Consider the following 55580-nt stretch of genomic DNA (forward strand, 5'->3'; position numbering starts at 1 on the left):
GCGATGCTCGCCGAGGTGGGGCTCGCCGACCGGGCCGGGCACCGGCCCAGCGAGCTGTCCGGCGGTCAGCAGCAGCGGGTCGCGATCGCCCGGGCGCTGGTGTCGCGGCCGGCGGTGCTGTTCGCGGACGAGCCGACCGGCGCGCTCGACACCGCGGCGTCGCGCGACGTGCTGCGGCTGCTGCGCCTCGCCGTCGACCGGCACGCGCAGACCGTCGTGATGGTCACCCACGACCCGTACGCGGCGGCGCAGGCCGACCGGGTGCTGTTCCTGGCCGACGGGCGGGTCGCCGACCAGCTCACCGGCCCGGTGGACGCGGCCGGTATCGCCGTGCGGATGGCCCGGCTGGAGGAGCGGTGAATCTCGCGTGGACGATGGTGCGGCACCGGTTCGGCGCCTTCGCGGGCACGTTCGTGGCGATCGCGCTGGGCGTGGCCCTGGTGGCCGGCGCGGGTTCGCTGTGGGCGTCGTCGCGGCCGCAGGCCCCGGAGCGCCTGGCCGGTGCCCCGGTCCTGGTCCATTCCCCGAGCGCCGGCACCGGTGACGACGGCCTCCCGGACTATCGGCCGTGGACCCCGGCGCAGGCGTCCGCGCTGGCCGGCAAGCTGGCGACGGTGCCCGGGGTGACGGCGGCCGTCCCCGATCCGGCCTTCTACGTGCAGCGGCTGGTGGACGGGCGGGCCACCGGTGACCCGCAGACCTCGCTCACGGCCGGGCACGCCTGGTCGTCGGCGGCGCTGGGCGGTTACCGGCTGACCTCGGGCCGGGCGCCGGTGAAGGCGGGCGAGGTCGTGCTGGGCGACGGCGTCACATCGGCCGGGAAGGTGGAGGTCGTGACCGCCGAAGGGGCGGCCACGTGGACGGTGACGGGGAGCATGGACGGGCCCGGGTTCTATGTGAGCGACGCGGAGGCGGCCGAGCACGCTCGGCTCGTACAGGTGATCGGTCTGTCCGGCGACGCGGACCCGGCGGCGGTGCGGTCCGCGGTGGGCGGCGACGGTCTGGTGTGGACCGGGGGTGAGCGCGACCAGGTCGAGGACGAGTCGGTGACCCGGATCCGGTGGCTGGGGGCGCAGCTGATCATCGCGATGCTGTTCCTCGGCACGTTCGCCGCCGTCTTCGTGGTCTCGTCGACGTGTGCCCTCAGCGCGGCCCAGCGCCGCCGCGAGATCGGTCTGCTGCGGGCCGTCGGGGCGACACCCGGACAGGTCACCCGCCTGATGTACGCCGAGACCCTCGTCGTGGCCGTGCTGGGTGGAGCCGTGGGCGTACCCGCCGGCGCCCTGGCCGCTCCCCTGCTCGCGCCGCCGCTGGTGGACGCCGGTCTCGAACCGGCGGGCTTCGCCGTGTCGCCGCAGCCGCCGGTGCTGGCGGCCGCGTTCCTGCTCGGGATCCTCGTATCGTTGGCCGGGGTGGCCACCGCGGCGCGCCGGTCGAGCCGGGTGCCGGCGCTGGACGCGCTGCGCGACGCCGCGGTGGAGCGCCGGGCCATGACGGTGCCGCGCTGGGTCCTGGGTCTGCTCACCGCGGCCGGGGGTGGGGCGCTGACCGTGGCGCTGCCGGCGTTGCCGGTGATGACGCAGACCACCGCGGCGCTGTTCGCCGCGATGCTGATGCTGGTGGCCGCCGCGTTGCTGGCCCCGGTCGTGATCGTGCCGCTGGTGCGGTTGGTGACCTGGCCGTGGCGGCGCTCGGCGACCGGGATGCTGGTCCGGGAGGGCACCCTGACCGGGGTACGCCGGGTGGCGTCGACCGCCGCGCCGGTGCTGCTGACCGTGGGGTTCGCGACGTTGCTGACCGGCACGATCGCCACCATCAACCAGGCGACGTCGATCGACGAGACGGCGAAGCTGGGCGTGGCGACGGTGGCGGTCCCGGACAACACCCCCGGGTTGTCCGCGGAGGCGGTGCGGCGGCAGCGGGGCGAGCCGATCCGGGAGCGGGACAGCAGCGTCATGGTGGAGGCCGTGCTGCTGGACGGTCCCGCGGTGCCGGCCGCCGGCCTGAAGGAGCTGACCTCGGCCGAGTACGTCCGGGCCCGGATCGACGAGGAGGACCAGATCATCCAGCTGTTCCTGGTCGTGCTCGTGTCGCTGACCGTGGGCTACACCGGGGTGGCGGTGGCGAACACGCTGCTGATGGCGACCGCGGCGCGCCGGGGGGAATTCCGGGCGGTGCGGCTGGCCGGCGGTGGCACCGGGCACGTGCTGCGGATCGCGACCGGGGAGGCGTTGCTGGCCGTCACGGCCGGCACGCTGCTCGGTGGTGGGGTGGCCGTCGCCGCCCTGCTGGGGATGCAACGGGCTACCGAGCACGAGCTGAAGCAGAGCATCGAGCTCGTGGTGCCGTGGGGGCAGGCCGTTCCGGTGGTGGTGATCTGTGCCCTGATCGCGGTGATCGCGGCGGGAACGCCGGTGCTGCGGCACTCCCGGGAAACATGACCGAAACGGTGGGTTCTTCTGCACAGGCCGGGCATGTTGGGATGAGACCGTCGTCACAGCACACCGTTGGCCAGCACACCGTTGGAGGGCCCCCGCATGCTCAACCTCTCCGTCTTCCTGGAGGACAGCGCCCGTAACCACCCCGAGCGGGCGGCGGTCGTCATGGGCGCGCAACGGCTCACGTACGCTCAGGTGGACGCCGCCGCCAGCCAGGTCGCCGCGATGCTGGTGGCCCGCGGCATCCGGCCCGGCGACAAGGTGGCGCTGTCGTGTCCCAACCTGCCGTACTTCCCGGTCGTCTACTACGGCATCCTCAAGGCCGGTGCCGTCGTCGTACCGCTGAACGTGCTGCTCAAGGGCCGGGAGATCGCCTACCACCTGGACGACTCGGACGCCAAGGCGTACTTCTGCTTCCAGGGCACGCCCGAGCTGCCGATGGGCGCCGAGGGCCGCACCGGGTTCGACCGGACGCCCGGCTGCGAGCACTTCTTCCTGATCACCGCGGACCCGGCGGCCGCCTCGCCGATCGAGGGCACCGAGACGCTCGGCCAGGCGCTCGCCGGGCACCCGCCGGTGTTCGAGACCGTGCTCGCCGACGAGAACGACCCGGCGGTCATCCTGTACACCAGCGGGACGACCGGGCAGGCCAAGGGCGCCGAGCTGAGCCACGCCAACCTGGTGCTCAACGCGCTGACCTGCAACCGGTTGTTCGGGGCCGCGCCCGCGCAGGACACCCACCTGCTGGTGCTGCCGCTGTTCCACTCGTTCGGCTCGACGGTGAACATGAACGCCGGCTTCTCCACCGCCGCGACGCTGGTGCTGATGCCGCGCTTCGAGCCGGCCGGGGCGGTCAAGCTGCTCGAGAGCGAGCGGGTGACGTTCTTCGCGGGCGTGCCGACCATGTACTGGGGGCTGCTCAACGCGCTCGGCGACGGGGTGGACGTCACCCGGATCGCGGCGAACATGCGGGTCGCGGTCAGCGGTGGGTCCGCGCTGCCCGTGGAGATCATCAAAGCGGTCAAGGAGCGGCTCGGCCTGACCATCCTCGAGGGGTACGGGTTGTCCGAGACCTCCCCCGTGGCGACGTTCAGCCCGCTGACCGCCGAGTCGCGGCCGGGCTCGATCGGCGTACCCGTCTGGGGCATCGAGGTGAAGCTCATCGACGCGGAATGGAACACGATCGAGGGACCCGACGAGATCGGTGAGATCGCGATCCGGGGCCACAACATCATGCGCGGGTACTACCAGCGGCCCGAGGCGACCGCCGAGGTGATGAAGGACGGCTGGTTCCGCAGCGGCGACCTGGGCCGGCGCGACAAGGACGGCTGGTACTACATCGTCGACCGCGCCAAGGACATGATCATCCGGGGTGGCTTCAACGTGTACCCGCGGGAGATCGAGGAGGTCCTGATGACCCACGAGGCGGTTTCCCTGGCCGCGGTCATCGGGGTGCCGGATCCGCGGCACGGCGAGGAGATCAAGGCGTACGTGATCCGCAAGGACGGCGCCACGGTGACCGAGGAGGAACTCGTCGCCTGGGGCAAGGAGCAGATGGCGGGTTACAAATACCCGCGCGTCGTCGCATTCGTGGACACGCTCCCGATGACCGCGACCGGGAAGCTGCTGAAGCGCGCGCTGACGTGACGAAATCGTGAGGGACCTGGGGCTAGATCGTTTGCGTCGATACGGCACAGTGTCGGGTGTGAGCGCACCAGCACGCACGGCATCGCCGGCACCCGCGCGACCGAGCCAGGTCCCGGTCCCGGCGGTCCCCCACGCGCCCGTCGTGGCCGGGCCCCCTGCGACCGGGCCGCTCGTGACCGGGCCGCTCGTGACCAGGCGTGGCCCGGTGGCCCGGTTCGCCGAGCTGCGGCGCACCACACCCGGCCGGCTGCGGCTGCTCCGGGCCGGCCTGATCGTGCTGGCCCTGCTCACCGGTCTGGCCGGCGGCGTCACCGCGGCAGCGTCGCGGGCCGGCACCGACGACCTCGGCAACCGGTCGCAGCCGCTGCTGCTCGAGGCCGAGACCGTCTGGTCGGCGCTCGCCGACGCCGACGCCACCGCCGCGCAGGCGTTCCTGACCGGCGGCCTCGAACCGGCCGAGCTGACCACCCGCTACGACGCCGACCTGGAACGGGCCGCCACCGCGCTCACCTCGGCGGCCCGGCGCGCCCCCGAGGACAGCGAGGCGGGCCGCGCGGTACGGGAGCTCGCCGGCGGCCTGCCGCGTTACGCCGAGCTGATCGCCGGCGCCCGCGCCAACAACCGGCAGGGCCTGCCGGTCGGCGCCTCCTACCTGTCGGCGGCCTCCCAGCTCAACCGCGACACGCTGCAGCCCGCGGCGGAACGCCTGCTGACCGCGGCCGAGTCCGATGTCGAGGCCGGTTACGGCGACGCCCGCAGCTCCGGCTGGACGGCGCTGCTGACGGTCCTGCTGATCACCCTGCTCCTCGCCCTGCTCCTCGCCCAGGTACAGCTGAGCCACCGCACCCGCCGCACGTTCAACGTGCCGCTGGTCGCCGCCACCGTGGTGACGCTGCTGCTCGGGCTCACCACGCTCGGGATCCTGGCCACCCAGCGGGCCCACCTGCGCGCCGCCGACGAGGACGGTTCCCGGCCGGTCGCGCTGCTCGCCCAGGCCCGCATCCTGGTGCTGCAGCAGCGCAGTGACGAAGCGCTGACCCTGGTCGCCCGCTCCGGCACCGACGACCGGTCCGAGGCCCGCTTCCAGGACGCCGGCAAGCAGCTCGCGACGCTGTTCGCCCGGACCGACGCCGACGCGGCCGTCCGCGACGCGCAGGCCGCCCACGACACGTACGACACGGTCCATAGCGAGGTGCGGACGCTGGACAAGAACGGCGACTACGACCAGGCCGTACGCCTCGCCATCGGGGCGGACACCACGGCCACGTTCCAGGACGTCACCGACGACCTCGGCCGGGCACTGGAGGCCCGCAAGGAGTTCTTCGCCCACGAGAGCGACGTCGCCGGCAACGGACTCGGCCTGCTGAGCTTCCTCGGGCCGCTGCTCGCCCTGGCGGTCTGCGCCCTGGTCGTCACCGGTCTGCGGGCCCGGCTGGAGGAATACCACTGATGCGTACCCGTGCCGCCGCCCTCGTCGCGGCCCTCACCCTGCTCGCCGTCACCGCCTGCTCCGGCGACACGTCCGGGCCGTCCGACCGGGTCCGCCCGGAGACCGGCCCGTCCACGGAACAGGCCGCGCCCGAGGCCGCGGCGCCCGCCGACACCTCGTGCAACCCGCGGGCCAGCCGACGGCCGTCCGGGGCGCTGCCGGCCGCCGGGAAGATGCCGGCCGGCACGTACATGCGCAAGATCCAGGAGCGCGGCTACCTCATCCTCGGCACCAGCCAGGACACCCTGCTGTTCAGCTCGCGCAACCCGTTCACCGGGGCGATCGAGGGCTTCGACGTGGACATGGGTCGCCAGATCGCCCAGGCCGTCCTCGGTGATCCGGGCAAGATCAGGATCAAGGTCATCCCGTACGCGGACCGGTCCGAGGTGGTCGCGGACGGCACCGTGGACATCGTGGCCGACACGATGACCGCCAACTGCGCGCGCTGGAAGGACACCGACTTCTCCAGCATCTACTACGACGCCGGCCAGAAGGTGCTGGTGAAATCCACCTCGGACGCGCGCGGTATCGACGACCTCGGCGGCAAGAAGATCTGTGCCGCGGAGGGCTCCACGTCGTACACGAACATCGGCGCGGCCGCGTCGAAGCCGACCGCGGTCGCGCTGGCGACGTTCGGTGACTGCCTGGTGGCGTTCCAGCGCAACGAGGTCGACGCCATCTCCACCGACGACACCATCCTCGTCGGCCTGTCCGCCCAGGACCCGTACGCGAAGATCGTCGGCCCGGCCCTGTCCAAGGAGCCGTACGGCATGGCGATCTCCAACGCGCACCAGGAGTTCACCCGGTTCGTGAACGCGGTGCTGGAGAAGAACCGGGCGAACGGCACCTGGAAGAAGACGTACGAGCGCTGGCTCGGCGACCTCGGCCCGGCCCCGGCGCCACCCGCGGCCGAGTACAGGGACTGACCCCGGCGATGACGCAAGCCTTCCCCGCGCTGCTGGGCCGGGCGGACAACGAGCTCTCCCGCCTGGAGGCCGCCGCCACCACCATCGCGGCCAACCTGGTCGACCTCGACGACAACGCCGCCCGCAAGGACCTCGACCGCGGCCCGCTGACCGGCCGCACGGCCACCGCGTGGCAGGACGCCACCGCCGCGCTGACCCAGCTGTGGGACGGCTACGGCATGCTGACCGCGCTGATCACCTCGGCCCGTACCGTCCGCGGGCAGCGGCGCTTCGGCGACGACGAGCGCTCCGCCTACATCGACCAGGTGCTCGGCCGCTCGATCACGCTGTCCACCACCACCGTGCCGCTCGCCCGCCGCGGCCTGCTCGGCGCGGGCCAGGTCAGCACCACCTGCTCCCCCGCCGAACTGCTGTCGGCGATGGAGGCCGCGTTCCGCACCGCGGTGTCCGTGGCGACCTGGGCCGGGGAACGCTGGGCCAAGCTGCTGCCCGAGACCGCCGACGCCGCCGCGCGCCTGGCCCACCTGCGGTCGCTGACCCGCTCGGCCACGCTCGACGAGGCCGACGTGCGGCTCGGCGACTTCACCGCCACGCTCGCCACCGACCCGCTGGGCTGCGACGACAACACCCTCGACCGGGTGCAGGAGCTGCTCGACCGGGCCGACGCCGAACGCACCTCCGCCGACGAGCTGCGCGAGACGCTGAGCCGGCGGCTCGCCGACGCGCACACCGTGGCCACGAGACTCGCCGACGCCGCACGGACCGCCGCGGCCGCCGAGGAATCCGTGGCGGGCCGGTTCGCCGACGCCGACATCGTCCGGATCGGCGGGCCGGACCTGCGCCCCGACCTCGCCGCGATCGACGCGCTCGCGGCGGCCGGGCACTGGGCGCTGATCAGCCCCCGGCTCGCGGCCTGGAACCGGCAGGCCACCCAGCGCCTCGCCGCCCTGGCCGACGCCGCCGCCCGCAACGCGGGACAGCTGTCGGCCCGCAACGAGCTGCGCGGCCGGTTCGAGGCCTACCGGGCGAAGGCGGCCAGCCGCGGCCTCGCCGAGCATGACACCCTGGTGCCGCTGGCCGACCAGGCCCGGGCCACGCTGACCGAGGCGCCCTGCGACCTGGACGCCGCCCGCGCCGCCGTGGCCGGGTACCAGGACGCGGTCGCCGCTCTGACCAGTGCGAGGGAGGGCCTGCGATGAAGTGCCCGCGGAACTGCCCGGGGACCGTCGAGGACGGCTACTGCGACACCTGCGGCATGGCGCCGCCCAAGGACGCCACCGCTGCCTCGTCCGCGCCGAGACCGCGGACGGCCACGGCGCCCTCGCTGCGGACGGGCGCGCTCTCCACCCGTACCGGAGGATCGTCGCGGACCGGCAGCAGCCGCAGCGTCTCCCGACGCCGTTTCGGGGGTGGCCTGGTCGACGTCGCGCCGCTGGAGCCGCGCGACCCGAGCACGGCGATCATGGCCGTCGCCGAGGTGCCCGAGGACAAACGCTACTGCGCCAAGTGCGGGAACCCGGTCGGCCGCTCGCGGGGTGACCGCCCCGGGCGTACCTCCGGGTTCTGCCCGTCCTGCGGTGAGGCCTTCGACGTCACCCCCAAGCTCGCCAAGGGTGACCTGGTCGGCGGGCAATATGAGGTGGTCGGCGCGCTGGCGCACGGCGGGCTCGGCTGGATCCACCTCGCCGTCGACAAGAACGTCTCGGACCGCTGGGTGGTGCTCAAGGGCCTGCTCAACGCCGGGGACGAGGACGCGCTGGCCGCCGCGGTGGCCGAGCAGCGGTTCCTGGCCGAGGTCGAGCACCCGGGCATCGTGAAGATCTACAACTTCGTCGAGCACGACGGTGCCGGTTACATCGTCATGGAGTACGTCGGCGGCGAGTCGCTCAAGGACATCCTCAAGAACCGGCGGGCCCGGGCCGGCGCGCCCGACCCGCTGCCGGTCGAGCAGGCCATCGCGTACGTCCTGGAGGTCATGCCGGCGTTCGGCTACCTGCACGACCGCGGGCTGATCTTCTGCGACTTCAAGCCGGACAACGTCATCCAGACCGGCGACCAGGTCAAGCTCATCGACCTCGGCGGGGTCGTGCACATCGACGACCAGGACGCCGCCATCTACGGCACGGTCGGCTACCAGGCGCCGGAGATGGCCACCGAGGGCCCGTCCGTGCAGAGCGACATCTACACGATCGGGCGCACCCTGGCGGTGCTCACCACCGACTTCCGGGGCTACCAGAGCACGTTCAAGGACAGCCTGCCCGAGCGTGCCGACGTCGAGGTCTACCAGCGGCACGAGTCGTTCTTCCGGTTGCTGCAGCGGGCCACCCGCCCGGTCGCCGCCGAACGGTTCACCGACTCCCTCGAGATGACCGAGCAGCTGCTCGGCGTGCTGCGCGAGGTGCTGGCCGCCGGCGGCGACCCCCGCCCGGCCACGTCGCGGCTGTTCACCGGCGAGATGCGCACCGAGGGCAACCGCGACGAACCGCAGTGGCGGTTCCTGCCGGCGCCGATGGTGGACCTGACCGACACCGCCGCGGCGTTCCTGGCGTCGGTGACCGTGACCGACCCCCGCGAGGTGCTCACCCTGCTGGGCAAGGCACCCGAGCACACCATCGAGGTGCAGCTGCGGGCGCTGCGGGCATACATCGACGTGGGCCCGGACGCGTACCCGCAGGCGGCCCAGCTGCTCGCCGCCATCGTCACCACCCACGGACAGGACTGGCGTGTCGGCTGGTTCGACGGGCTGCTGGCGCTGGCCTCCGGTGACCCCGGGCGGGCCCGGGACCGGTTCGACGCGGTCTACTCGGCGCTGCCGGGCGAGCTCGCCCCGAAACTCGCGCTCGGCCTGAGCCTCGAGCTCGCCGGGCGCCACGCCGAGGCCGCGGGGTACTACGACGTGGTCAGCCGCACCGATCCGGCGTACACGACGGCGGCGGCCGGGCTGGCCCGGTGCCGGCTCGAGATCGGCGACCGGGACGGTGCGGTCGAGGCGTACAACCGGGTGCCCGGGACGTCGGCGGCCTACCGAAGCTCGCAGGTCGGGGCGGTCCGGGCCCTGGTCCGCGCCGAGACCCGCGGGCCGGCCGATGTGGTCGCGCTGGCCACCGCGGCCCAGCTGATCGAACGACTCGAGATGGAGGCGGCCCAGGTGGCGGCGTTGCGGGCGGAGTTGCTGGAGCGTGCGCTCGCGGCGATCGGCAAGGGCCTCAAAGTGCCGCAGGCGGTGCTCGGCGGGACCGCCGCCCCGTCCGCCGCCGTCGTCGAACGCGAGGTGCGGTTCGCGCTGGAGGGCGCGTACCGCGAGATGGCCCGCGCCACCGCCGGGCCGGACCGGATCCGCCTGGTCGACCAGGCCAACGCCGTACGCCCGAGGACCCGCACATGAGCGACACCGAGGCCTGTCCGGCCTGCGCCGACGAGCAGAGCGCCGGAGCGGCGTTCTGCGAGAGCTGTGGCCGCGCCCTGGCCACCGGCGTGACCCGTGAGGTGGGCACCGACTGCCCGTCCTGCGGCTCCACCGCGACGGTGGGCGCCGACAGCTACTGCGAGAACTGCGGCATGCTCGCCGGGCGCCCGCGCGACCACGTCGAGGCCGACGCCGCGCCGGTCGCGGCCGCGGTGACCGACCGGGGCATCCGGCACCGCCGCAACGAGGACGCGATGTGGCTGGCCGTGCGCGGCACCGACGTCGACGTCGTGGTCTGCGACGGGGTCTCCACCTCCGCCGACCCGGACGTGGCGTCGGAGACCGCCGCCGAGGCCGCCGGCAAGACGCTGGCCACCATCGATGAGGCCGGCGCGGGGCTGGAGTCGCTGGTCGGTGCCGCGGTCAAGGCCGCCGGGGCCGCCGTCGCGCTGCTGCCGGAGAACGGCGACCCGGCCCGGCTGTCGTCCAACCCGGCCTGCACGATCGTCGCCGCCGTCGTGCGCGGTGGCGAGGCCGCCTACGGCTGGGTCGGTGACAGCCGCGCCTACTGGGTGCCACGCGACGGCGGCACCGCCGAGCAGCTCACCGAGGACGACTCGTGGGCCACCCACGCGATCGCGATGGGCGCCGACCCGCAGACCGCCTGGAACGACTCGCGGGCCCACGCCATCACCGCGTGGCTCGGCGCCGACGCCGGCATCGTGCGGCCCCGGACCGGCACGCTGCGGCCCACCACCCCCGGCCTGCTCGTGCTCTGCTCCGACGGGCTGTGGAACTACCGCACCGACCCGGCCGCCTTCGCCGCGGCGGTGCACACCGCCGTACAGGACAATCCTGATCTGCTGTCCGCCGCCCGGGCCCTGGTCACGCTCGCCGTCGACGCGGGCGGCGCGGACAACATCACCGTCGCACTCATGCCGATCACCCCCTAGGAGAGCTTGTGGCATACACCGCCGAGGCGTTTCAGAACGAGTTCCTCGCCCTGGGCGCGACCGAGGTCAACGCGATCGTCACCGTCACGTCCACCGGCGCCGAGGGCGGCCGGCGCACCAGCGGGGCCAGCGAGATCATCATCGTGGACTGCTCCGGGTCCATGCAGGCCGAGGGCCGGATGCCCGCCGCCCGGCAGGCCGCCAAGGCCGCGGTCAACTGCCTCGACGACGGCGTCCACTTCGCCATCATCGCCGGCGTCAGCACCGCCCAGCAGCTGTACCCGGCGCCCGGGCAGCTCGCCGTCGCCACCCCCGAGACCCGCGCCCAGGCGGTGCACGCGATCGACCGGCTGCAGGCCAACGGCGGCACCGCGATCGGCGCCTGGCTCAAGCTCGCGCACCAGCTGTTCGCGCAGCGTCCGGGCGACATCGCCCACGCCATCCTGCTCACCGACGGCGAGAACGGCGAGTACAAGGGATACCTCGAGAGCGTGCTGCAGGAGATCGGCGGCACGTTCACCTGCGACTGCCGCGGCGTCGGCACCAACTGGACCGTCCAGGAGCTGCGCAAGGTCGCCGGCGCGCTGCTGGGCACCGTCGACATCGTGGCCCGCCCGGCCGACCTCGCCGCGTCGTTCACCCAGATGATGACCGCGGCCATGGGCAAGACCAGCGCCGACGTGCAGCTCAAGGTCTGGACCCCGGTCAACACCACGGTCCGCTTCGTCAAACAGGTCGAACCCCAGGTCGCCGACCTCACCGGCAAGCGTACGGAGGACGGCCCGCGCGCCGGCCGGTACCCGCTCGGCGCCTGGGGCGCGGAGAGCCGCGACTACCACGTCTGCGTGGACGTGCCCGCCGGCGCGGCCGGCGACGAGATGCTCGCCGCCCGGGTGTCCGTCGTGGAGGGTGCCGACGTGTTGAGCCAGTGCCTCGTGCGCGCGGTCTGGACCGAGGACTCCGCGCTGTCCGCCAGGATCAACCGCCAGGTCGCCCACTACACCGGGCAGGCCGAGCTGGCCGACGTGATCCAGGCCGGCATCGAGGCCCGCAAGTCCGGCGACGACCACACCGCGACCATCAAGTTCGGCCGCGCGGCGCAGCTCGCCCACGCCAGCGGCAACACGGCCACCGAGGAACTGCTCGCCACCGTCGTCGACATCGAGGACGCGGCGACCGGCACGGTCCGGCTGCGGCGCAAGGTCGAGGCCGCGGACGAGATGGCCCTGGACACCCGCTCGACGAAGACGGTACGGGTGGGCCGGGCGCAATGACGACGTACACCTGCCCCAAGGGTCACGACTCGTCGGCCGACGACTTCTGCGATACCTGCGGCGCCCGGATCTCGGGGGCGGCGCCTGTCGCGGCACCCCCGGCAACCCTCGCCGCTCCCACCGGCGGCGTCCCCTGCCCGCACTGCGGGACGCCACGGGTGGGGGCGGGGCGGTTCTGCGAGGACTGCGGCTTCGACCACCAGACCGGCAAGATCCCGGTGCTCACCGCCCCGGCCCCGGTCACCGCCCCGGCGTCGTGGACCGCGTCCATCGCCCCCGACCGCGGTTACTTCGAGGCCAACGCGATCGAGGGCGTCGACTTCCCGGCCACCGCGGCGGCGCGCACGGTCGTCGTCGCACCCCCGCAGATCCGCATCGGCCGTGCCAGCACGTCGAAGGGCACCGCCCCGGAGATCGACCTGCGCGACGACGACCCCGGGGTCTCGCACAGCCACGCGCTGCTCACCCTGAGCGTGGACGGGGTGTGGCTGCTATCGGACCTCGGCTCCACCAACGGCACGTACCTCAACGACGAGCAGAAACCGCTGACCGCCGGCCAGAGCCGCGCCCTGAACCCCGGCGACCGCATCCACGTGGGCGCCTGGACCACGATCACGCTGCACACTTCCTGAGCTTTTGCCACGATCGCCCGCGCCGGGCCGGGCCGGCGCGATACGGTCAGCCGACCATGAAGGACGAGCGCATCGGGACGGTGCACCGCACCCAGGTGATCGACCTGCTGAACCAGGCGCTCACCGAGGGCGGCCTCACCGAGCCCGACTACGACAGCCGGGTGGTGGCGGTCAGCACCGCCACCTACGCCTCCGACCTGGTCAGCCAGGTCCAGGACCTCCCACCGCGCCTGCAGTGGGACCCGCGCAACGCGGCCCCGCCCACCCCGCCGGACCGCAACGCCGGCCGCAGCGCGCTGGTCCTCGGCATCCTGTCCGTCCCGCTGTCGTTCTGCCTGATCGGCGGCCTGCTCGGCGTCGCGGCCATCGTCCTGAGCTTCCGCGGCCGCGGCGCCCACGGCGTCGGCCCGGCCCTGCTCGGCCGGGTCCTGGGCATCGTCGGCCTGGTCCTCACGGTCGGCGCTGCGGTCGGCCTGGTCATCGTGGCCCGCAACCCGACCTCACCCTGACGCCCACGTCACCCTCACGCCCACGTCACCCTCACGCCCGGCGGGTGTACACCGGCCGCCGCACAGAACCGGCCATTACCGTACCGGTCCGATCAACCGCCTTTGTCGTTACTGGCTTTCCCTTTGCCCGCAACGACTTTCGCGTGCCAGCATCCATATAGGACCTGTGATACCGATCGATCCGGGAGGTGTTCCATGGCACGCACGCTGCAGGATGTGGCGGCCCGTCTGCTGGGCCGCAAGCGAATGACCGGCCGGTACAAGTACTGGTGGTACCACCACGAGGGCTGATCAGCCCGCTCGTCCTGTCGCAGGGCACCGGGTGCCGGGGTCCTGCGACCTCGAGGGGAGGCAGGATGGCCGGTGACCGGCCGCCGGGCCCGCGCGGGCACTGGCTGCGCGGCAACACCCCGGGGTACGAGGCGGACCGGCTCGGATTCCTGCGCCGGGCGCACGCCGAGTACGGCGACGTGTTCTCGTTCGACGCCCGTACGGTCTGCGTGATCGACCCGGTTCTCGCCCACGAGGCGCTGGTCCGCACCGGCGACACGTTCGTCACGGAGCTCGCGCCGCACCAGAGCGACAGGGACATCGACCGGGTCGCCGCCCGCGCGGTCGCCTGGATGGCCGCCCGCCGCACCGCGTGGCCCGGCCTCGGGCGCACCGCCGCCGCGGCCGCCGACGCGCTCACCACCACGACCCTGGATCAGATCCTGACCTCCGCCGCCGACCACGAGGCGGACGTGCCCGCCCTGATGTACGAGCACAGCGCGCGGGCCATCGCCGGCTACTGTTTCGGCCCCGAGGCGGCCGGTGTGCCGGAGCTGCTCGCCGAGAACCTGACCGCCGTCGAGGGATCCCGGCGCCGGTTCGCGGCTGTGCACGCCCGTACCATCGCGGAACTGACCCGGCTGGTGACCCGGCGGCGCGAGCGCGGTGGCGGGGCGGACCTGCTCGGGTTCCTGCTCGAGGCCGGGATGACCGACCGGACCGTGGTGCCGACGCTGCGCAGCATCCTGCTCGGCGGGCACGGGGTGCCGGGGGCGGCGCTCACCTCGGTCGTCCGGGAGCTGGCCCTGCGGCCCGAGCTCGTAGCCGGTCTGCGGGCGGCACCCGACCCGCTGCCACTCGCGGAGGCGGTGGCCCGCGAGGTACTGCGGCTGTACCCGCCCGCCTGGCTGATGACCCGGACGGCCCGCACGGCGACCACGCTCGGCCGCTGGTCCCTGCGCACCGGCGACGAGGTGCTGCTCAACGCGTACCTGATCCACCGCGACCCGCGCTGGTGGCCCGATCCGGACACGTTCGACCCGGGCCGCTGGTCCCCCGGGCGCCCGCTGCCACCGGCCCGGGCCTTCCTGCCGTTCGGCGCCGGGCCCCGGGTCTGCCTCGGTGCGGCCCTGACCCTGCGCCAGCTCGCCCTGGCGACCGCCCACCTCGCCCGGCACTGGAGCATCGACTCCCCGAACGCGGCGTCGGCTCCCCTCCAGGTCAGCGGCCGGCTCAGCCCGGAGGGACTCCGCGCCCGCTTCTCCCCGGCTCCCGGCTAGCCGGGCCACAGGGCGGAGTGGGCGGCCTTCCAGAGCTCGGGGCCGCGGGCGAACAGCGTCGTGCCCGCCTGCGGGCCGCGCACCCCGTCCGCACCGCCGTGGACGCCGCCGGCCTCCGTGACGATCAGGGAGGTCGATGCGAAGTCCCAGATCTGCCCGCGGGTCTGCAGCGCGAGGTCCAGCTCGCCGGCGGCCACCAGCAGCGCCGCGTGCACGCCCCAGTCGGACTCCGTGGTGTGCGCGACCAGCGGGGCGGCGATCAGCCGGTCCGAGTCGAGGTAGTTGGGCGGGGGCGGGATCACGCCGAGCTTGCTGCCCTCGAGCGTGTCCGGGCCGGCCGGGGACACGGTGAGGCGGCTCTCGCGCGTACCGTCGAGGGCTGAGCGGAACGCACCGCTGCCGCGACCCGCCCACCAGAGCGAGTCCTGCGCCGGGACCGCGGCGACCCCCGCCACGACCTCGCCGTCCTCCTCCAGGGCGACCAGCACCAGCCAGCGGTCGTCGCCGGTCACGAACGAGGCGGTCCCGTCGATCGGGTCGACGATCCAGCGCCGGCGCCCGGAACCCACCGCGCCGCCCTCCTCGCCGAGGACCGCGTCGCCGGGGCGTTCGCGGCGCAGGACCGCGCGGATCGCGTCCTCGGCCTCGCGGTCGGCGGCGGTGACGACGCTGCCGTCCGGTTTCACCTCGCGGGGCAGCGACGACAATGCCGCGAAGTGACGCAGCGCGACCTCCGCCCCGGCGAGGGCTGCGGTCCTGGCAAGATCAAGATCGGTGAGCACGCCTCTATCCTAGGATCCGGGTATGCATCGGAGCCGCCTCTACGGTCTGTTCATCGACACCCCGGACGCCGACGCCGCCGCGGATTTCTGGTCCGCCGCGTTCGGCACGCCCGCCGCCGCGGACGACGACGAGCCGCAGTTCCGCATGATGCGGCAGGCGTTCCCGCAGCTCGCGATCGGCATGCAGCGGATCGGCTCGGAGCCGCGCTACCACGTGGACATCGAGTCCGACGACCACGAGGCGGAGACCGCCCGGCTCATCGCGCTCGGCGCCGTGCAGATCGACCGCTGGCTCGACTGCCACATCCTGCGCGCCCCGGGCGGGCACCTGCTGTGCGTCGTGCCGGTGCACAGCGACCCGGCCCTGTTCGACGCCGAGGCCCGGACCTGGCCGTCGTGACGGTCCGGCCCGGGCTCCGGGGGATCACAGGGCGGTCTGGTATGCCAGCACCCCCCGGTTGACCGCGGTCGCCGCCTTGCGGGCGGTGTCACGGACCTGCGGGGAAGCCGCTGACGCGTCCTTGATCTGGGACAGCAGATCGAGGACCTGCCGGGCCCAGCGCACGAAGTCACCCGCCGGCATGTCCGACTCGTAGTTGTTGCCGCTGGCCAGCACCCGGGCCAGCGGCTCGCCCTTGGCCCAGCGGTACATCGGCCAGACGAAGCCCGGGTCCGGCTCACGGGTGAGTGCCAGCCCCTGCTCGGCCTCCTGGGCCTCGATCTCCGCCCACAGCTTCTGGGTGGCCTCGACCGCGGACTGGGTGGCCCCCTTGGGCACCGAGGCGCGGTCGTCGCCCTCCCGGCGGGACTCGTAGAGGACCATGGACACCGCCCCGGCCAGCTCCTCCGGGGTCAGGCCCTCCCAGACGCCGCCGCGCAGGCACTCGGCGACGAGCAGGTCGGCCTCGGTCCAGATCCGGCCGAGCATCCGGCCCGCCTCGGTGACCTCGCCGTCGCCGGACAGGTAACCGCGGGCGGTGAGCACCCCGCAGACCAGGTCGAAGGTACGGGCGAGCGAGCCGGTGCGCCCGGACACCTTCTCGCGCAGCGCCTCGGTGTCGCGCGACAGCCGGTGCCGGCGTTCCGCGAAACGGGCGTGTTCCTCACGGTCGGGACAGGCATGGCACGGGTGCTGGCGCATCTCGACCTTGAGCAGCGCGATCCCCGGGTCCTCCAGCGGGGTGCCCTTGTTGCGCCCACGCCGGCCGCCGGGACGCTCGTGGCGGTCGTGACCGGTCGCGCTGACCTGGGCCGCGAGGTCACGGCGGGCACCGGGCGAGCGGTGGTTGAAGTTCTTCGGCACCCGGAGGCGGTCGAGCACCTCGACCTCGGCCGGGAAGTCGGCCGGCCCGACCCGGCCGGCCCAGCGGTCCTGGGTCAGCACCAGCGGGCGCGGCTCGCCGAAACCACCGGTCGGCGGCTCCAGCACCACGGCCAGACCCGAACGCCGGCCCTGCGGCACCCGGATCACGTCGCCGACGCGCAGCTTCTCCAGCGACGACACCGCGGCGGCCCGGCGCTGGCTGGTGCCCTGCCGGGCGATCGCGCGCTCCCGGTCGGCGATGGCGATGCGCAGTGCGAAGTACTCGTCGAAATCGCCGTGGTGGCAGGCGCCGTCGTCACCGTACGTCTGCATGGTGTCCACATTGCGCTGCACCTGCCGGGCCAGGCCGACCACGGACTTGTCCGCCTGGAACTGCGCGAACGAGGATTCGAGCAGGTCGCGGGACTTCTCGGCGCCGACCGAGCCGACCAGGTTGACCGCCATGTTGTAGGACGGGCGGAAACTGGAGCGCAGCGGATAGGTACGGGTGGACGCGAGCCCGGCGACGTGCCGGGGGTCGACCTCGGGGCTCCACAGCACCACCGCGTGGCCCTCGACGTCGATGCCGCGCCGCCCGGCCCGGCCGGTGAGCTGGGTGTACTCCCCCGGGGTCAGGTCGACGTGTGCCTCGCCGTTGAACTTGACGAGGCGTTCGAGCACGACGCAGCGGGCCGGCATGTTGATGCCCAGTGCCAGGGTCTCGGTGGCGAAGACCGCCTTGACCAGGCCCCGTACGAAGCACTCCTCGACCGCCTCCTTGAACGCGGGCAGCATGCCGGCGTGGTGCGCGGCGACCCCGCGCTCGAGGCCGTCGAGGAACTCCCAGTAGCCCAGCACCGACAGGTCCTCGGGCGGGATCTTCGCGACCTTCGACTCGGCGATGCGGCGGATCTCGGCACGGTCCTCCGGGCCGGTCAGCCGCAGACCGGAGCCGAGGCACTGCTGCACGGCGGCGTCGCAGCCGGCCCGGCTGAAGATGAAGAAGATCGCCGGGAGCAGCTGCATCCGATCGAGCCGGTCGACGACCTCGGCGCGCGGCGGCGGCTGGAAGCGCCGCGGCCGGCCGCCCTTGTTCCAGCCGGGACCGGTGGTGCGATCGGTCAGCTCCAGCCGGCGCAGCATCTCGCGGGTGTAGCGCAGCAGCTCCGGGTGCACATCGTGCTTGCGGGCGGCGTCGGCATCGTGGAACAGGTCGAACATCCGCTTGCCGACGAGCATGTGCTGCCAGAGCGGGACCGGCCGGTGCTCACTGACGACGACCTCGGTCTCACCGCGCACGGTCACGAGCCAGTCGGCGAACTCCTCGTAATTACTGACCGTGGCGGAGAGTGAGACCAAGGTCACTGAGGAGGGAAGGTGGATGATCACCTCTTCCCAGACCGCGCCCCGGAACCGGTCGGCGAGGTAGTGCACCTCGTCCATCACCACATAGGCCAGGCCCTGCAGGCTGGCCGAGGCGGAATAGAGCATGTTGCGCAGCACCTCGGTGGTCATCACGACCACCGGCGCGTCGGCGTTGATCACGTTGTCGCCGGTCAGCAGCCCCACCTGGTCGGCGCCGTACCGGGCGACCAGGTCGTGATACTTCTGGTTGGACAGCGCCTTGATGGGGGTGGTGTAGAAGCACTTGCGGCGGATCCCGGACCCGTCGGACCGCAGGGCCAGGTGCACGGCGAACTCGCCGACCACCGTCTTGCCGGCCCCGGTCGGCGCGCAGACCAGCACGCCGCTGCCGCGTTCCAGACCCTCGCAGGCCTGCCGTTGGAAATCGTCCAGGTCGAAGCCGACGTCCAGCATGAAGTCTTCCAGCGCGGGGAAGTCGGCCACACGGGCCGCCCGCTTCCTCGACTCCGCATAGCGTTCGGCGGGGCTACTCATGGACGCAAGGCTAATGCTTAGGACTGGCACAGCGAAGATCCCGGCTCACCGGGCGGTTGCCGACAGTACGGATTCCGGCGCTGGGTATGGTGCACGGCGTGCCGGATGCCGCCGAATCGACCGCCTTCCCGACGCGCCGTCAGGTCGACGCCGTGCTCTTCGACTTCCACGGCACCCTTGCCCAGGTCGAAGAGCCCGTGACCTGGGTGGTCGCCGCCGCCGCCGCGTGCGGTGCCGTGCTCGACCGGGGCAAGGCGACCATCCTCGCCGACCGCCTGGTCACCGCGGGCCGCGCCGGCGGGCCGCTGCCCCGCCGCGTCCCCATCCATCTCGCGGAACACTGGGCCGACCGCGACCTGTACGAACACAGTCACCGCGCCGTGTACACCGGTCTCGCCTCGACGGTCAGCACGGACGTGGAGGGCCTCGCCGACGCGCTCTACGACCGGCTGCTCGGGCCGGACGGCTGGCTCCCGTACGCGGACACCGGGGCCACGCTGCGCGCGCTGCACGACGCGGGGATCAAGGTGGCGGTGGTGAGCAACATCGGCTTCGACATCCGGCCGCACTTCGCCGCCTGGGGACTGGACACCCTGGTCGACGCGTACGCGCTCTCCTACGAGCTGGGGCGGACCAAACCCGACCCGGCGATCTTCCTGCGCGCCTGCGGCATGCTCGGCGTCGATCCGGAGCGCACGCTGATGGTCGGCGACAGCGCGGCGGACGCGGGAGCGGTGCAGGCGGGCTGCGCGACGCTGGTCCTGCCGGCGGCGGAACCCGGCCGCGCCAACGGCCTGGGCGCTTCTCTCGCGCTGGCCGGTTGTTCTTAGAGGCCGGTCGTTCTCAGAGGCCGGTCGTTCTCAGAGGTACGTGTCGACGAGCGTGCCCTGGGTCGCGTTGGCGCTGCGGATCGGCTCCTGCTCGTCGGCGGCGGCCACGTGGTCGGCAACCGTGGGGGTCTCCTCGACCGGCGCGGCCTGCTTCGGCACGGACGCGTCGACCGACGACAGGTAGGCGTTGGCGATCGCCTGGGAGCTGAGCGAACCGACCTGCATGCTGCCTCCTGGAAGACTCGACGACGGCTTCACCGTTCTTGTTCGCCCCACTCTGCCCCGCGCTGACCCCCAGGTCAGCGCAGCAACCGTACGGCTCCCGGTTCGCATCCGATCCGCAGCGGCAACGGCCCGATCCGCTCCCCGTCCGCGTACCCGGCGATCCCGTCGGCCTCGATCACCACTTCCCGCGCCCGGTGCACACCGACCCGGGGATCACGCACATGCGTCCCCTGGCGCAACCGTGGCTTGAGCCGCGCCAGCGCACCCCGCCCCATCGGCCCGCCGGTCACCACGTCGAGCATCCCGTCACAGAGGTCGGCATCCGGGCAGATCCGCATCCCACCGCCGTAGCTGGGCCCGTTCCCGACCGCCACCAGCACCCCGTCGAAACGGTGGTCGACCCCGTCGAGCACGAGCCGGTAGTGCCGCGACCGCAGCCGGGCCAGCTCCAGGACGATCGCCAGGTCGTAGCGCCGCGGCCCCCGCGGCCACCGCATCCGGTTCGCCCGCTCGTTGACCACCGCGTCGAACCCGGCGGCCAGCACCGTCCCGAACCACCGCACGCCCCCCTCAGCGCCCGTCACCCGGGCAAGATCCACCGGGTGGTCCCGCCCGGACCGCAACGCTCCGGCGATCGCCTCCGCAGCCCTCAGGGCGGTTTCCGGTACGCCCGGAGCAGCCCCGCCGGCCCCACGAGCCCCGCCCGAACCCCTCCGGCCCCCAGCATGCCGCCCGCCGCCGGACCCCGGCCCATCCGCAGGCCCCCGGGCGCGGCCGGCGCCCACCGCCCCTCGCCCGCCCCGGAAGAAGCCCTCCGCCCAGCCCGGCCCCGGGAGCCCCTGAGCCTCCGCGCCGCCGACCCAGCGCGGCCCCGGAAAGCCCCGAGCACCGACTTCCGCGCCGCCGGCCCCGGACGAAGGCAGGAAGTCCCCGCTCTCCCCCGCACCACCGACCCCGCGCGGCCTCAGCGGGTCCCCAGCGCCGGGCTCTGCGACGGGCTCTGCGACGGGCTCTGTGCCGTCGGCGCCGCGAGGCCGGGAGGGTGGTGGGGGCGGGAGGTTCGCGGCGGCGGCGAAGTCGTTTCCGGTGCCGGCGGGGATCACGCCGAGGGGGACGCCGGTGCCGGCTACGGCCTGGAGCGCCCGGTGGACGGTGCCGTCGCCGCCGATGGTGATCAGGGCGCTCACACCCTCGGCTACCGCACGGTGGCAGGCCTGTTCGGCCTCGGCGCCGGTGGACGCGGTCAGCAGCCGCACCGGGCGGCCGCTCGTGGCGAGGGCGTCGAGGACGGCCGGAAGCAGACCGCGGTGCCGGCCGCGCCCCGCTCGGGGGTTGGCCAGCACCGCGATGTCGTCCACGCTCGGGTCGCCCACGATCGGGGTGTCGCCGATCAGGTCATGTCGTCGTAGCGGGTTTCCAGCGGCAGCGGCCTGGTGACCGGTTCCGGTGCCTCGACCGGGGTGGGCCCGTCGACGCGGTCCGAGACGCCGACCGGGACGCGTTCCTCCTCGAGCGGCGACACCTCGTCGTCGTCGAGGTCGGCGTAGATCTCCTTGCCGCGGCCCTTGCGCTTGTCGTAGAGGAACGCCACGCCGACCGCGATGAAGTAGAGCAGCGACATGCAGGCGGCGAGCAGCGTCATGCCGAACGGTCCCGGGTCGGGGGTGGCCAGCGCCGCGAACGCGAACGACAGGAACACCATGACCCGCCACCAGCTCAGCAGCCGCCGGGCCGACACCACGCCGGTGAAGTTGAGCATGAGCAGGACCAGCGGGAACTCGAACGCCACCCCGAAGATCAGGATCATGCTGGTGATGAAGCCGATGTAGCTCGTCACCTCGAGCTGCGTCGGGCTGCCGATGACGCCCGCCTCCATGATGAAGGCCAGGCTGTGGCCCACCACGAAATACGCCAGGACGGCGCCGCCGGCGAACAGCGGTGCCGCGATCGCGACGAAGACGTACGCCCAGCGGCGTTCGTGCCGGTGCAGGCCCGGCGCGATGAACGCCCATAGCTGGTACAGCCAGACCGGCGCACCGAGGATCAGGCCGATCCAGAGCGCGATCTTCAGGCGCAGGACCAGCTGGTCGGTGGCGCCCAGGGTCAGGAACGTGCACTGGAGCTCGTTGGTGGTCGCGTTCCGGGTCCACGAGCTGGGCAGGTCGCAATACGGCCCGGAGAGCAGGTGGAACGCCTGCTTCGAGACGATGAAGCCGACGATGAGGCCGACAACGATGCCGATGGCCGCCCAGAAGAGCCGGTTACGCAACTCCCTGACGTGCTCGATCAATGTCATCGAGCCGTCGGAGGCCTGCTCGAACTTGCTCGGCCCCTCTTTGCGGCGCAGGGAGATCGCCACGGTCGGTCAGCGGTCGTTGGTGCGCTGCACCGGGTCGACGTACGGCGCGGCCGGCGGCTGCTGCTGCACGGGCTGACCCTGCGGGTAGCCGGGCTGCGGCTGGTAACCGGGCTGGGCGTGACCGGGCTGGGCGTACCCGGGCTGGGCGTACCCGTTGGGCTGGGGCTGGCCGGGCTGCTGATACACCGGCTGCTGGTAGCCGGGCTGTCCCGGGTTGGGGATCTCACCCTGCAGCGGCTGGCGGCCGTACTGCGGCTCCGCCTTCTCCGCCACGTTGTCGTCGTCGTTGACCAGGCCCTTGGTCTCGGCCTTGATGATCCGCAGCGACCGGCCGAGCGACCGGGCCGCGTCCGGCAGGCGCTTCGCGCCGAAGAGCAGCACGAGGACGACAACGATGACGGCGATGTGCCATGGTCGAAGGCCGTTCATGGGTGACTCCAGTCGATCGGTTCACAGCGCTCAGGACGGTTCGTGCGGGGTCCATCGTACGTGTGGTTTCTGGGAGCCACCCGTGCCGGACCTGTTTGATTCGGGGCCGGGCCGAGGAATTTTCGGACAACGGACCGGGACGCGCACGCTACCACGCGGTCGTGACCTTCTGTAAGGAGTGCTTTCCATTGCTGTCGCCGCGGCCGGCCTTGATGACCGCGATCTGCTCCTGCGCCACCTCGGCCCGCTTCTGCAGCCCGAGAATGGTCTCCTGCAGGGCCTCCGCGTCGGCCTGCAGGCGGGTCGCCTGCTCCTGCCGCTGCAGCAGCCGGCGCATCGCCCGGTCGAGCCCGGAGAGGCGGCCCAGCACGGACAGGACGGACACGACCAAGATGATCAAGGCGAGGACCACCACGCCGATCACGATCCACAGAACCATGCCCCAGAGCTTAGGCCCCGGCCCCCGGCCCCGCCCGGGGCGGCCCTACGGGGTGGAGTACTGATCGAGGGCGGCGACGGCCTGGTCGCGGATCTGGTCGACCAGCGCGGCCGGGGCGAGCACCGTCACGTCCGAGCCCAGGCCCAGCAGCAGCCGCTGCGCCCAGCCCAGGTCGGTGACCCGCATCGTGACCAGCCATTCGTTGCCGTCGCGCCGGACCTCTTCGCAGGGGTAGTACTCGGTGATCCAGCGGCTGCCCCGGCCGAGCCGGACGGTGACCAGCGGCAGGTCCTGCGACGGCTGGAAGATCCCGTCGCTGAGGTCGTGCGGGACGGCCCGGGCCGGCGGTGCGGCCGGCTCGTCGAGCTCGGTGTACGCGTCGATGCGGTCGACCCGGAACAGCCGGGTCGCCTCGGCCCGCCGGCACCACGCCTCCAGGTAGCCGCGGTTGCCGACCATCAGCACCCGCATCGGGTCGACGACGCGTTCGGTCGTCTCGTCGCGGGCCGCCGTGTAATACGTGATCCGCATGGCGTGCCGGCGCTCGACGATGCCGCGGATCATGTCGAGGCGCTCGGTGCCGGCCGGCAGCCGCACCGCGACCGGGGCGTCGCCCACGTCCCCGGTGGCGTTCTCGATCTTGGCCAGGGCCCGCTCGATCGCGTCCCGGGAACCGATGCCGGGCGTCTCGGCCAGCATCCGCAGCGCCACGACCAGGGCCAGCGCCTCGTCCGGGTTGAGCCGCAGCGGCCGGTCGATGCCCGCGTCGTACGTGATGGTGACCCGATCCCCGTCGAGCGCCATGTCGATCAGGTCGCCGGGGCCGTACCCGGGCAGCCCGCAGACCCACAGCAGTTCGAGGTCCTCGCGCAGCTGCTTCTCGCTGATGTGGAAGTCGGCGGCGGCCTCGGCGACCTCGATACCGGGCCGGGCGAGCAGGTACGGCACGAGGTTGAGCAGCCGCCCGAGACGGTCGCCCGGGGCCCCGGCGGGACGCGCACGTTGCTGCGGCGTCATGCCCGCACCCCCGCCCCGGCCGGCTCGTACCGGGTGACGACTTCCTTGAGCTGCTGGATGACCGCCTCGCGCAGTTCGGGGGGCGAGTCGGCGCGCACGTCGGCGCCGTACCCGACCAGCCGGGAGGCCAGCCACTCGACGTCGGAGTACGGGATCGTCAGGCGGTCGCCGTCCGGGCCGGGCAGCGTCTCGACGGCCCAGCGGCGCAGCCCGGCGGCCCGGCCGGGGCGCACGAACACGCTGGCCCGGCGGTCCTTGACCAGCGGCCCGGAGAACGTGGCGACGTGGCTGATCAGGTCGACGTCGGCCGGCGGGGTGAACGCCTGCGACGGTCCGACGGCGCGGACGCCGCCGACGATGCGCGACAGCCGGAAACAGCGGGTGGCGTCGCGGTCGCGGTCGTGCCCGACCACGTACCACCGGCCCTGCCAGCAGACCACGCCCCACGGTTGCAGGCGGCGGGTGGAGGCGTCGTCGACCTCGGGTACGCGGTACGAGAACGTCACCGCCCGGCGCGCGCGGGCGGCCGAGGTGAGCGGCCCGAACGCGGGGTCGACCGTGACCACCGGCTCGACACCGAGCGTGGCCTGCGGGTCGACCTCGATCCCGGCGGCCCGCAGCTTCGCCAGCCCGGAGGAGGCGGCGGCGGCGAGACCGGCGTGCTGCCACAGCCGCGCGGCGATCCCCACGGCGGCGGCCTCGTCCGGTTCGAGCGGGATGTCGGGCAGCGCGTACTCGCGGTGGGCGATGCGGTAGCCGTGCTCGGTGTCGAACGCGCTGGCCAGTCCGGTCTCCAGCGGCACGCCCAGCTCACGCAGCTCGGCCTTGTCGCGCTCGAACTTGCGCTGGAACGCGTCGTGGTCGCGCGGGTCCTCCGGGTCATGCTCGTACCCGGGCACGGTCGCGGCGATCTGGGCGGCGGTCAGGAACCGCCGGGTGGAGAGCAGACAGATGACCAGATTCACCAGGCGCTCGGTACGGGTCCGCGACACGACCGAAACGCTAGCAGCCCAGCCCGGATGTGGCGCTACGCGCAGGCGCCACGCGGTTAGCTGTACCTACCAGGGGGAAGGATGCTGCCGTGCAGGAAACTCAGAACCAGGACGAACTCCCCCCAGTCGGACTCGCCGCCGCTCAGCCGCTCGCCACCCCCGCGGAGTCCGCGCCGGAGGAGGGCAACGAGAGCGTGGGCACGGTCATCGTCGCAGGCCTGGCCAACCTCGTCATCGCGGTGGCCAAGCTCGTCGCGGGCATGCTGTCCGGCTCGGCGGCGATGCTCTCCGAGGCGGCACACTCACTCGCCGACACCGTCACCGAGGTGTTCCTCTATGTGGCGCTGCGCCGGGGAAGCAAGGAAGCCGACGAAGAACACCCGTTCGGGTACGGCAAGGAAAGCTTCGTGTGGGCTTTCATCGCCGCCCTGTTCACGTTCGTCGGCGGTGCGGGCTTCTCTATCTACCACGGCGTGACCACGATCATGGCCGGTCAGCACAGCGGCGACTACCTGCTGTCGTACATCGTGCTGGCGGTGTCGTTCGTCGCCGAGGGCACGTCCTTCCTGCGGGCCAAGCGTCAGGTCGCCGGTGAGTCGAGGCGCTGGGGCATCACCCCGTTCCGCTTCCTGCGGCTCACCCCGGACACCACGGTCAAGGCGGTCTACCTGGAGGACTCGGCGGCGCTGGCCGGCCTGGTCATCGCGGCGCTGGGCATCCTCGGCGTGCAGCTGACCGGCGACGAGCTCTGGGACGGCATCGCCTCGATCGCGATCGGCCTGCTCCTGCTCGTGGTGGCGACCATCCTGGCCCGCAGCAACGTATCGCTGCTGGTCGGCCGCGCGGTGCCGCGCCGGATGCACAACCGGATCGCCGACGACCTGGCCGCCATCCCGGTCGTGGTCGCGGTCCCCACGCTGCTGACCATGCAGCTCGGCCCCGGCGACATCCTGGTCGCGGCCAAGGTGGACTTCGACGACACGGTCACCGGCGCCCAGATCGAGGAGGCCTCCGACGAGGCCGAACGCCGCCTGCGGGCCCGCTATCCCGGGATCCGCTACGTCTTCCTCGACCCGACGCGCGGCTCCGCCGGACGCAATCACCGCGACGGCGGCCTGGACATATAAGGTCGCCGCCATGGTGCGCTGGCGGTCAGGGACGATTTCATCGGTACGGCGTGAGTGGCGTGGTGCCGTCGAGCTGGAGGTCCACACGGACGACGGGCCCCTCAGAGCCCTCGCGTACCCGTCGCTGACCGGCACCCCCGAGCCCGGCGACCGCGTCCTGCTCAACGTCGGCGCCCAGGTGATGGGCCTGGGCACCGGCGGCTACGCCCTGGTCGTGGCGCTCCCCGACCGGCTGCCCCCGGACCCGCCGGCGGACGGCACCACCCGCGACGCCGGCCACCTGGTCAAGGCCCGGTACACGCCGCTGCAGGCGATCCTGCTGGGCGTGGACGAGGAGGCCTCCCCGCACCGCGAGGCGATGGCCGGGGCGGACAGCCTCGACGGCATGCCGGTGGTGCTCGCCGACCTGCACTCGGCGCTGCCCGCGATCCTCGCCGGTGTGCACGCGGACCGCCCCGACGCCCGGGTCGCATACGTGATGACCGACGGCGGCGCGCTCCCGGCCTGGTTCTCCCGCACCCTGGACGGTCTCACCGGCCACCTGGCCGGCACGGTCACCACCGGCCAGGCGTTCGGCGGCGACCTGGAGGCCAGCACCGTGCACACCGGCCTGCTGGCCGCGCGGCACGTGCTGCGGGCGGACGTGACGATCGTCGCCCAGGGCCCGGGCAACCTGGGTACCGGCACCCCGTGGGGCTTCTCCGGCGTGGCCCTCGGCGAGGCCGTCAACGCGACGGTGGCCCTGGGCGGGCGCCCGATCGGCTCGCTGCGCATCTCCGACGGCGATGCCCGCCCCCGCCACCGCGGCGTGTCGCACCACAGCCTCACCGCGTACGGCCGGGTTGCCCTGGTCGCGGCCGACCTGCCCGTGCCGGCGGATCTGGCGGCCGGGCTCGCCAAGGAGGTCACCGACGCCCTCGCGCCCCTCACCACCCTGCACCGGGTGGTGGAGGTGCCGACCGATGGCCTGGACGCGGCGCTGCACGCGAGCCCGGTGCGGTTGTCGACGATGGGCCGGGGCCTGACCGAGGACCACGCCTATTTCATCGCCGCGGCCGTGGCGGGTCGCCATGCGGCCGCACTACTGTCCGCTACCTCTTGCGGACCAGCGTGACACCGTCGCGGACGGGCAGCATCACCGACTCGACCCGGCCGTCGGCGACCACCAGGTCGTTGACCACCCGCATCGCGAGCACCGAGGGATGCTCCGCGGCGGGGTCGACGATCTCGCCGCCCTGCAGGACGTTGTCGAGCACCAGCAGACCGCCGGGCCGCAGCCGCGGGACCAGTTCGGCGTAGTAGCCGGGGTAACCGGTCTGGTCGGCGTCCACGAACGCGAAGTCAGGCCACGAGGCCCCCGGCTGAGGATCGCCCGGGAGGCACCGGTGGACGGCGAGTTCCTGCTCCGCGCCGCCCCTGTCGGAGATCGCCGCGGAGGACCGGACCGGCAGCACCCTGCTGCGCCACGTCCGCCACGTCCGCCACGGCCCGGAGCAGGTCGCCCACCTGGTGGCCCAGCTCGAACAGTTCGCCACGGGGTGCTGCTCAGCGTCTACCGCGCGGACATCCCCGTGCTGCCGCCGGAGGGCTGAGCCCCGTCAGGCGCGGAAGGACCGGTCAGGCCCGGACAGCGTCGCCGCGGGAGCTGTCACGACCATGTCGAACGCCGCCCGCGGATCGGTCTCCATCTCGGCGCTCTGCGATCGGATGCCGGTCAGCGCCGGGCCCGGCGCCTGAAGATCGGTCACGGTGATCGAGGCGCCGAAACCGGCGTCCACCAGGGCCCGCTCGACGGTGCCGGCGCGCGGCGCCGGGAGCCCGACCTCGGCGACAGTGAAGCCCACCGGTGAATCCCCGGCGGGAAAAGCCATCTCCGGGACACTGCCCCCGGTGTGGGTCAACGCCACCGCCCGATAACCCGGGCCGAGGTCGCGAGCGAGGTAGTAGCCCATCGGGAAGGCGATGAGCTCACCGTCGACCATGACCGGCGTCTTCTGGAGGTGGTTGTTGTGGGCGACGACCACCATGCGCGCCTCCGGGTCGATCGCGGCCAGATGCCGGCGCACCGTGGCTGCCATGTAGTGCTCACGCAGTGACGGATCGCCGGACAGGCCGCCGCCGTCGAACAGGTCGTTCATGGCTCGCAGCTGGTAATCGGTGTGCCGGGCCGCCTCGAGGTGACGGCCGGCGGCGGCGCAGAGCTCAGGGCTGCTGCGTTCGGCGTACAGCGGCTCCATGGTCGTGAGCCGGAACGACAACCGGGCGAGAGTTGCGGTGAGAGCGTCCTGCCGGGCCTGTCCCAGGGCACCCCAGCGCGGCGCCGACACGGCTGCGGAACCACCGATGATCTCGTACGCGGTGGGCAGGACAGCATCCAGCAGCGCGGCCGCCTCCGGATCGACCACGCCCAGGAGGGCGGCCAGGTGATCGAGGTCGGCACGCGGGGTGAGCGTATTCGGGAGGTCGATGCCGATGATCGTCAACGGCTCCGGCCGGCCGTGGTTGTAGGCGCGCAACCAGCGCAGCAGGTGCCCGAACAGACCGGCGGTCAGCGGTGGCAGGACGATGTCGTCGATCTCACCGGCCAGCCATGGGTTGATGGCGGCGGCCTCCGCGGCACCGAGCTCGAACGCCAGCACGGTGACGCCGCATTCCTCGACGAGAAAGCGCAGCAGCCGGGCCCGGGCGAGAGCGAACTCATGGACGAAGTGGGCGCCCTCACCGATCCCGATGACCCGGGCGTCACCGAGAGCGGTGCGGAGCAGATCGAGATCGCTCAGCCCGGGCTCGGCCGGATCCAGGGTGCGCAGGACGGCGACATGACGACGAAAGGCGTTGAAAGACATGGTCGAACGCTCGATTCTCTGGCGGAGGGCACAGCGGTCAGGACGCGCGGCTGATGCCGCTGCGCCCCATGGGGTACCGCGTGCTGCTCAGAGAAAGAGGCTGCCGATGGGCATGCGCCGACCTTAGCAAGAGGCCACTCACGCAGCCGGAAGGGTTCAGGGCGGAACGTCAGTCGAAGAAGATCAGGTAGGCCCAGCCGAGCAGCAGCAGGCCCAGGATCGTGGCCAGCAGCCAGGTGGGGATCTTGTGGCCGCCCTGGCGGTTGCGGAGGATCTGGCCGCGGATGCGCGCCCGGCGGCGCTCGACGCGGGCCCACATGACCTGGTCCTGGGTGCGCTCGTCCTGATAGCCGGGCTGGTGCTGGTCGGGCTCGTGCGATGGTGATGTCATGGCCCGACCAGCCTAGCTGGCCCGTCCTACATGCTGGCGATCAGGCGTTCCACCCGTTCGTCGTAGGCGCGGAACGGATCCTTGCACAGCACCGTGCGCTGGGCCTGGTCGTTGAGCTTGAGGTGGACCCAGTCGACGGTGAAGTCGCGGCGTTTCTCCTGGGCGTGCCGGATGAACTCGCCGCGCAGGCGGGCCCGGGTGGTCTGCGGCGGGGTCTCCTTGGCCTCGAAGATCTCGAGGTCGTTGGAGATGCGGTCGACCGTCTTGCGCTTCTCCATGAGGGCGTACAGGCCCCGGCCGCGGCGCACGTCGTGGTACGCGAGGTCGAGCTGGGCGATCCTCGGGTGGGACATCGGGATCTCGTGCTTGGCCTGGTAGCGCTCGATGAGCTTGAGCTTGGAGACCCAGTCGATCTCGCGGGCGACCGGGTCGAGGTTCTCGCTCTCGATGGCGTTGAGGACGCGGCCCCAGAGCTCGACGACCCGCTTGGCGGTCTGGTCACCGCCGCGGCGCTCGACGAACTCGGTGGCCTTGGCGAGGTATTCCTGCTGGATCTCCAGTGCGCTGACCTCTTTGCCGTTCGCCAGGCGGATCTTGCGGCGGCCGGTGGTGTCGTGACTGACCTCGCGGATGGCCCGGATGGGGTTCTCCAGGGTGAGGTCGCGCATGACGACGCCGGCCTCGATCATCCGCAGCACGAGGTCGGCACTGCCGACCTTGAGCAGCGTGGTGACCTCGTTCATGTTGGAGTCGCCCACGATGACGTGCAGGCGGCGGTAGCGCTCGGCGTCGGCGTGCGGCTCGTCACGGGTGTTGATGATCGGCCGGCTGCGGGTGGTGGCGCTGGAGACGCCCTCCCAGATGTGCTCGGCGCGCTGGCTGAGGCAGAAGACCGCACCGCGCGGGGTCTGCAGCACCTTGCCGGCACCGCAGATCAGCTGACGGGTGACCAGGAACGGGATCAGGACGTCGGCGAGCCGGCCGAACTCACCGTGCCGCGACACGAGGTAGTTCTCGTGGCAGCCGTACGAGTTGCCGGCCGAGTCGGTGTTGTTCTTGAAGAGGTAGATCTCGCCCGCGATCCCCTCGTCGTGCAGGCGTTTCTCCGCGTCGACGAGGAGGCCTTCGAGGATGCGCTCGCCGGCCCGGTCGTGGGCGACGAGATCGGTGACGGAATCGCACTCAGGGGTCGCGTACTCGGGGTGGGAGCCGACATCGAGGTAGAGACGGGCACCGTTACGGAGGAAGACGTTGCTGCTGCGTCCCCAGGACACCACTCGGCGGAACAGGTAGCGGGCCACCTCGTCCGGGGACAGCCGCCGCTGACCCCGATAGGTGCACGTGACGCCGTACTCGGTTTCTAGGCCGAAAATTCGCCGTTCCATGACGAAACACTAGCCCCAGAAAGCTTCCCAACGGCAGTGACAACGCGCGCTTTCACCGCGCCGCAGCGTCATCAAGCCCGGGCGCAGGCCCACGACCTGCGGATACACTGCCGACTTGATGAATCTTTTGATCACCGGTGGGGCCGGCTTCATCGGTTCCTGGTTCGTGCGGGCGGCGCTACGGGACGAGCTGCCGGGTCTTTCCGGCGTGCACGTCACGGTTCTCGACAAACTCACGTACGCGGGGAACTTCGCCAACCTGGGCCCGGTGGCCGAGCATCCCCGCCTCGACTTCGTGCCCGGCGACATCACCGACACCGCCCTGGTCAACGCGATCATGGGGCGGCACGACCACGTCGTCCACTTCGCCGCCGAATCACACGTCGACCGGAGCATCGCCTCGAGCGACGAGTTCGCCCGCACCAACCTGCTGGGCACCCAGGTCCTGCTGGACGCCGCGCTGCGCCACGACATCACCCGGTTCGTGCACGTGTCCACCGACGAGGTCTACGGCTCGATCCCCACCGGTTCCTGGCGGGAGAACTCCCCGGTCGCGCCGAACTCGCCGTACGCGGCCACGAAAGCCGGCGCGGACCTGCTGGCGCTCGCCTACCACCGCACCCACGGCCTGCCCGTGACGGTGACCCGCTGCGCCAACAACTACGGGCCGTACCAGCATCCGGAGAAGCTCATCCCCCGCTTCGTCACCAACCTGCTGTCCGGCCGCACGGTGCCGCTGTACGGCGACGGGCAGCAGGTCCGCGACTGGGTGCACGTCAGCGACCACTGCCGGGCCACCGCCCTGGTGCTCACCGCCGGCCGGCCGGGCGAGGTCTACCACATCGGCGGCGACAAGGCGCTGACGAACAAGGGGCTGACCGGGCTGCTGCTGAGAGCGTGCGGCGCCGACTGGGAGAGCGTGGTCACCGTCGAGGACCGCAAGGGCCACGACCGGCGGTACGCCCTGGAAGACGGCAAGATCCGCCGCGAGCTGGGTTACCGCCCGGAGGTGGAGTTCGCCCAGGGCCTCGCCGAAACCGTCCAGTGGTACCGCGACCACGAGGAATGGTGGCGACCGCTGGTGATCGACTAGGAGTTGCGTTCGGAGGTGCTGCGCTCGACGCAGAACTCGTTGCCCTCGGGGTCGCGCATCGTCACCCAGCCACGGCCGTCCGGCAGGCGGTGGTCCTCGAACACCGTCGCGCCCAGCGCCAGCATCCGCTCCACGAACTCGTCGCGGGTGCCCACCGGCGGCTCGATGTCGAGGTGGACCCGGTTCTTGACGGCCTTCGCCTCGGGCACCGCCACGAACAGGATGCCCGGCGACCCGTCACCGGGGCCGAACAGCAGCGCTTCCTCGTCGTCGAACTCCGGATCCATCCGGTAACCGGTCACCTCCGCCCAGAACCGGGCCAGCCCGGCCGGATCGTGCGCGTCGACGGTGATGTGGCGGACCGCGTTGATGACCATCCGCGCATCATACGAAGCCGTGCGTGGGCCCGGTTCGCACACCGGGCCCATCGCGCGGACCTCAGGAATCCTTGTCCTTGCCCTCGGTGTCCACCGAGGCCGCCGACACCGTCGGCTTGTCGTCGGCCGGGGCCGGGGCCGTCGCGTCGCCACGCTCCGGCTCGGGCTGGTCCTTGCCGCCCTTGAGCAGCGACTCCAGCGCCGCGTCGGAGATCCGGCGGAACGTCCGGCCCCGACGGCGACGGTCCAGGACCGCCACCTCGAGCTGGGCCGCACCCAGCTCACGGGACGCACCGTTCTCCCCGCCGACGCTGCCGAGCCCCTTGACCGCCAGGGCCAGCGCCGTCGCCAGATCCGCGGTCACGTCGTGGCGCTCCTTGAGCACCGTGGAGATCGCCTCGGCGGAACCGCCCATGGCCATGAAGCCCGGCTCGTCCATCACCGAGCCGTCGTACGTGATGCGGTAGAGCTCGTCGGCGGCCGGGGTCGCCCCGACCTGCGCGACACAGATCTCCACCTCGTACGGCTTCTGGGTCTCGGAGAAGATCGCACCGAGCGTCTGGGTGTAGGCGTTGGCGAGAGCACGGCCGGTCACGTCACGACGGTCGTACGCGAGGCCGTTGAGGTCGGCCATCCGCACCCCCGCCCGGCGCAGGCTCTCGAACTCGTTGTACCGGCCGACGGCGGCGAACCCGATCCTGTCGTACAGCTCGCTGATCTTGCGCAGCGTGGTGAGGTTCTCGGCGACCAGCAGGATGCCGCCCTCGTACGTGAGGACGACGGCGGAGCGGCCGCGGGCGATGCCCTTGCGGGCGTACTCCGAACGGTCGCGCTGGACCTGCTCGGGTGAGGCGTAGAACTGCATGGCCACGGGTGGCTACTCCTTACGATGACCGGAATCGGGAGACGAGCAGATGCGGGGCGCTCAGCCGCCCGGGTTCTCCATCCGGCCGGCGACCACGGCCTCGGCCACCGCGGTGACCTCGGCGTCGGTGAGCCGGTGCGTACCCTCGGCCGTCGCCGTCATCACCACCGGGTAGATCTTGCGGGTGAGGTCCGGGCCACCGGTCGCGGTGTCGTCGTCCGCGGCGTCGTACAGCGCCTCGACCGCGAGACGCACGGCGTCGGCGGAACTGACCCCCGCGCGGTACTTCTTCTTCAGCGCGGACTTCGCGAACAGCGAACCGGACCCGATCGCGTCGTAGCCGGTCTCCTCGTAGAGCCCGCCCGCGACATCGAAACTGAAGATGCGCCCGGCCTTGGTCTCGTCCAGCGGAGCCAGGTCAAAGCCCGCGAACAGCGGCACCACGGCCAGACCCTGCATGGCCGCGCCCAGGTTGCCGCGCACCATGGCGGCCAGGCGGTTCGCCTTGCCGTCGAGCGAGAGCATCGCGCCCTCGATCTTCTCGTAGTGCTCCAGCTCCACCTGGAACAGCCGCATCAGCTCGATGCCGATACCGGCCGTGCCGGCGATACCGATGAGCGAATACGCGTCGGCGGGGTGCACCTTCTCGATGTCCCGGCTGGCGATCATGTTGCCCATCGTGGCCCGCCGGTCGCCGGCCATGACCACACCGTCGGTGGTCGCGATGGCCACGATCGTCGTGCCGTGCGGCGCCAGGTCCCCGGCCGAGAGCCCGGGAGGAAGCGGCCGGCGCCCGGGCAGGAGCTCGGGAGCGGCCTGGGTCAGGAACTGCGTGAAGGAGGATGTCCCCGCGTTGGTGAACACATCTGGAAGACGCCCGGATGGATCAAAACCCGCTGCCACGTGGTTCCTTTCAGATATGCGATCGCGCCGGCGAGGAACACCGGGTCGTCCCGGAACCGCCCCAAGCCGCCATTGCAGTTGAAGCACAATATCCCGCGCACCCAGCCGGTGCGATGATCGTGATCGACATGTTGGGGATCATCTGCGCCACAGATAGCACACATGCCCCCCTGCCGGGCAAGCATCTCGTCAAAGTCCCGCTGCCCGATCCCATAGCGCTGACGCAGGCCGGGCACCGGCGAGCGCCGCTGCTCCCCGGTCCCCCGCTTCCGGCGCGACACCGTCGACCGTTCGGCGGCGCACTGTTTGCAATTGAACGCCGAACCCTCGGGCTCGTCGTCCATTGCGGTGGCATTCAGAGAAAGGAAGCACACGCCTGCACGCGGGGGCCTGGCTTACCGATCGGCTCTCGCAAATCAGACATAAGCCTCACTGGCCGCCTTTTTGCACATACCCTCTCACAAATTCTTCGGCGTTCTCTTCGAGAACCGAGTCGATTTCGTCGAGGAGGTCATCGACGTCCTCGGTGATCTCGGCGTGGCGCTCGGCGACCTCGGGGTTGGCCTCGGTCGTGACGTCTTCGATCTCTTCGTCGCGCTTGCCCTTGCCGGACTGCGACTGGCCGCCGGTGTCTCGAGTTGCCATCGGTGTCCCCCTTCAAGACCCAACCGCTTCGGGTTGGGAAAAACCTACCTCGCGGATACGACGAAAACCGGTGCGGCGCCGCGTGTTTCTCGCTTCGCGGCGCCGCGAGGGCTCCTCACCGGCTGGTGATCAGCTCGAGCAGGTCCTTCGCGGTGTCGCACTTGTCGAACAGCGCGCCCACGTGCTTCCTGGTGCCCCGCTCGGGTTCCATCATCGGGACCCGGACGAGGGACTCCCGGCCGACGTCGAAGATGACCGAGTCCCAGCTGGCGGCGACCACTTCGGACGCGTACCGGGCGAGGCACTGGCCGCGGAAGTACGCCCGGGTGTCCTCGGGCGGCTCCACCATCGCGCGGCGGATCTCCTCCTCGTCGAGGAGCGTCTTCATCGAGCCACGGGCCACCAGGCGGTGGTAGAGGCCCTTCTCCGGACGCACGTCGGAGTACTGCAGGTCGACGAGGCCGAGCTTCGGTGAGGACCAGGCGAGGCTCTCCCGGTCGCGGTAGCCCTCGAGCAGGCGCAGCTTGGCGACCCAGTCGAGTTCGTCGGAGCACGTCATGGGGTCGTCGCCGAGCCGGGTGAGGACGCTCTCCCAGCGCGCGAGGACGTCGGCGGTCTGGTCGTCCACGTCGGCGCCGTACCGCTCCTCCACGAACGCCTTGGCGCGCTCGTAGTAGGCCCACTGCAGATCGAGGGCGGTGAGCCGGCGGCCGTCGCGCAGTCGCATGAGGTGCTTGAGGGACGGGTCGTGGCTGACCGCCTTGAGCTCGGAGACCGGGTCGGCGATGCCGAGTTCGCCGGTGAAGACCTTCTCCTCGATCATGTTGAGGATCAGCGCCGTGGTGCCGACCTTGAGGTACGTGGAGATCTCGGAGAGGTTCGCGTCACCGATGATCACGTGCAGGCGGCGGTACTTGTCGGCGTCGGAGTGCGGTTCGTCGCGGGTGTTGATGATCGGTCGCTTGAGGGTGGTCTCGAGTCCGACCTCGACCTCGAAGAAGTCGGCGCGCGACGAGATCTGGAAACCGGCCCCGGAGCCGTCCTGCCCGATGCCGACCCGGCCGGCGCCGCAGAAGATCTGCCGGGTGACGAAGAACGGGGTGAGGTGCGCGACGATGTCCGCGAACGGGGTCTGCCGGCGCATCAGGTAGTTCTCGTGCGACCCGTACGACGCGCCCTTGTTGTCGGTGTTGTTCTTGTAGAGCTGGATCCGGTGGGTGCCGGGGATGGTCGCGGCGCGGCGGGAGGCTTCCGCCATGACCCGTTCGCCGGCCTTGTCCCAGCGGACGATGTCCAGCGGGGTGGTGCACTCGGGGGTGCTGTACTCCGGGTGGGCGTGGTCGACGTAGAGGCGGGCGCCGTTGGTCAGTATGACGTTGGCCAGGCCCAGGTCCTCGTCGGCGAGTGCGTCCGCCGGGTCGTACGCCGCTCCGGAGTAGGTGAATCCGCGGGCGTCGCGCAGCGGCGACTCCTCTTCGTAGTCCCACCGGGCGCGGCCACCGCGGTTGTTGAGTTCCGGCCGGGCCCCGTACGCGTTGACGACCTGTGACGACGTGACCATCGGGTTGGCGCCGGGCTGTCCGGGCACGCTGATCCCGTACTCGACCTCGGTGCCCATAATCCGCCGAACGCTCATGCGACCACTCCGCCCGCCACTGTGCTGCCGTTGCCCATGTATCGAGCCTAGACGCTTTCGTAGCACTTCTCGCCCCGGGCTGTACCCGGGGCGACACGCTGGGTAGAGAAAACGCGGGCGAGGGACAAGCCCTCGCCCGCGTCTCTGCGGTTCTGCTACAGGTACTGACCGGTGTTGCTGGCCGTCTCGATGGAGCGGCCGGCCTCGGCGCCCTTGCCACCGGAGACGAGCGTACGGATGTAGACGATCCGCTCGCCCTTCTTGCCGGAGATGCGGGCCCAGTCGTCGGGGTTGGTGGTGTTGGGCAGGTCCTCGTTCTCGCGGAACTCGTCGACGCAGCTGTCGAGCAGGTGCTGCAGGCGCAGCCCCTTCTTGCCGGAGGTGAGGAACTCCTTGATCGCCATCTTCTTGCCGCGGTCGACGATGTTCTGGATCATCGCGCCGGAGTTGAAGTCCTTGAAGTACAGGACCTCCTTGTCACCGTTGGCGTAGGTGACCTCGAGGAAGCGGTTCTCCTCGGTCTCCGTGTACATCCGCAGGACGACGGCCTCGATCATCGCGGCCACCGTGACGTCCCGGTCGTTGCCGTGCTCGGAGAGGTCCTCCGAGCTGAGCGGCAGGCCGGACAGGATGTACTTGGCGAAGATGTCCTTGGCCGCCTCGGCGTCCGGACGCTCGATCTTGATCTTCACGTCGAGCCGGCCGGGCCGCAGGATCGCCGGGTCGATCATGTCTTCCCGGTTGGAGGCGCCGATGACGATGACGTTCTCGAGGCCCTCGACACCGTCGATCTCGCTGAGCAGCTGCGGGACGATGGTGTTCTCGACATCGGAGGAGACGCCGGAGCCACGGGTACGGAAGATGGAGTCCATCTCGTCGAAGAACACGATGACCGGCGTGCCCTCGCCGGCCTTCTCCCGGGCCCGCTGGAAGACCAGGCGGATGTGCCGCTCGGTCTCGCCCACGTACTTGTTGAGCAGCTCGGGACCCTTGATGTTGAGGAAGTAGCTGGTGTGCTTCTCCTCGCCGCGGCGCTCGGCGATCTTCTTCGCCAGCGAGTTGGCGACCGCCTTGGCGATCAGGGTCTTGCCGCAGCCGGGCGGGCCGTAGAGCAGGATGCCCTTCGGCGGGCGCAGCTGGTGCTCCCGGAACAGGTCGGCGTGCAGGAACGGCAGCTCGACCGCGTCGCGGATCTGCTCGATCTGCGAGTGCAGGCCACCGATGTCGGTGTAGTCGACGTCGGGGACCTCCTCGAGGACGAGCTCCTCGACCTCGCTCTTCGGGATCCGCTCGTAGGCGTACGCCGAGCGGGGCTCGATCATGAGCGAGTCGCCGGCGCGCAGCTTCGAGACGATCAGGCTGTCGGCGAGGTGGACGATGCGCTCCTCGTCGGAGTGCGAGACGACCAGGGCCCGGTCTCCGGGACCGCCGTCGGGGTTGTCCAGCACCTCTTTGAGGAGGACAACCTCGCCGACCCGCTCGTAGCCGAACGCGTCGACCACGTTGAGAGCGTCGTTGAGCAGGACTTCCTGCCCGCGCTTGAGCTCCTCGGCCTCGAGGGACGGGGAGATCGCGACACGGAGCTTGCGACCGCCGGTGAAGACATCGACGGTGCCGTCCTCGTGGGCGGCCAGGAAGACGCCGTAGCCGCTGGGCGGCTGGGCGAGCCGGTCAATCTCTTCTTTGAGAGTGACGATCTGAGCGCGGGCTTCCTTGAGGGTCGCCACGAGCCGGTCGTTGTTCTCGGTCACTCGGGAGAGCTGCGCCTGCGTTGCCGCGAGCCGTTCCTCGAGCTGACGGACGTGTCGGGGGCTCTCGGTCAACTTCCGCTTCAACAGGGCGAGTTCCTCTTGCAGGAAACCGACCTGACTGGAGAGATCGTTGGCCTGTTTCTCCCAACGTGCGGCGCTTTCCGCCTCGTCGCTACGTGCCACGTCCCACCTCCCCGGGGGCTCGAACGTTCTGACGTCAACACTAACCGCTGAAGGGCGGATTTCGACCCATGCAACACCCTCGTCACTGAAGCTTGATCGATCGGGGCAGGTGGGCGCACCGAGTGGTCAGGGGGTTCGGGTACCGTCGGGCGGAGCGATCAGGGAGGTGCCCGTGTCCGTACGGACCGGTACAGACGAGCTTGAGGTCTGGGTCGACCAGGACCTGTGCACCGGTGACGGGCTGTGTGTGCAGTACGCACCGGAGGTGTTCGAGTTCGACATCGACGGCCTCGCGTACGTCAAGGACAGCGCCGGTGAGCTGCTGCAGAGCCCCGGGGTGCGGACCGGCGTCCCGGCGCACCTGGTGCTCGAGGTGATCGACTCGGCCAAGGAGTGCCCGGGCGACTGCATCCACGTCGTGCGCCATTCCGACGACGTGGAAGTGGCCGGCCCGGAGGCCGACGACTGATCGGTCCCGGTCAGGAATCGGCCGAAAGAAATGTCACAGTGTCGGACGGCCGACCAAAGATGCGACAACCCGGGAAAATTCCTCCAAACGGGCGATCTGCCCCGGCCCGCCGTCGTCGAGGGTCTTGCCGAAGCGCAGCGCGTCGTGCCGCAACGCCGCCCGGCCCTCCTCCTCGGCCACCCCGGGCGGGGGCACCGCGTCGTCGACGGAACTCAGCAACAGGTACACATCGATGCTGTCGACCCGGGCCTGCCCGCTCGAGGTGCGGGTGAGCCGCCGGCGGCAGCCCACCTCGGTCACCGTCGACAGCGGCACCACGCGCAACGACGAGGTCATCGACCCGACCGGGCCGTCGCCGGGCGCCACGTCCTCGCCGTGCCACAGCACCAGCCGGCTGCCGTCACAGATGACGACCTCCTGCCAGACGCCGTTGACCTCGTTGACGAAGCGTTCCAGCGTGAAGCACAGCACGGACGCGCCCCGCAGGACCCCGAAGAGGGCGTCGAGCGCCACCTCAGGGTCCCGCAGGTAGGCGCGGGCGGCCGAGTCCAGGTCCTCGTACGGCGACCAGTCGGGGAACACAGCCGGCATCTCGTTGCTGCCCCCGAACGGCGGAGAACTCATCGCGCCCACCCGTTCCCTCCCAAGCCCGATCAAATCCGCGTGGAAACTACCGGATGGCGGCCCGGGCGTCACGCGCCGGGATCGGTCTCCGTCTCCACGCCCTGGGTAACCACTGTCTCGTGGATCACGGCCGGCTCCGGCGGGGCGACCTCGGCTGCCGCCGCAGCGTCGAGCGCCGCTGTGTCCCCACCGACGCCTGGACTATCAGTCAGCCGAGCCAGGGCCGCGCGGCGCAACGCGTACGCCTCGGCGCCCTTGCTGGGCTTGCGGCGCCGCGGCGGTGCCGTCACGCCGGGGGCGAGCCTGCGGGCCGACACCAGGAACGCGGTGTGCGCGACCATCCGGTGGTCCGGGCGCACCGCGAGCCCCTCGGCGTGCCAGTCGCGCACCAGCGACTCCCAGGCCCGCGGCTCGGTCCAGCCGCCGCGCTCACGCAGCGCCTCCACCAGCTCGGACAGCTGCGGGGTGGTGGCCACGTAACCGATGAACACGCCACCCGGGATGAGCGACCGCTCGACCATCTCGAGGGTCTCCCAGGGGGTCAGCATGTCGAGGATGATCCGGTCGAAGCCGGTCTCGGTGTTGCCCGCGACGTCACCCTGGTGCAGGTTCCAGGCCGGGTGCGGGCCGCCGAAGAACGCTTCGACGTTCTTGCGGGCGATCGCCAGGAAGTCGTCCCGCAGCTCGTACGAGTGCAGCTCACCGCTGCTGCCGACGGCCCGCAGCAGCGAGCAGCTCAGCGCGCCGGAACCGGCGCCGGCCTCGAGGACCTTGGCGCCCGGGAAGATGTCACCCATGGCCACGATCTGCGCCGCGTCCTTCGGGTAGATCACCTGGGCACCGCGCGGCATCGACAGCACGTAGTCCGACAGCAGGGGGCGCAGCGCCAGGTAGGCGGTGCCGCCCGCGGAGACGACGACGCTGCCGTCGGGGAGCCCGATCAGCGCGTCGTGCGCCAGGGCGCCGCGGTGGGTGTGGAACTCCTTGCCGGGCTCCAGGACGATGGTGTGCATGCGGTTCTTGGGATCCGTGAGCTGCACGCGGTCGCCCGGACGGAACGGCCCCCGGTGGGCGGGCACGACTTCATGGGCGACGGTGTTGTCCTGAACGGTCACTGATCCCTCTCTCGGTGTATCACCTGGTGCCGGCCCCTCTCTCGATGTGTCATCCGGTGCCGGCAGGGCGTCCACGGCGGCGCGGCTCCAGCACCTCGGCCAGGTCGGCGACGTGCAGCACGCCGACGACATCCTCGCCTGCCGTCACCGCGTACTGTGCACCCGGGTGGGCCTGGACGGCCTTGACCACCTGCTCGCCGGTCAGATCGACGGCCAGCACCGGCAGCCGGGCGAGGTCGCGGGCGACGGTGTCGACCGCCACCCAGGGTCGCCGCTCGGCAGGCACGGACGCCGCCGCGGCGTCGTCGACGACCGCGACCACCCGCCCGCCGGCGTCCGCCACGGCCAGACCACCGCGCTCGATCCCGGATTCCCCGGCGCGGCGTTGTGCCTCCGCGAGCGGCGTGCCGGAGGGTACGGACACCAGCGGGCGCGCCAGCCGGGCCAGGTCGACCAGGGGGAACCGGCGGGTCATCCGAGCGAGCCGGATCGACTGCCCGGCACCCTGCCACAGCGTGAACGTCACCAGCAGGATGAAGACCACCCCGAACAGGGTGATCACCTCGAGGCGGTACAGCGTGATCACGGCGAACGCGGTGAGCAGCGCGATCCCCCGCCCGGCCCACGCGGCGGCCTCGGTGGCCCGGTTACGGTCCTTCAACAGCGCCCAGAGCCCTGCCCGCAGCGCGCGCCCGCCGTCCAGCGGCAGCCCCGGCAACACGTTGAACACCGCCACGATGACGTTGCTCGCGGCGAGCTGGAACGCGATCTCCCCGGCCACGGTGCGTTCCGGCAGCGCGAACGCGGCCCCGGTGGCGAGCGCGCCCAGCACGAACGACACGGCCGGCCCGGCGAGCGACACGAGCGCGTCGACCCGCGGTGTCGGCGAGTCGCGGTCCATCTCCGTGAAGCCGCCGAGCAGTTCCAGGGTGATCCCGCGCACACCGATACCGAAGTGCCGGGCGGTCAGCGCGTGGCCGAGCTCGTGCAGCAGCACCGAGCCGAGCAGGCAGACCACGAAACCGAGGCCGACCGCGTACGCGAAGGGGGTGGCCAGGCCCAGCTGGGTCTCGGCATAACCGCCGTAGACGACCGTGACCAGCAGCGCGAGCAGCACCATCGAGGGGCTGGCGAACAGCGGGATGCCCAGCACCCGGCCCATCGACCGGCCGGCTCGCCGGGCGGGCGGTTGCTGCGGGGCGTCGTCGTCCACGGCGTCGATGCTACGGACCGACCCTGAGAGGGGTTTTTGTCGTACCGCTGTCCTAGCCTTACCGGCATGACGGCAGAAGCGGTTACGTCCCCATCGTCCCCAGTGCTCCCCCCGGAGAGCGCTGGGTCGCCCCTGCCGGGGGTCGCCGGGCCGTCGCTGTCCCCGTCGCGGGCGGCGGATTTCAAGACCTGTCCGCTGCTGTTCCGCTTCCGGACCATCGACCGGCTCCCCGAGCAGCCCACCCGCGACCAGGTCCGCGGCACGCTGGTGCACGCCGTGCTGGAGCGCCTGTTCGACCTGCCGGCCGCCGACCGCACCCCCGAGGCCGCGGCCTCGCTGGTGGCGCCGCAGTGGGAGCGCCTCGCGGCCGAGGAGCCGGCGTTGTCCGTGCTGTTCGAGGCCGGGGCGGCGACCGAGGAGGTCGTGTCGCTGGAGACGTTCCTGACCAGCGCGACCGGCCTGCTCGACGGCTACTTCGCGGTGGAGGACCCGCGCCGGCTGGAGCCGGCCGAGCGGGAGACCCTGGTCTCCACGCTGGTCAACGACGAGCTGCTGATCCGCGGCTACATCGACCGGCTCGACGTCTCCCCCGCCGGTGACCTGCGGGTGGTCGACTACAAGACCGGCGGCGCGCCCCGCGAGGCGTTCGAGGGCCGGGCGTTGTTCCAGCTCAAGTTCTATGCCCTGGTGCTGTGGCGCACCCGTGGTGTGGTGCCCCGCGTGCTGCGCCTGCTCTACCTCAAGGACGCCGAGGTCCTCGACTACAGCCCGGAGTCCGACGAGCTGGAACGCTTCGAGCGCACCCTGGTCGCCCTGTCGCAGGCCATCGAGCGGGCCAAGCAGGACAAGGACTTCCGTCCCAAACCGAGCCGGCTCTGCGGCTGGTGCAGCCACAAGGAGTTCTGTCCCGAGTTCGGCGGCACGATCCCGCCGTACCCCGACCGGCCCGTCACGGCCCTGCCCCTCACCGCGATCCCGGTCACCTCGGCGGTGGACGACTGACGGATCCACGGCAGCCCCGGACCGGCCCGATCGCCTAGGGTGAGCGCCAGGTCGATCAGGTTTCGCGGGAGGGTGCGGTGACGGTCGTCGTGACCCGGACGGTGCGGGTGCTGCTCGCCCACGACCAGCCGATGCTGCGGTCCGGGCTGCGGATGGCGCTGTCCGGTGCCGAGGGCCTGGCCGTGGTCGGTGAGGCCGGCGACGGCGTGGAGGCGGTCGACCTGTCGCGGCGGCTGCTGCCCGACGTCGTGGTGATGGACCTGCGGCTGCCCCGGCTGGACGGCCTGGGCGCCACCCGCGGCATCGTCGCGTCCGGCCTGCCGGTCCGGGTGCTGATCATGACCGGTTACGAGGCCGACGAACACGTGCTGGGGGCGGTCGCCGCGGGTGCCGCCGGTTACCTCGGCAAGGACGCGCCGGCGCACGAGCTGGTCGCGGCCATCCGCACCGTCGCCGCGGGCGGGGCCGTCGTCGCCCCGCTCATCCTGGGACGCCTGCTCGCCCGGGTCGCCGAGCTGCTGCCCGCGGCCGAGACCGCCGCGACCGTGGCCCCGGCCCTGGAGTCACTCACCGACCGTGAACGCGAGGTCCTCGTCCACGTCGCCCGCGGCCACTCGAACGCCGAGATCGCCCGGGCGCTGACCGTCAGCGAGACCACCGTCAAGACCCACGTCGGCCACGTCCTGACCAAGCTGCGGCTGCGCGACCGGGTCCAGGCCGTCGTCCTCGCCTACGAGACCGGCCTGATCCGCCCCGGCAACTGACCACGAGAACGCCTGTCCTCGGTGCGGCATAGGGGGTAACCCTGAGCTGTCATGGGTGGCCACCCCCACCGGAATCTCCGCGTCGCGCTCCGCCCGCAGGCGGACGTCCGGAACCGATCCCGGCGAAAGACTGATCCGGCCGGGCAGCGAGCCCGGCGTGACGGTTTCCCAGGGGGCGACAGTGACAGCGACGAATGCCGGCGGACCGGCCGCGGCGCGGGCGAGCGAGGTCTGGAAGGTCTACGGCTCGGGCGAGGCCCGGGTCGTCGCGTTACGCGGGGTGAGCGCGGACTTCGAGCGGGGCCGCTTCACCGCCATCATGGGCCCGTCCGGCAGCGGCAAGTCCACGCTCATGCACTGCCTGGCCGGGCTGGACACGGTCGACCGCGGCACCGTGCACATCGGCGACACCGAGGTCAGCGGCCTCGGCGACAAGCCTCTCACCCGGCTGCGCCGCGACCGGATCGGTTTCATCTTCCAGCAGTTCAACCTGCTGCCCACGCTGAGCGCGGCGGAGAACATCCGGTTGCCGCTGGACATCGCCGGCCGCAAGCCCGACCCGGCATGGTGGGACGTGGTCATCGACACCGTCGGGCTGCGCGACCGGTTGTCGCACCGGCCCAGCCAGCTCTCCGGTGGTCAGCAGCAGCGGGTGGCGTGTGCCCGGGCGCTGGTGGGCCGGCCCGACGTGGTGTTCGCCGACGAACCCACCGGCAACCTCGACTCGCGCTCCGGCGCCGAGGTGCTGGGGTTCCTGCGCTCGAGTGTGCGCGAGCACGGGCAGACCATCGTCATGGTCACCCACGACCCGGTCGCCGCGAGTTACGCCGACCGGGTCGTGTTCCTGGCCGACGGGGAGATCGTCGACGAGCTGCACGGCCCGACCGCCGAGACCGTGCTCGACACCATGAAGCGGCTGGACACCCGCGGCGAACCGGTGATGATCTGATGCTGCGCGCCACACTCAAGAGCCTGCTGGCCAGAAAGCTGCGGCTCGTGCTGTCGGGGCTGGCCGTCGTGCTCGGCGTCATGTTCGTGGCCGGGGCGTTCGTGGTCACCGACACCCTGAGCCGGTCGTTCGACACCATCTTCGCCGACGCGTACTCGACCACCGACGTCGGCGTCACCGCGAAACCCCGGATCGCCGTCGACGAGCTCGAGGGCGAGGAGGTCGCCGCACCCCTGCCCGCGGCCGCCATCGAGAAGATCAGAGCAACTGCCGGCGTACGGTCCGCGGTCGGTCTCGTGGAGGCCGACGGCGCCCGGGTGATCGGCAGCGACGGCAAGGTCCTGACCTCGATGGGACCGCCGCGGATGGGCACGGTGTGGACCGGTACGGACGACCTGGTCCAGCTGCGCGAGGGCCGGGGCCCGGCCGCGGACGGCGAGATCGCGGTCAACGCCACCGTGGCGAAGGCGGCCGGGATCACGGTCGGTGACCGGGTCGGCGTGCTGACCCTGGAGCCGAGGAAGGAGTTCACCCTCGTCGGCGTGTGGGGGTACAGCGGCGACCGGGACAGCCTCGGCGGGGTCCAGGAGGTCGCGTTCACCGAGCCGGTCGCGCAGCGGCTGATGCTCGGCGCCACCGGTGTCTACTCCTCGGTGCGGGTGCAGGCCGGCGACGGCGTCACCCCCGAGCAGCTGCGTGACGCGCTCGTCCCCGCACTCGGCGCGGACTACGTGGTCCGGACCGGCGCGCAGATGGCCGAGGAGAACGCGGCCGGCCTGCAGCAGGGCCTGAGCTTCTTCAACCGGATCCTGCTCGGCTTCGCCGGTGTCGCCCTGTTCGTCGGGGTCTTCCTGATCCTCAACACGTTCTCGATCATCGTCGCCCAGCGCACCCGGGAACTGGCCCTGATGCGCGCGCTGGGCGCGTCCCGCCGCCAGGTCGTCACCTCCGTACTGGTGGAGGCGGTCGTCATCGGCCTGCTCGCGGCGGTTCTCGGCCTGGCCGCCGGGGTGGGTGTCGGCTGGCTGCTGGCCGACCTGTTCGGCACGTTCGGGGGCGGCGGGCTGCAACTGGCCCCCGTCGGCGTGCCGGTGGCGGCCGTGATCAGCTCCTTCACGGTGGGCGTGCTGGTCACCGTGGTCGCCGCGGTCCTGCCGGCGCTGCGCGCCTCGCGGATCGCGCCGGTCGCGGCGATGCAGGACGTCGCCACCCCGGACCGGCCGCTGAGAACCATCAGTGTGGCCGGTGGAGCGGTCACGGCCGCCGGGGCCGCCGCCCTGGGCACCGGCCTGTTCGCCGACGCCGGCGGCGCCGACCTGTGGCTGATCCTCGGCGGGGTGCTGGTGTCCTTCGTCGGGATCGCGCTGCTCACGCCGCTGATCAGCCGCCCGGTGGTGGGTCTGCTCGGCCGCCTGTTCTCGTGGTCGCTGCCGGGCCGGCTCGGCCGGCTCAACTCGGGCCGCAACCCGCGCCGCACGGCGATCACCGCGGCCGCGCTCATGGTCGGCATCGCCCTGGTCACCGGCGTCACGGTGATCATGGATTCGGCCAAGAGCAGCCTCAAGGCCGAGGCCACCCGGATCCTCAAGGCCGAGATCACGATCTCGGGCGACCAGAACGGCCCGCGGCCGCCCACTTACGACCCGGCCGTCGTGCGGGCCGCAGCGGACCTCCCGAGGGTACGGTCGGCCGCCGGCATGTGGAGCGACCAGGTCGTCATCGACGGCAAGCGGCAGTCGGCGGACGCCACGGACGACCTGCCGAGGCTCGCCGACGCGTTCGGGGTGACCGCGGCCCCGCTGAAGGACGGCGAGATGACGGTCAGCGTGCCCCGGGCCGCGGAGAACGGCTGGGCGGTCGGTGACGTGGTGACCGTCCAGGCCGCCCGCGGGGACCCGCACAAATACACGATCGTGAGCACGTTCGCCGAGGACGTCCTGCCCGCCAACATCCTGCTGCCGGCCACCGCGGCCCGGGACTTCGGCATCTCCCAGCCGTCCCTGGGCTTCGTGCGCCTCGACGACGGTGTCGCCGTGTCCGCGGTGCTCCCCCAGGTCAAGGCGTTGCTGGCGGACAGCCCCGAGGTGACGGCGACGGACTCGGCGGCCTTCATCGACCAGCAGGCCGCCAGCTTCGACACCGTCATCACGATGATCCAGATCCTGCTGGCGCTGGCCATCCTCATCGCGGTGCTCGGGGTGGTCAACACCCTCGCCCTGTCGGTGCTCGAACGGACCCGGGAACTCGGCCTGCTCCGGGCGGTCGGGCTCGGCCGGGCCCAGACGATGCGCATGGTGACGGTCGAGGCGGTGGTGATCTCGGTCTTCGGTGCGCTGCTCGGCGTGGTCGTCGGCGCGGGCATGGGCACCGCGGTGACCAAGGCCCTCGAGGGCGAGGGCATCACCGACCTCGTGCTGCCCTGGACCCGGATGGGCACCTACCTGGCCCTGGCGGCGGTGGTCGGCGTGATCGCGGCCGTCCTGCCGGCGATCCGGGCGGCCCGCCTCGACATCCTGGGCGCGATCGCCCACGACTGACCCGGCCGGAGCGTGCGTCCCGGGACAGCGGGGCGCACGCTCAGCGAGCCCGGTCCACGGTGCCGGTCATCGTGGGCCCGTCACGCGACCGCCTCGGCAAACAGCGTGCCGAGGTAGGCCGGGTCGACGCCGACGAGGGTGTCGCGCAGGTGCAGGCCGTCGGCCGGGGGCAGCTCGAGCTCGGCCGGGACGGCCAGCACCGCCGCGCCCGCGGCCAGGGCGCTGGCCAGGCCGGTCGGGGAATCCTCGATGGCGACGCAGTCGGTGATCGCGACGCCGAGCAGACCGGCCGCCGTACGGTAGGGCGCCGGGTCCGGTTTGGGGGCCGACACCTCGTCGCCGCACACGACGGCGTCGAAATTCTCCCGGCCGAGCGTGTCGAGGGCGACCTCGACCAGGCGGCGTCCGGTGGAGGTGACCAGCGCGGTTGCGACGCCGGCCGCGCGGACGGCGTGCAGCAGCTCCATCGCACCGGGGCGCCACACCAGGCCGTCGGCGAACAGCTCCTCGACGCGGCCCTCCAGCCAGGCGATGTCGGCGGCCTCGTCACGATCGGGCTGGCCGAGGTCGTCGCGCAGGATCCGCATCGAGCGGCCCATGCTGCTGCCGACCATCGCGATCCGGGCACCCGGAGACAGGGAGCCACCGGCGTGGGCCGCGAGCTCGTGCAGTGCCACGTCCCACACCTTCTCGCTGTCGATCAGGGTGCCGTCCATGTCGAAGAGCACCGCAGCGGGAAGTCGTACTGCCGGAAGTCGTGTTGTCAGGGCGTGCCTCCTGCGCGCGTACCGGATCCGTCCTGGTCATTCTTGCCTGCCGGGGCCACCCGCGTGGCCCGGTGTGACCGGCCCCTCAGGTCAGGTCGCAGGGCTCCAGGGAGTCGTTGTAGCCGTTGCTGAACGCCCGGGTGCGCTGCTTGGCCGTGCCGTGCGCGTTGTCGGCGAACCACGGCTGGCCGGGGTCGTCACCGACGGCGTCGAGGCCGGCCGCCAGCTCGCCGAGGTCACCCTTCTCCAGGCGCAGGCTCTCCGCCTTCTCCATGTCGCCGATGTAGGCGCCCGCCATGCAGTCGGCCTGCAGCTCCTGCTCGATCGTGAACTGCTTCTGGATGTTGAGGCGGCGCTGGATCGCATGGGCGTACTCGTGGCCCAGCAGGTAGAAGATGAACGCGTCGCCGATGTCCTGGAACGCGCCGAAAGCCCAGTTGGCGTCGTACGCGATGAAGTCACCCGCGGAGCAGTAGGCGGCGTTGTTGAGCCCGAGCGGCTGGTCGCCGCACCCGACCTCGCCGTCCCGCTCGTACGGGATCAGCTGGGCGACGGGCTCGAAGTCGAGGCCGGACTTGTCGAACTGGTCCTTCCAGTACTTCTCCGCGATCGAGCGCGCGTCGTCGACGTCGGACCGGAACTCCTCGACGGTGTCCGTGCCGTCGACGTCGGGGTCCAGCGGTTCTTTCGGCGCCGCGGCCCTCGTGGTGGTCGCCACCGGCCGGGCCGGGCCGCCGGCCTGGTCCTCCGGCTGCGGCGCGGCGACACAGCCGAGGGCGACCAGCGCCGCGGCGACGAGGACTGCGAGTGCGAGATTGTTGCGGTGCGGCACCGGCATGCGGGTCCTCCGAGGGCTTGCGTGACCGGGGTTACATCCACGATACGGAGCACGGCACAACCCGGTTCAGCATGTGGTTCTGGCCACTGCCGAAGCCCGGGCGCGTCGCGGTGCCCGGGCGTAGTTTTCAGCCATGGAAAAGGTGTCGCTGGCCGGGCTCGAGGTCTCCCGTGTGGGGCTCGGATGCATGGGCATGTCCGCGTTCTACACGGGCCGCAACACCGACGACGCCGAGTCGGTGCGCACCATCCACCAGGCCCTCGACCTCGGCGTGACGTTCATCGACACCGCCGAGCGCTACGGCCCGTTCACCAATGAGGAGCTGGTCGGCCGGGCCATCGCCGGGCGCCGCGACGAGGTCGTGCTCGCCACCAAGTTCGGGCTGATGTCGCATCGCTCCGGCGACCCCGGGCGCCGCGTCGACGGCCACCCCGACAACGTGCGCGCCTCGGTCGAGGGGTCGCTCCAGCGCCTCGGCGTCGACCACATCGACCTCTACTACCAGCACCGGATGGACCCCACCGTGCCGGTGGAGGACACCGTCGGGGCGATGGCCGACCTGGTCCAGGCCGGCAAGATCCGCCACATCGGCCTGTCCGAGGCCGCCCCCGCGACGATCCGCCGGGCCCACGCCGTGCACCCGGTCACCGCGGTCCAGTCGGAGTATTCACTGTGGACCCGCGACCCGGAGGCCGAGGTGCTGCCGGCACTGCGCGCGCTCGGTATCGGCCTGGTGCCGTACTCGCCGCTCGGCCGCGGGTTCCTGACCGGGGCGATCACGTCCCCGGACGACTTCGACGAGGACGACTTCCGCACGGGCAACCCCCGCTTCCAGGGTGCCAACTTCACCGCGAACCTGCGCATCGTCGACGAGGTCAGGGCGGTGGCCACCGAGGCCGGCGCGACCCCGGCCCAGGTCGCGCTGGCCTGGGTCCTGGCCCAGGGCGACGACATCGCGCCGATCCCGGGCACCAAGCGGGTGAGCCGGGTGCGGGAGAACGCCGCCGCCGGCGCCGTGGCCCTGACCGCCGGGCAGCTCGCCCGGTTGTCGGCGATCCGGCCACCGGCCGGTGACCGCTACGCCGACATGACCCCGGTCGGGCGCTGAGTCCGCCGTGCCCACCGAGGACGTGACCCCCGAGGATGTGACCCCCGAGACGAGCCGCCCGGTGCGCCGGCCGTGGCTCGTGCAGAGCTGGCGTGACCTGGCATTCCTGCACTGGGCGGTGCCCCCGGCGGCGGTCGCGCCGCTGCTGCCCCGCGGCACCGTGCCGGACACCCTCGACGGGGTCACCTACGTGGGGCTGATCGGGTTCCGGATGATCGGGCTCGGACCGTTGCGCGGCCCGGGCCTGCCCTACCTGGGCACGTTCTGCGAGACGAACGTGCGGCTCTACAGCGTGGACGCCCAGGGCCGGCGCGCGGTCGTGTTCCGGTCGCTGGACGCGGAACGGCTGCTGCCGGTGCTGACCGCGCAGGCGCTGCTCCGGCTGCCGTACAAATGGTCCCGGATGCGGTTGGAGAAGGACGGCGACGTGCTGCGGTACACGAGCCGCCGGCGCCCGTCCGGGCCGTCGAGTTCCTTCTCGGTACGCGTGGGCGAGCCGCTGATCGAGCCGTCGCCCGTGGAGCACTTCCTGACCGCGCGCTGGGGCCTGCACACCCGCGCCTGGGGCCGCACGATCCACCTGCCGAACGACCACCCCCGCTGGCCGCTGTTCCGGGCCGGCCTGCTGGAGCTCGACGACGGCCTGGTCACCGCCGCCGGCCTGCCCGCCATGACCGGCCCGCCGGACAGCGTCCTCTACTCCCCCGGCGTCCCGGTCACCTTCGGCGGGCCGGGCGTGGCCGCGGCTTAGAACAGCTTGTCGAGTTTGGTGAACGAGGCTTCCCAGGCCTCGTTCGCGCCGGCCGACCACGCCGGCGGATAGGGGCTGTGGGTCAGGACCAGGCGGGTCCGCCCGTCCGGCTCGTCGTGGAACGCGAAGCGGACGGTGAGCGTGTCCCCGGGGAATCCGTCCACCGCGGACATGTCCTCGGTGCCGACGAGCAGCTCGTTCTCGACGACCTCGGTGAAGGCCATGTCGATCGGCACGGTCTGCGCCGGATCGGCGTCGTTGACCATGGTGAACCGCTGATGGCCGCCGGGCCGGGCGACGAGGTCGACGGTGCCGGGCGGCACGGTCCAGCCGACCGGGCCGAACCATCGGGCCAGCTGCTCCGGGTCGGTGAACGCGCGGTAGACCACCGCGCGGGGCGCGTCGAAGATGCGGGTCATGACAAGGTCGGTGTCGCTCATGGCGTTGTCTCCTCCGAGGAATCCTGGACGCGCCGCAGATGCGCGTCGAGCCGGGTGAAGCTGTCGTCCCAGAACCGCCGGTAGCCCTCCATCCAGGCGGTGGCCTCGCCCAGCGGCCCGGCCTCCAGGCTGCTGGAACGCCACTGCGCGGTGCGGCTGCGGCGGATCAGGCCGGCGTGCTCGAGCACCTTCAGGTGCCGCGAGATCGCCGGGAGGCTGATCGCGAACGGCTCGGCGAGCTGGGTCACCGTGGCGTCGCCCTCGGCGAGGCGGGCCAGGATCGCGCGCCGGGTCGGGTCGGCGAGCGCCGCGAAGATCGTGCTGAGCCGGTCTGAGGTCACTGTTTAACACCCTCGTTAATTAACGAACACGTTAAACATAGAGGCCGCGGCGTTCGCGGTCAACGAACCCGGGAGGCGAACCCGGGAGGCGGGCGCGGGAGGCGGGCGCGGAAGGCGGGCGCGGAAGGCGGGCGCGGAAGGCGGGCGCGGAAGGCGGGCGCGGAAGGCGGGCGCGGAAGGCGGGCGCGGAAGGCGGGCGCGGGAGATTCAGACGCGGGAGGGGATGCGGCGGTGGAGCTCGGCGAGCAGGACCTCAGGGCCGGGTGACATCAGGCCCACGTCCAGCAGGAACGCCGGGTTCGAGCGGCGGCGCATCACGCGGGGGCGGCGGCCACGGCCGGGGATCTCGGTGACCTCGGTCATCGCTGTGGGCGTGATGACCAGCTCGGTGAACGGCCCCCAGCGACGCAAACCTACCGACGCGATCGCCGACCAGGGCAGGTGCACGCCGCGCCGGCCGGTGGCGGCGAACTCCAGGCCCCGCATGGAGCTCTTGAGCCAGCCGAACCGGTTCCAGGCCAGCAGGACGATCAGACCCGACGCGACCACGGGTACGACCAGCAGGCTCTCCGCGACGGTCACGATGTCGCCGGCCGTGGGGCGGATCCCGAAGGCGAGCAGGACCAGCAGGTACAGCCCCCGGCAGACCAGCCACACCAGGGCGATCACCCACAGCATCGTCACGAAGACCTCGGCCCGGGGCTGGAAGAACGTCGTCGCGTCCTCGCCGATCTCGAGGGGATGATCATGCACCTGTCCAGTGTGCCGGAGATGTCCGGTCCCGGATCAGGTGTTGGCGGAACTCGTGACCCCGGCCATGGCGCGATCGTAGCTGCGGGTCGCCGTGTACAGCCGGTAGATGAGCAGCAGCTCGAAACCCATGATCAGGACCGCCGACAGGATCGTCACCGCGACGACGTGGCCGGTCAGCGGGCCGACGATGAAGATGAACATCTGGAACTCGATGCCGCTGAACAGGTGCGCGCGGATGCGGTGCCGGACCAGCAGGTCGCGGAGCCTGGCGAGCGGGCCGAGCCGGGCGCGGAAATCCTGGTACATGTCGGCGACCGGGGCCGCTTCGCCCGTACCCATCGTGGGTTGCGGGTCGGTCCCGGCCCGCACCGCTTCCAGCCGGCGGCGCATGTCGTTCTTGACCTTGCCCATCTGCAGGGCGTTCAGGTATCGGAACATGTCGAGGAAGATGACCAGGCCCGCCAGCCACAGGAAGTGGATGTCACCGGTCCGCGCGTACTGCCCGCCCATGAGGGCGACCGCGCAGACCAGGACACGCAGGCGGTCGAAGACGTAGTCGAGCCAGGCGCCGAAGACCGAGCCGGTGCCCTTGAGCCGGGCGATCTTGCCGTCCATGCAGTCGAGCACGAAGCTCAGGTGGAACCAGACCGCGCCGGCGACCAGCCACGGGTAGTCGCCATGCGCGAAGAAGTACGCCGAGACCAGGCCGAGCAGGAACGCACCCATGGTCAGCACGTTCGGCGTCAGCCACCCGACCGGCGCCACGAGCCACACCAGCCGCGCGGCCAGCGGATCGACCAGCCACACCGTCCACCAGGCGTCGCGATCCTTGTACGTGCGCGTGCGGATCTCGCCGAGCGTGAACCGCTGTGCCATGCCTCACTGTAAAAACTACTATGTCGGTTTTGGGGCCGAACGACTAAATAATCGCGTACGCGGAGACGGCCGCGACCATGAGCAGCCCCGCCCCGACATGACGGGTGGCCGGGCGCAGCACCGCGACCACGCCCGCGACCAGGGCGCCGATCCCGGTCGTGACCAGGCCCACGGTCAGCACCAGGTCCGGGTCCGGGGCAGCCGGCAGCAGTCCCCGACCGGTCAGGAAGAACACGGCCGGGACCCCGGCGAGGACGAGACCGGTGAGGAAACCCAGGTCACGGCGGGGCGGCGCGGAGACCGTCAGCACCGCGTCGCCGAACGGGCCCGGCGCGGGCTCGAGCCGGAACTCGTACCCGGCGCTGTCGAAGGCCCGCAGCGCCGGTGGCTCGGCCCGCTCCTGCACCCACAGGCCCCCGGCGGTCCAGAGCCCGCGGCAGACCCCGGTCAGCTCCCGGAACGCGATCGGCACGTCGCGCAGCAGCAGGCTGCGTTCCCGGCGCAGACGCCACGGGCCGTCCCGCACCGTGCCGCGGCTGCGGGCCATCGGGGTGACCGGCAGGCGCAACGTGGTCAGGGCGTGCTCGAGCCGGCGTCCGACCGCCGCCTCGGCGCGCCGGGGACGCAGGGCCCAGCGCACCGCCCGTACCAGAAAGGCATTGCCGAGAGCGCACACCGCGGCCAGCAGGATCCCGGCGACGCGCGGCGGCACACCGCCCAGCGGCCCCGTGGGGAGCAGCAAGCCGGCCGGCAGCGTCAGGGCCAGCACTGCGGCCCGGGCCACCGGCAGGGCCGGGAAAGCGCTCAAAAGGGTGACCACTGCCACGTACGCGGCGATCACCGGCCCCGCCCGCCGAGTGCCCATTTCCGCAGTCTGCGCTGCCCGCGGGCCGGCCGTCCGCAAGATCGCGGTTCCGGGTCGTCCACCGGCCGCGTGATGTCCGGTTGGCCCGGCCCGGCCCGCGTGTCAAGATTCCGGCGCAGGACACGCACGGGCGTCGAGGGGGACGGTGTGGACGCTGAGCACGTGGCGGGTGAGCTCGCATCGGTACTGCTGAGCGAGGAACAGATCAGCAGCCGGGTCGGTGAGCTGGCCCACGAGATCGAGGCGGCGTACGCGGGCCGCGACATCGTGCTCATCGGCGTGCTGGGCGGTGCGGCGACGTTCACCGTCGACCTGGCCCGGGCGCTGACGGTCCCCGCCGAGATCGGCTGGATGGCGATGCGGTCCTACACGACGAGCAAACGCAGCTCTGGAGCCGTCCGCCAGCTCAAGGACCTGGACCTCGACATCGAGGGCCGCGACATCATCCTCGTCGAGGCCGTCATCGACACCGGCCTGACCATGTCCTGGCTGCTGAACAACCTCGCCACCCGGCGCCCCGCGTCGATCGCGGTCTGCGCCCTGCTGCGCAAACCCGACGGCCCGGCGTTCGACGTACCGGCCTATGTGGGCTTCGACGTGCCCGCCGGCCTGATCGTCGGCTACGGCCTGGATCATCGCGGCCGCTACCGCAACCTGCGCTGCGCGGCGCTGCTCGCCCCGGGACCGTCCGCCCCACCCGGCGCACGCTGACCGGCAGATGCTTGGATCAACCATGACAGTGACGAATCCCTGGCTGGCCGGCCCCTCGCCCACCGCGCGACTGCCCCGCGAACGCCTCGAGGAACGCATCCTCAACCTGCTGTCCACGCAGAACATGTGCGTGCTGGCCACGACCGGGCCGTCCGGCGCGCTCGCCACTCCGGTGCGCTGTTTCCATCTCGGCTTCTCGCTGATCTTCACCGCCGCGGCGGGCACCCCGAAACTGCGCAACATCGCGGCCGACCCGCGCGTATCCATCGGCGTCTTCGCGCCGCTGGTCGGGCAGGCCAGTAGCCGCGGCGCCCAGATCTTCGGCGAGGCCCGGGTGCTGACGCCCGAGGACGCGGACTTCGCCGCCTTCTGGCCCGCCGTACGCTGGCAGTCCGACCACGTGGAGCGGTCCAGGGACCTCGACGATCCGCCGCTCGGCCCGCTCGTGGTGGTCCCCGCGGAAAGGATCGTCTACACCGAGCACTGGTTGCGCCGCGACGGTTACGCACCGCGCCAGTTCTGGCGCGACCAGGCCACGTGACCATCGCGGCCCACCACGACAGAATGGCCTGGTGACGCGCGGCGAGGGCCTCGTCACGGCGCGGCCGCCGAGTGCGCAACGGCGGCGCCACGTAGGCTCTGGGTATCGAGGTACGAAAGGTTGGCACCGTGACAGAGTTCGACGGCCTACCCCTGCTGCGCTCCCCCGTGGCGATCGCCGCTTTCGAAGGGTGGAACGACGCCGCCGACGCGTCGACGGCCGCGGTGGAACACCTCGAGCAGGTGTGGCAGGCACGTGAGATCACCACCATCGACCCGGAGGAGTTCTACGACTTCCAGGTCAGCAGGCCGACCACCACCATGGCCGAGGGCGAGACCCGCAAGATCGAGTGGCCCACCACCCGGTTCAGCGTGGCCAGCCCGCCCGGCACCGACCGTGACGTGGTCCTGATCCGTGGCATCGAGCCCAGCATGAAATGGCGCACCTTCTGCGAGCAGATCCTCGAGGTCTGCCACAGCCTGGAGGTCGACCGGATCATGTTGCTGGGCGCGCTGCTCGCCGACGTCCCGTACACCCGGCCCCTGCCGATCAGCGGCAGTGCGTCCGAGGAGGGCATGACGGAGAAGTACAAGGTCGCCCCCACCCGCTACGAGG

The 55580-nt window shown here is 71.8% G+C and carries 57 protein-coding genes (2 of these 57 only partly in view); 27 read left to right on the top strand and 30 right to left on the bottom strand.

Going from position 1 to position 55580, the window contains the following annotated elements; translation table 11 throughout:
• The 12 genes from ACIA6A_RS24795 to ACIA6A_RS24850 form a co-directional block, all read left to right on the top strand.
• Nucleotides 1–360, top strand: partial view of an ABC transporter ATP-binding protein gene (locus ACIA6A_RS24795; RefSeq protein ID WP_396100222.1) — the 3' portion only. It extends 387 nt beyond the left edge of the window; only the last 360 of its 747 coding nucleotides appear in the window; the start codon falls outside the window, past its left edge; its stop codon occupies nt 358–360.
• Nucleotides 357–2441: an FtsX-like permease family protein gene (locus ACIA6A_RS24800; RefSeq protein ID WP_396100223.1), complete on the top strand. Its 2085-nt coding sequence runs from the start codon at nt 357–359 to the stop codon at nt 2439–2441. Before ACIA6A_RS24795 ends, ACIA6A_RS24800 begins: the two co-directional genes overlap by 4 nt.
• A 96-nt stretch (nt 2442–2537) precedes the next feature.
• Nucleotides 2538–4085, top strand: coding sequence for a long-chain fatty acid--CoA ligase (locus ACIA6A_RS24805; protein WP_396100224.1), 1548 nt, complete (start codon nt 2538–2540; stop codon nt 4083–4085).
• Nucleotides 4086–4227: 142 nt separating this feature from the next.
• Nucleotides 4228–5535, top strand: coding sequence for a hypothetical protein (locus ACIA6A_RS24810; protein ID WP_396100225.1), 1308 nt, complete (start codon nt 4228–4230; stop codon nt 5533–5535).
• The gene (locus ACIA6A_RS24815) at nt 5535–6500 is read left to right on the top strand and encodes a glutamate ABC transporter substrate-binding protein (protein ID WP_396100226.1); all 966 of its coding nucleotides are present in this window, start codon (nt 5535–5537) and stop codon (nt 6498–6500) included. The genes ACIA6A_RS24810 and ACIA6A_RS24815 overlap by 1 nt, the downstream gene beginning before the upstream one ends.
• 8 nt (nt 6501–6508) lie before the next feature.
• Entirely contained in the window at nt 6509–7699 is a 1191-nt protein-coding gene (locus ACIA6A_RS24820) for a hypothetical protein (protein ID WP_396100227.1), read from the top strand.
• On the top strand, nt 7696–9885 hold the full coding sequence (locus tag ACIA6A_RS24825; RefSeq protein WP_396100228.1) for a tetratricopeptide repeat protein: 2190 nt from the start codon (nt 7696–7698) through the stop codon (nt 9883–9885). Before ACIA6A_RS24820 ends, ACIA6A_RS24825 begins: the two co-directional genes overlap by 4 nt.
• On the top strand, nt 9882–10859 hold the full coding sequence (locus ACIA6A_RS24830; protein ID WP_396100229.1) for a PP2C family serine/threonine-protein phosphatase: 978 nt from the start codon (nt 9882–9884) through the stop codon (nt 10857–10859). The genes ACIA6A_RS24825 and ACIA6A_RS24830 overlap by 4 nt, the downstream gene beginning before the upstream one ends.
• Before the next feature lie 8 nt (nt 10860–10867).
• Complete coding sequence (locus tag ACIA6A_RS24835; RefSeq protein ID WP_396100230.1) at nt 10868–12133, top strand: VWA domain-containing protein; 1266 nt, start codon at nt 10868–10870, stop codon at nt 12131–12133.
• Complete coding sequence (locus tag ACIA6A_RS24840; RefSeq protein WP_396100231.1) at nt 12130–12765, top strand: FHA domain-containing protein; 636 nt, start codon at nt 12130–12132, stop codon at nt 12763–12765. Before ACIA6A_RS24835 ends, ACIA6A_RS24840 begins: the two co-directional genes overlap by 4 nt.
• Before the next feature lie 56 nt (nt 12766–12821).
• Nucleotides 12822–13274: a DUF1707 domain-containing protein gene (locus ACIA6A_RS24845; RefSeq protein WP_396100232.1), complete on the top strand. Its 453-nt coding sequence runs from the start codon at nt 12822–12824 to the stop codon at nt 13272–13274.
• 356 nt (nt 13275–13630) lie between these two features.
• Complete coding sequence (locus ACIA6A_RS24850) at nt 13631–14824, top strand: cytochrome P450 (RefSeq protein WP_396100233.1); 1194 nt, start codon at nt 13631–13633, stop codon at nt 14822–14824.
• Here the strand turns inward: ACIA6A_RS24850 and ACIA6A_RS24855 are convergent.
• Nucleotides 14821–15606 carry an inositol monophosphatase family protein gene (locus ACIA6A_RS24855; RefSeq protein ID WP_396100234.1) on the bottom strand — a complete coding sequence of 262 codons (786 nt, stop codon included), beginning with the start codon at nt 15604–15606 and terminating at the stop codon, nt 14821–14823. The two genes, ACIA6A_RS24850 and ACIA6A_RS24855, sit on opposite strands and share 4 nt — an antisense overlap.
• A gap of 22 nt (nt 15607–15628) precedes the next feature.
• On the opposite strand from ACIA6A_RS24855, the gene ACIA6A_RS24860 reads away from it, so the two are divergent.
• Entirely contained in the window at nt 15629–16006 is a 378-nt protein-coding gene (locus ACIA6A_RS24860) for a VOC family protein (RefSeq protein WP_396100235.1), read from the top strand.
• A 24-nt stretch (nt 16007–16030) separates the two neighbouring features.
• Here the strand turns inward: ACIA6A_RS24860 and ACIA6A_RS24865 are convergent, their stop codons facing one another.
• On the bottom strand, nt 16031–18808 hold the full coding sequence (locus ACIA6A_RS24865; RefSeq protein WP_396100236.1) for a DEAD/DEAH box helicase: 2778 nt from the start codon (nt 18806–18808) through the stop codon (nt 16031–16033).
• An 86-nt stretch (nt 18809–18894) separates the two neighbouring features.
• Between ACIA6A_RS24865 and ACIA6A_RS24870 the strand changes: the two genes are divergently transcribed.
• Entirely contained in the window at nt 18895–19638 is a 744-nt protein-coding gene (locus tag ACIA6A_RS24870; RefSeq protein WP_396100237.1) for an HAD family hydrolase, read from the top strand.
• A gap of 30 nt (nt 19639–19668) precedes the next feature.
• Here the strand turns inward: ACIA6A_RS24870 and ACIA6A_RS24875 are convergent, their stop codons facing one another.
• The 7 genes from ACIA6A_RS24875 to ACIA6A_RS24905 form a co-directional block, all read right to left on the bottom strand.
• Nucleotides 19669–19863, bottom strand: coding sequence for a hypothetical protein (locus ACIA6A_RS24875; protein WP_396100238.1), 195 nt, complete (start codon nt 19861–19863; stop codon nt 19669–19671).
• Between the two features lie 74 nt (nt 19864–19937).
• Nucleotides 19938–21236: a diacylglycerol/lipid kinase family protein gene (locus ACIA6A_RS24880; RefSeq protein ID WP_396100239.1), complete on the bottom strand. Its 1299-nt coding sequence runs from the start codon at nt 21234–21236 to the stop codon at nt 19938–19940.
• A gap of 17 nt (nt 21237–21253) precedes the next feature.
• Entirely contained in the window at nt 21254–22222 is a 969-nt protein-coding gene (gene tatC, locus ACIA6A_RS24885) for a twin-arginine translocase subunit TatC (RefSeq protein ID WP_396100240.1), read from the bottom strand.
• Between the two features lie 6 nt (nt 22223–22228).
• Nucleotides 22229–22651 (bottom strand): Sec-independent protein translocase subunit TatA, encoded by a 423-nt coding sequence (gene tatA / locus ACIA6A_RS24890; protein ID WP_396100241.1) that lies wholly within the window; start codon nt 22649–22651, stop codon nt 22229–22231.
• A 148-nt stretch (nt 22652–22799) separates the two neighbouring features.
• Nucleotides 22800–23090, bottom strand: coding sequence for a hypothetical protein (locus tag ACIA6A_RS24895; protein ID WP_396100242.1), 291 nt, complete (start codon nt 23088–23090; stop codon nt 22800–22802).
• 45 nt (nt 23091–23135) lie between these two features.
• Nucleotides 23136–24107: a helix-turn-helix transcriptional regulator gene (locus ACIA6A_RS24900; RefSeq protein WP_396100243.1), complete on the bottom strand. Its 972-nt coding sequence runs from the start codon at nt 24105–24107 to the stop codon at nt 23136–23138.
• Entirely contained in the window at nt 24104–25099 is a 996-nt protein-coding gene (locus ACIA6A_RS24905; RefSeq protein ID WP_396100244.1) for a helix-turn-helix transcriptional regulator, read from the bottom strand. The genes ACIA6A_RS24900 and ACIA6A_RS24905 overlap by 4 nt, the downstream gene beginning before the upstream one ends.
• A gap of 89 nt (nt 25100–25188) precedes the next feature.
• Here ACIA6A_RS24905 and ACIA6A_RS24910 point away from each other — a divergent pair, with 89 nt between their 5' ends.
• Nucleotides 25189–26226, top strand: a complete 1038-nt coding sequence (locus tag ACIA6A_RS24910) for a cation diffusion facilitator family transporter (protein ID WP_396100245.1) — start codon at nt 25189–25191, stop codon at nt 26224–26226.
• 10 nt (nt 26227–26236) lie between these two features.
• Nucleotides 26237–27340, top strand: coding sequence for a DUF3866 family protein (locus tag ACIA6A_RS24915; RefSeq protein ID WP_396100246.1), 1104 nt, complete (start codon nt 26237–26239; stop codon nt 27338–27340).
• On the opposite strand, the gene ACIA6A_RS24920 is transcribed toward ACIA6A_RS24915, so the two are convergent.
• From ACIA6A_RS24920 to pafA, 4 genes are all read right to left on the bottom strand, one after another.
• Nucleotides 27318–27761, bottom strand: coding sequence for an O-methyltransferase (locus ACIA6A_RS24920; RefSeq protein ID WP_396100247.1), 444 nt, complete (start codon nt 27759–27761; stop codon nt 27318–27320). The genes ACIA6A_RS24915 and ACIA6A_RS24920 overlap by 23 nt on opposite strands.
• Nucleotides 27762–27824: 63 nt before the next feature.
• On the bottom strand, nt 27825–29072 hold the full coding sequence (locus tag ACIA6A_RS24925; protein ID WP_396100248.1) for an erythromycin esterase family protein: 1248 nt from the start codon (nt 29070–29072) through the stop codon (nt 27825–27827).
• Between the two features lie 169 nt (nt 29073–29241).
• Entirely contained in the window at nt 29242–29463 is a 222-nt protein-coding gene (locus ACIA6A_RS24930) for a hypothetical protein (RefSeq protein ID WP_396100249.1), read from the bottom strand.
• A 26-nt stretch (nt 29464–29489) separates the two neighbouring features.
• Nucleotides 29490–30848, bottom strand: coding sequence for a Pup--protein ligase (gene pafA, locus ACIA6A_RS24935; protein WP_396100250.1), 1359 nt, complete (start codon nt 30846–30848; stop codon nt 29490–29492).
• A gap of 118 nt (nt 30849–30966) precedes the next feature.
• Here pafA and rfbB point away from each other — a divergent pair, with 118 nt between their 5' ends.
• Entirely contained in the window at nt 30967–31941 is a 975-nt protein-coding gene (gene rfbB / locus ACIA6A_RS24940; protein WP_396100251.1) for a dTDP-glucose 4,6-dehydratase, read from the top strand.
• On the opposite strand, the gene ACIA6A_RS24945 is transcribed toward rfbB, so the two are convergent.
• The 7 genes from ACIA6A_RS24945 to arc all read right to left on the bottom strand — a co-directional run bounded on the left by ACIA6A_RS24945 (nt 31938) and on the right by arc (nt 38301).
• Nucleotides 31938–32318 carry a VOC family protein gene (locus tag ACIA6A_RS24945; protein ID WP_396100252.1) on the bottom strand — a complete coding sequence of 127 codons (381 nt, stop codon included), beginning with the start codon at nt 32316–32318 and terminating at the stop codon, nt 31938–31940. The two genes, rfbB and ACIA6A_RS24945, sit on opposite strands and share 4 nt — an antisense overlap.
• A gap of 61 nt (nt 32319–32379) precedes the next feature.
• The gene (gene prcA, locus ACIA6A_RS24950) at nt 32380–33189 is read right to left on the bottom strand and encodes a proteasome subunit alpha (protein WP_396100253.1); all 810 of its coding nucleotides are present in this window, start codon (nt 33187–33189) and stop codon (nt 32380–32382) included.
• A gap of 54 nt (nt 33190–33243) precedes the next feature.
• Nucleotides 33244–34086: a proteasome subunit beta gene (gene prcB, locus ACIA6A_RS24955; RefSeq protein ID WP_396100254.1), complete on the bottom strand. Its 843-nt coding sequence runs from the start codon at nt 34084–34086 to the stop codon at nt 33244–33246.
• Nucleotides 34005–34430 carry an endonuclease VII domain-containing protein gene (locus ACIA6A_RS24960; protein ID WP_396100255.1) on the bottom strand — a complete coding sequence of 142 codons (426 nt, stop codon included), beginning with the start codon at nt 34428–34430 and terminating at the stop codon, nt 34005–34007. Before ACIA6A_RS24960 ends, prcB begins: the two co-directional genes overlap by 82 nt.
• Nucleotides 34431–34515: 85 nt before the next feature.
• Nucleotides 34516–34731, bottom strand: a complete 216-nt coding sequence (locus tag ACIA6A_RS24965; RefSeq protein ID WP_106124861.1) for a ubiquitin-like protein Pup — start codon at nt 34729–34731, stop codon at nt 34516–34518.
• A gap of 115 nt (nt 34732–34846) precedes the next feature.
• Complete coding sequence (dop, locus tag ACIA6A_RS24970; RefSeq protein ID WP_396100256.1) at nt 34847–36367, bottom strand: depupylase/deamidase Dop; 1521 nt, start codon at nt 36365–36367, stop codon at nt 34847–34849.
• A 155-nt stretch (nt 36368–36522) separates the two neighbouring features.
• A complete protein-coding gene (gene arc, locus ACIA6A_RS24975) occupies nt 36523–38301 on the bottom strand; it encodes a proteasome ATPase (RefSeq protein ID WP_396100257.1) in 1779 nt (592 codons plus the stop codon).
• A gap of 172 nt (nt 38302–38473) precedes the next feature.
• Here arc and ACIA6A_RS24980 point away from each other — a divergent pair, with 172 nt between their 5' ends.
• On the top strand, nt 38474–38770 hold the full coding sequence (locus ACIA6A_RS24980) for a ferredoxin (protein ID WP_396100258.1): 297 nt from the start codon (nt 38474–38476) through the stop codon (nt 38768–38770).
• A 33-nt stretch (nt 38771–38803) separates the two neighbouring features.
• On the opposite strand, the gene ACIA6A_RS24985 is transcribed toward ACIA6A_RS24980, so the two are convergent.
• The 3 genes from ACIA6A_RS24985 to ACIA6A_RS24995 all read right to left on the bottom strand — a co-directional run bounded on the left by ACIA6A_RS24985 (nt 38804) and on the right by ACIA6A_RS24995 (nt 41671).
• Nucleotides 38804–39394 (bottom strand): hypothetical protein, encoded by a 591-nt coding sequence (locus tag ACIA6A_RS24985; RefSeq protein ID WP_396100259.1) that lies wholly within the window; start codon nt 39392–39394, stop codon nt 38804–38806.
• 68 nt (nt 39395–39462) lie between these two features.
• On the bottom strand, nt 39463–40509 hold the full coding sequence (locus tag ACIA6A_RS24990) for a tRNA (adenine-N1)-methyltransferase (RefSeq protein WP_396100260.1): 1047 nt from the start codon (nt 40507–40509) through the stop codon (nt 39463–39465).
• A 49-nt stretch (nt 40510–40558) separates the two neighbouring features.
• A complete protein-coding gene (locus tag ACIA6A_RS24995; RefSeq protein WP_396100359.1) occupies nt 40559–41671 on the bottom strand; it encodes a site-2 protease family protein in 1113 nt (370 codons plus the stop codon).
• 117 nt (nt 41672–41788) lie between these two features.
• Here ACIA6A_RS24995 and ACIA6A_RS25000 point away from each other — a divergent pair, with 117 nt between their 5' ends.
• From ACIA6A_RS25000 to ACIA6A_RS25015, 4 genes are all read left to right on the top strand, one after another.
• Nucleotides 41789–42724 (top strand): RecB family exonuclease, encoded by a 936-nt coding sequence (locus tag ACIA6A_RS25000; protein WP_396100261.1) that lies wholly within the window; start codon nt 41789–41791, stop codon nt 42722–42724.
• Nucleotides 42725–42801: 77 nt separating this feature from the next.
• The gene (locus ACIA6A_RS25005) at nt 42802–43488 is read left to right on the top strand and encodes a response regulator (protein WP_396100262.1); all 687 of its coding nucleotides are present in this window, start codon (nt 42802–42804) and stop codon (nt 43486–43488) included.
• Nucleotides 43489–43669: 181 nt separating this feature from the next.
• Nucleotides 43670–44437: an ABC transporter ATP-binding protein gene (locus ACIA6A_RS25010; RefSeq protein WP_396100263.1), complete on the top strand. Its 768-nt coding sequence runs from the start codon at nt 43670–43672 to the stop codon at nt 44435–44437.
• Complete coding sequence (locus tag ACIA6A_RS25015; protein ID WP_396100264.1) at nt 44437–46974, top strand: ABC transporter permease; 2538 nt, start codon at nt 44437–44439, stop codon at nt 46972–46974. The genes ACIA6A_RS25010 and ACIA6A_RS25015 overlap by 1 nt, the downstream gene beginning before the upstream one ends.
• An 80-nt stretch (nt 46975–47054) precedes the next feature.
• Here ACIA6A_RS25015 and ACIA6A_RS25020 read toward each other — a convergent pair whose 3' ends face one another.
• On the bottom strand, nt 47055–47702 hold the full coding sequence (locus tag ACIA6A_RS25020; RefSeq protein WP_396100265.1) for an HAD family hydrolase: 648 nt from the start codon (nt 47700–47702) through the stop codon (nt 47055–47057).
• Between the two features lie 124 nt (nt 47703–47826).
• Nucleotides 47827–48579: a neutral zinc metallopeptidase gene (locus ACIA6A_RS25025; RefSeq protein ID WP_396100266.1), complete on the bottom strand. Its 753-nt coding sequence runs from the start codon at nt 48577–48579 to the stop codon at nt 47827–47829.
• Between the two features lie 133 nt (nt 48580–48712).
• On the opposite strand from ACIA6A_RS25025, the gene ACIA6A_RS25030 reads away from it, so the two are divergent.
• Nucleotides 48713–49687, top strand: a complete 975-nt coding sequence (locus tag ACIA6A_RS25030) for an aldo/keto reductase (RefSeq protein ID WP_396100267.1) — start codon at nt 48713–48715, stop codon at nt 49685–49687.
• Between the two features lie 7 nt (nt 49688–49694).
• A complete protein-coding gene (locus ACIA6A_RS25035; RefSeq protein WP_396100268.1) occupies nt 49695–50438 on the top strand; it encodes a YqjF family protein in 744 nt (247 codons plus the stop codon).
• Here ACIA6A_RS25035 and ACIA6A_RS25040 read toward each other — a convergent pair.
• The 5 genes from ACIA6A_RS25040 to ACIA6A_RS25060 all read right to left on the bottom strand — a co-directional run bounded on the left by ACIA6A_RS25040 (nt 50435) and on the right by ACIA6A_RS25060 (nt 53713).
• The gene (locus ACIA6A_RS25040; protein WP_396100269.1) at nt 50435–50878 is read right to left on the bottom strand and encodes an SRPBCC domain-containing protein; all 444 of its coding nucleotides are present in this window, start codon (nt 50876–50878) and stop codon (nt 50435–50437) included. The genes ACIA6A_RS25035 and ACIA6A_RS25040 overlap by 4 nt on opposite strands.
• Nucleotides 50875–51219, bottom strand: a complete 345-nt coding sequence (locus ACIA6A_RS25045; protein ID WP_396100270.1) for an ArsR/SmtB family transcription factor — start codon at nt 51217–51219, stop codon at nt 50875–50877. Before ACIA6A_RS25045 ends, ACIA6A_RS25040 begins: the two co-directional genes overlap by 4 nt.
• A gap of 207 nt (nt 51220–51426) precedes the next feature.
• Complete coding sequence (locus tag ACIA6A_RS25050) at nt 51427–51972, bottom strand: hypothetical protein (protein ID WP_396100271.1); 546 nt, start codon at nt 51970–51972, stop codon at nt 51427–51429.
• 33 nt (nt 51973–52005) lie between these two features.
• Nucleotides 52006–52848, bottom strand: a complete 843-nt coding sequence (locus tag ACIA6A_RS25055; RefSeq protein WP_396100272.1) for a CDP-alcohol phosphatidyltransferase family protein — start codon at nt 52846–52848, stop codon at nt 52006–52008.
• 43 nt (nt 52849–52891) lie between these two features.
• The gene (locus tag ACIA6A_RS25060; protein ID WP_396100273.1) at nt 52892–53713 is read right to left on the bottom strand and encodes a hypothetical protein; all 822 of its coding nucleotides are present in this window, start codon (nt 53711–53713) and stop codon (nt 52892–52894) included.
• Nucleotides 53714–53860: 147 nt separating this feature from the next.
• Here ACIA6A_RS25060 and hpt point away from each other — a divergent pair, with 147 nt between their 5' ends.
• The 3 genes from hpt to ACIA6A_RS25075 all read left to right on the top strand — a co-directional run.
• Nucleotides 53861–54424 carry a hypoxanthine phosphoribosyltransferase gene (gene hpt, locus ACIA6A_RS25065; protein WP_396100274.1) on the top strand — a complete coding sequence of 188 codons (564 nt, stop codon included), beginning with the start codon at nt 53861–53863 and terminating at the stop codon, nt 54422–54424.
• A 22-nt stretch (nt 54425–54446) separates the two neighbouring features.
• Nucleotides 54447–54965: a pyridoxamine 5'-phosphate oxidase family protein gene (locus ACIA6A_RS25070; protein WP_396100275.1), complete on the top strand. Its 519-nt coding sequence runs from the start codon at nt 54447–54449 to the stop codon at nt 54963–54965.
• Between the two features lie 128 nt (nt 54966–55093).
• Nucleotides 55094–55580, top strand: partial view of a PAC2 family protein gene (locus ACIA6A_RS25075; protein WP_396100276.1) — the 5' portion only. Its footprint extends 383 nt past the window's final position; the window shows 487 of its 870 coding nt (coding positions 1–487); it begins with the start codon at nt 55094–55096; its stop codon lies off the right edge, out of view.

Source organism: Actinoplanes sp. NPDC051494 (assembly GCF_044454705.1).
Lineage (GTDB): Bacteria > Actinomycetota > Actinomycetes > Mycobacteriales > Micromonosporaceae > Actinoplanes.

Coding starts and splice junctions, on each gene's coding strand:
- ACIA6A_RS24805 (WP_396100224.1), top strand. CDS start 2,538: ATGCTCAACCTCTCCGTCTTCCTGGAGGACAGCGCCCGTAACCACCCC.
- ACIA6A_RS24815 (WP_396100226.1), top strand. CDS start 5,535: ATGCGTACCCGTGCCGCCGCCCTCGTCGCGGCCCTCACCCTGCTCGCC.
- ACIA6A_RS24820 (WP_396100227.1), top strand. CDS start 6,509: ATGACGCAAGCCTTCCCCGCGCTGCTGGGCCGGGCGGACAACGAGCTC.
- ACIA6A_RS24825 (WP_396100228.1), top strand. CDS start 7,696: ATGAAGTGCCCGCGGAACTGCCCGGGGACCGTCGAGGACGGCTACTGC.
- ACIA6A_RS24830 (WP_396100229.1), top strand. CDS start 9,882: ATGAGCGACACCGAGGCCTGTCCGGCCTGCGCCGACGAGCAGAGCGCC.
- ACIA6A_RS24840 (WP_396100231.1), top strand. CDS start 12,130: ATGACGACGTACACCTGCCCCAAGGGTCACGACTCGTCGGCCGACGAC.
- ACIA6A_RS24845 (WP_396100232.1), top strand. CDS start 12,822: ATGAAGGACGAGCGCATCGGGACGGTGCACCGCACCCAGGTGATCGAC.
- ACIA6A_RS24850 (WP_396100233.1), top strand. CDS start 13,631: ATGGCCGGTGACCGGCCGCCGGGCCCGCGCGGGCACTGGCTGCGCGGC.
- ACIA6A_RS24860 (WP_396100235.1), top strand. CDS start 15,629: ATGCATCGGAGCCGCCTCTACGGTCTGTTCATCGACACCCCGGACGCC.
- ACIA6A_RS24865 (WP_396100236.1), bottom strand. CDS start 18,808: ATGAGTAGCCCCGCCGAACGCTATGCGGAGTCGAGGAAGCGGGCGGCC.
- ACIA6A_RS24870 (WP_396100237.1), top strand. CDS start 18,895: ATGGTGCACGGCGTGCCGGATGCCGCCGAATCGACCGCCTTCCCGACG.
- ACIA6A_RS24875 (WP_396100238.1), bottom strand. CDS start 19,863: ATGCAGGTCGGTTCGCTCAGCTCCCAGGCGATCGCCAACGCCTACCTG.
- tatA (WP_396100241.1), bottom strand. CDS start 22,651: ATGAACGGCCTTCGACCATGGCACATCGCCGTCATCGTTGTCGTCCTC.
- ACIA6A_RS24895 (WP_396100242.1), bottom strand. CDS start 23,090: ATGGTTCTGTGGATCGTGATCGGCGTGGTGGTCCTCGCCTTGATCATC.
- ACIA6A_RS24900 (WP_396100243.1), bottom strand. CDS start 24,107: ATGACGCCGCAGCAACGTGCGCGTCCCGCCGGGGCCCCGGGCGACCGT.
- ACIA6A_RS24915 (WP_396100246.1), top strand. CDS start 26,237: ATGGTGCGCTGGCGGTCAGGGACGATTTCATCGGTACGGCGTGAGTGG.
- ACIA6A_RS24925 (WP_396100248.1), bottom strand. CDS start 29,072: ATGTCTTTCAACGCCTTTCGTCGTCATGTCGCCGTCCTGCGCACCCTG.
- ACIA6A_RS24930 (WP_396100249.1), bottom strand. CDS start 29,463: ATGACATCACCATCGCACGAGCCCGACCAGCACCAGCCCGGCTATCAG.
- pafA (WP_396100250.1), bottom strand. CDS start 30,848: ATGGAACGGCGAATTTTCGGCCTAGAAACCGAGTACGGCGTCACGTGC.
- rfbB (WP_396100251.1), top strand. CDS start 30,967: ATGAATCTTTTGATCACCGGTGGGGCCGGCTTCATCGGTTCCTGGTTC.
- ACIA6A_RS24945 (WP_396100252.1), bottom strand. CDS start 32,318: ATGGTCATCAACGCGGTCCGCCACATCACCGTCGACGCGCACGATCCG.
- ACIA6A_RS24960 (WP_396100255.1), bottom strand. CDS start 34,430: ATGGACGACGAGCCCGAGGGTTCGGCGTTCAATTGCAAACAGTGCGCC.
- ACIA6A_RS24965 (WP_106124861.1), bottom strand. CDS start 34,731: ATGGCAACTCGAGACACCGGCGGCCAGTCGCAGTCCGGCAAGGGCAAG.
- dop (WP_396100256.1), bottom strand. CDS start 36,367: ATGAGCGTTCGGCGGATTATGGGCACCGAGGTCGAGTACGGGATCAGC.
- ACIA6A_RS24985 (WP_396100259.1), bottom strand. CDS start 39,394: ATGAGTTCTCCGCCGTTCGGGGGCAGCAACGAGATGCCGGCTGTGTTC.
- ACIA6A_RS24995 (WP_396100359.1), bottom strand. CDS start 41,671: ATGGGCCGGGTGCTGGGCATCCCGCTGTTCGCCAGCCCCTCGATGGTG.
- ACIA6A_RS25000 (WP_396100261.1), top strand. CDS start 41,789: ATGACGGCAGAAGCGGTTACGTCCCCATCGTCCCCAGTGCTCCCCCCG.
- ACIA6A_RS25015 (WP_396100264.1), top strand. CDS start 44,437: ATGCTGCGCGCCACACTCAAGAGCCTGCTGGCCAGAAAGCTGCGGCTC.
- ACIA6A_RS25025 (WP_396100266.1), bottom strand. CDS start 48,579: ATGCCGGTGCCGCACCGCAACAATCTCGCACTCGCAGTCCTCGTCGCC.
- ACIA6A_RS25030 (WP_396100267.1), top strand. CDS start 48,713: ATGGAAAAGGTGTCGCTGGCCGGGCTCGAGGTCTCCCGTGTGGGGCTC.
- ACIA6A_RS25040 (WP_396100269.1), bottom strand. CDS start 50,878: ATGAGCGACACCGACCTTGTCATGACCCGCATCTTCGACGCGCCCCGC.
- ACIA6A_RS25055 (WP_396100272.1), bottom strand. CDS start 52,848: ATGGCACAGCGGTTCACGCTCGGCGAGATCCGCACGCGCACGTACAAG.
- ACIA6A_RS25060 (WP_396100273.1), bottom strand. CDS start 53,713: ATGGGCACTCGGCGGGCGGGGCCGGTGATCGCCGCGTACGTGGCAGTG.
- ACIA6A_RS25070 (WP_396100275.1), top strand. CDS start 54,447: ATGACAGTGACGAATCCCTGGCTGGCCGGCCCCTCGCCCACCGCGCGA.